The 56493-nt window shown below is 64.6% G+C and carries 51 protein-coding genes (1 of these 51 only partly in view); 25 read left to right on the forward strand and 26 right to left on the reverse strand.

Annotated features, from left to right (window positions below; all coding sequences use genetic code 11):
- Positions 1-116: 116 nt before the first annotated feature.
- From F6X61_RS03600 to F6X61_RS03615, 4 genes are read right to left on the reverse strand one after another with little or no spacing between them, the layout of a single operon-like run.
- On the reverse strand, positions 117-860 hold the full coding sequence (locus F6X61_RS03600) for a penicillin-binding protein activator LpoB (protein WP_153785444.1): 744 nt from the start codon (positions 858-860) through the stop codon (positions 117-119).
- Positions 861-863: 3 nt separating this feature from the next.
- Positions 864-1451: a penicillin-binding protein activator LpoB gene (gene lpoB / locus F6X61_RS03605; protein WP_153785445.1), complete on the reverse strand. Its 588-nt coding sequence runs from the start codon at positions 1449-1451 to the stop codon at positions 864-866.
- A 21-nt stretch (positions 1452-1472) separates the two neighbouring features.
- Positions 1473-1829, reverse strand: coding sequence for a YcfL family protein (locus F6X61_RS03610; protein WP_125861040.1), 357 nt, complete (start codon positions 1827-1829; stop codon positions 1473-1475).
- 15 nt (positions 1830-1844) lie between these two features.
- A complete protein-coding gene (locus F6X61_RS03615) occupies positions 1845-3236 on the reverse strand; it encodes a COG3014 family protein (protein WP_153785446.1) in 1392 nt (463 codons plus the stop codon).
- A 295-nt stretch (positions 3237-3531) separates the two neighbouring features.
- On the opposite strand from F6X61_RS03615, the gene F6X61_RS03620 reads away from it, so the two are divergent.
- Together F6X61_RS03620 and F6X61_RS03625 are read left to right on the forward strand one after the other, a co-directional pair.
- Positions 3532-5463: a cytochrome c/FTR1 family iron permease gene (locus F6X61_RS03620; RefSeq protein WP_153785447.1), complete on the forward strand. Its 1932-nt coding sequence runs from the start codon at positions 3532-3534 to the stop codon at positions 5461-5463.
- 147 nt (positions 5464-5610) lie between these two features.
- On the forward strand, positions 5611-6063 hold the full coding sequence (locus F6X61_RS03625) for a YaiI/YqxD family protein (RefSeq protein WP_153785448.1): 453 nt from the start codon (positions 5611-5613) through the stop codon (positions 6061-6063).
- Here F6X61_RS03625 and F6X61_RS03630 read toward each other — a convergent pair whose 3' ends face one another.
- Positions 6064-6978 (reverse strand): LysR family transcriptional regulator, encoded by a 915-nt coding sequence (locus F6X61_RS03630; protein WP_110992061.1) that lies wholly within the window; start codon positions 6976-6978, stop codon positions 6064-6066.
- Between the two features lie 191 nt (positions 6979-7169).
- Between F6X61_RS03630 and F6X61_RS03635 the strand changes: the two genes are divergently transcribed.
- The 6 genes from F6X61_RS03635 (at position 7170) to F6X61_RS27190 (ending at position 16864) form a co-directional block, all read left to right on the forward strand.
- Positions 7170-9506 carry a TonB-dependent receptor gene (locus F6X61_RS03635; protein ID WP_153785449.1) on the forward strand — a complete coding sequence of 779 codons (2337 nt, stop codon included), beginning with the start codon at positions 7170-7172 and terminating at the stop codon, positions 9504-9506.
- Between the two features lie 17 nt (positions 9507-9523).
- On the forward strand, positions 9524-11197 hold the full coding sequence (locus F6X61_RS03640; RefSeq protein WP_153785450.1) for an aryl-sulfate sulfotransferase: 1674 nt from the start codon (positions 9524-9526) through the stop codon (positions 11195-11197).
- Positions 11198-11588: 391 nt separating this feature from the next.
- Positions 11589-13031, forward strand: a complete 1443-nt coding sequence (gene gabD, locus F6X61_RS03645; protein WP_153785451.1) for an NADP-dependent succinate-semialdehyde dehydrogenase — start codon at positions 11589-11591, stop codon at positions 13029-13031.
- Between the two features lie 189 nt (positions 13032-13220).
- Positions 13221-14498, forward strand: coding sequence for a 4-aminobutyrate--2-oxoglutarate transaminase (gene gabT, locus F6X61_RS03650; protein ID WP_153785452.1), 1278 nt, complete (start codon positions 13221-13223; stop codon positions 14496-14498).
- Between the two features lie 132 nt (positions 14499-14630).
- A complete protein-coding gene (locus F6X61_RS03655) occupies positions 14631-15968 on the forward strand; it encodes a response regulator (RefSeq protein WP_153785453.1) in 1338 nt (445 codons plus the stop codon).
- 137 nt (positions 15969-16105) lie between these two features.
- Complete coding sequence (locus F6X61_RS27190) at positions 16106-16864, forward strand: hypothetical protein (protein ID WP_256671279.1); 759 nt, start codon at positions 16106-16108, stop codon at positions 16862-16864.
- A 55-nt stretch (positions 16865-16919) separates the two neighbouring features.
- Here the strand turns inward: F6X61_RS27190 and F6X61_RS03670 are convergent, their stop codons facing one another.
- Both F6X61_RS03670 and desA read right to left on the reverse strand, forming a co-directional pair.
- Positions 16920-17909, reverse strand: coding sequence for a sensor domain-containing diguanylate cyclase (locus F6X61_RS03670; RefSeq protein WP_153785454.1), 990 nt, complete (start codon positions 17907-17909; stop codon positions 16920-16922).
- Between the two features lie 139 nt (positions 17910-18048).
- On the reverse strand, positions 18049-19233 hold the full coding sequence (gene desA / locus F6X61_RS03675) for a delta-9 fatty acid desaturase DesA (RefSeq protein WP_153785455.1): 1185 nt from the start codon (positions 19231-19233) through the stop codon (positions 18049-18051).
- A gap of 150 nt (positions 19234-19383) precedes the next feature.
- Here desA and dibA point away from each other — a divergent pair, with 150 nt between their 5' ends.
- Entirely contained in the window at positions 19384-21279 is a 1896-nt protein-coding gene (dibA, locus tag F6X61_RS03680; protein WP_153785456.1) for a phosphodiesterase DibA, read from the forward strand.
- Between the two features lie 66 nt (positions 21280-21345).
- Here the strand turns inward: dibA and F6X61_RS03685 are convergent, their stop codons facing one another.
- The 9 genes from F6X61_RS03685 to tcyJ all read right to left on the reverse strand — a co-directional run bounded on the left by F6X61_RS03685 (position 21346) and on the right by tcyJ (position 30314).
- A complete protein-coding gene (locus F6X61_RS03685; protein WP_125466000.1) occupies positions 21346-21990 on the reverse strand; it encodes a methionine ABC transporter permease in 645 nt (214 codons plus the stop codon).
- The gene (locus F6X61_RS03690) at positions 21980-23089 is read right to left on the reverse strand and encodes a methionine ABC transporter ATP-binding protein (protein WP_153785457.1); all 1110 of its coding nucleotides are present in this window, start codon (positions 23087-23089) and stop codon (positions 21980-21982) included. The genes F6X61_RS03685 and F6X61_RS03690 overlap by 11 nt, the downstream gene beginning before the upstream one ends.
- Position 23090: 1 nt before the next feature.
- Entirely contained in the window at positions 23091-23891 is an 801-nt protein-coding gene (locus F6X61_RS03695; RefSeq protein ID WP_125465998.1) for a MetQ/NlpA family ABC transporter substrate-binding protein, read from the reverse strand.
- Positions 23884-25275, reverse strand: coding sequence for an LLM class flavin-dependent oxidoreductase (locus F6X61_RS03700; protein WP_153785458.1), 1392 nt, complete (start codon positions 25273-25275; stop codon positions 23884-23886). The genes F6X61_RS03695 and F6X61_RS03700 overlap by 8 nt, the downstream gene beginning before the upstream one ends.
- Positions 25275-26456 carry an SfnB family sulfur acquisition oxidoreductase gene (locus tag F6X61_RS03705; RefSeq protein ID WP_153785459.1) on the reverse strand — a complete coding sequence of 394 codons (1182 nt, stop codon included), beginning with the start codon at positions 26454-26456 and terminating at the stop codon, positions 25275-25277. The genes F6X61_RS03700 and F6X61_RS03705 overlap by 1 nt, the downstream gene beginning before the upstream one ends.
- 86 nt (positions 26457-26542) lie before the next feature.
- A complete protein-coding gene (locus F6X61_RS03710) occupies positions 26543-27784 on the reverse strand; it encodes an SfnB family sulfur acquisition oxidoreductase (RefSeq protein ID WP_153785460.1) in 1242 nt (413 codons plus the stop codon).
- 294 nt (positions 27785-28078) lie between these two features.
- The gene (tcyN, locus tag F6X61_RS03715) at positions 28079-28840 is read right to left on the reverse strand and encodes an L-cystine ABC transporter ATP-binding protein TcyN (protein WP_153785461.1); all 762 of its coding nucleotides are present in this window, start codon (positions 28838-28840) and stop codon (positions 28079-28081) included.
- Between the two features lie 2 nt (positions 28841-28842).
- Entirely contained in the window at positions 28843-29511 is a 669-nt protein-coding gene (gene tcyL / locus F6X61_RS03720; protein ID WP_153785462.1) for a cystine ABC transporter permease, read from the reverse strand.
- Positions 29508-30314: a cystine ABC transporter substrate-binding protein gene (gene tcyJ / locus F6X61_RS03725; RefSeq protein WP_153785463.1), complete on the reverse strand. Its 807-nt coding sequence runs from the start codon at positions 30312-30314 to the stop codon at positions 29508-29510. Before tcyJ ends, tcyL begins: the two co-directional genes overlap by 4 nt.
- A 341-nt stretch (positions 30315-30655) precedes the next feature.
- On the opposite strand from tcyJ, the gene epsC reads away from it, so the two are divergent.
- Both epsC and betT read left to right on the forward strand, forming a co-directional pair.
- The gene (gene epsC / locus F6X61_RS03730) at positions 30656-31594 is read left to right on the forward strand and encodes a serine O-acetyltransferase EpsC (protein WP_153785464.1); all 939 of its coding nucleotides are present in this window, start codon (positions 30656-30658) and stop codon (positions 31592-31594) included.
- 323 nt (positions 31595-31917) lie between these two features.
- Positions 31918-33879, forward strand: coding sequence for a choline transporter BetT (betT, locus tag F6X61_RS03735; protein WP_178125761.1), 1962 nt, complete (start codon positions 31918-31920; stop codon positions 33877-33879).
- Positions 33880-33985: 106 nt separating this feature from the next.
- Here betT and tauD read toward each other — a convergent pair whose 3' ends face one another.
- The 4 genes from tauD to tauA all read right to left on the reverse strand — a co-directional run bounded on the left by tauD (position 33986) and on the right by tauA (position 37495).
- The gene (gene tauD, locus F6X61_RS03740) at positions 33986-34819 is read right to left on the reverse strand and encodes a taurine dioxygenase (RefSeq protein WP_153785466.1); all 834 of its coding nucleotides are present in this window, start codon (positions 34817-34819) and stop codon (positions 33986-33988) included.
- Positions 34820-34881: 62 nt separating this feature from the next.
- Positions 34882-35718, reverse strand: a complete 837-nt coding sequence (gene tauC, locus F6X61_RS03745; RefSeq protein WP_153785467.1) for a taurine ABC transporter permease TauC — start codon at positions 35716-35718, stop codon at positions 34882-34884.
- A complete protein-coding gene (gene tauB / locus F6X61_RS03750; protein WP_153785468.1) occupies positions 35715-36509 on the reverse strand; it encodes a taurine ABC transporter ATP-binding subunit in 795 nt (264 codons plus the stop codon). The genes tauC and tauB overlap by 4 nt, the downstream gene beginning before the upstream one ends.
- 14 nt (positions 36510-36523) lie before the next feature.
- Entirely contained in the window at positions 36524-37495 is a 972-nt protein-coding gene (gene tauA / locus F6X61_RS03755; protein WP_125465987.1) for a taurine ABC transporter substrate-binding protein, read from the reverse strand.
- Positions 37496-37987: 492 nt separating this feature from the next.
- Here tauA and F6X61_RS03760 point away from each other — a divergent pair, with 492 nt between their 5' ends.
- The 9 genes from F6X61_RS03760 (at position 37988) to F6X61_RS03800 (ending at position 46383) form a co-directional block, all read left to right on the forward strand.
- On the forward strand, positions 37988-39352 hold the full coding sequence (locus tag F6X61_RS03760) for an OprD family porin (RefSeq protein ID WP_153785469.1): 1365 nt from the start codon (positions 37988-37990) through the stop codon (positions 39350-39352).
- Between the two features lie 166 nt (positions 39353-39518).
- Positions 39519-40157 carry a peroxiredoxin gene (locus tag F6X61_RS03765; protein WP_110992087.1) on the forward strand — a complete coding sequence of 213 codons (639 nt, stop codon included), beginning with the start codon at positions 39519-39521 and terminating at the stop codon, positions 40155-40157.
- A gap of 186 nt (positions 40158-40343) precedes the next feature.
- A complete protein-coding gene (locus tag F6X61_RS03770) occupies positions 40344-40925 on the forward strand; it encodes an alpha/beta hydrolase (RefSeq protein WP_153785470.1) in 582 nt (193 codons plus the stop codon).
- A 63-nt stretch (positions 40926-40988) separates the two neighbouring features.
- Complete coding sequence (locus tag F6X61_RS03775) at positions 40989-41957, forward strand: sigma 54-interacting transcriptional regulator (protein ID WP_153785471.1); 969 nt, start codon at positions 40989-40991, stop codon at positions 41955-41957.
- 160 nt (positions 41958-42117) lie between these two features.
- Complete coding sequence (locus tag F6X61_RS03780) at positions 42118-42903, forward strand: MetQ/NlpA family ABC transporter substrate-binding protein (protein WP_110992090.1); 786 nt, start codon at positions 42118-42120, stop codon at positions 42901-42903.
- Positions 42904-43438: 535 nt separating this feature from the next.
- Positions 43439-44104, forward strand: coding sequence for an amino acid ABC transporter permease (locus tag F6X61_RS03785; RefSeq protein WP_153785472.1), 666 nt, complete (start codon positions 43439-43441; stop codon positions 44102-44104).
- Positions 44085-44744, forward strand: coding sequence for an amino acid ABC transporter permease (locus F6X61_RS03790; RefSeq protein ID WP_153785473.1), 660 nt, complete (start codon positions 44085-44087; stop codon positions 44742-44744). The genes F6X61_RS03785 and F6X61_RS03790 overlap by 20 nt, the downstream gene beginning before the upstream one ends.
- Positions 44741-45514, forward strand: coding sequence for an amino acid ABC transporter ATP-binding protein (locus F6X61_RS03795; protein WP_153785474.1), 774 nt, complete (start codon positions 44741-44743; stop codon positions 45512-45514). The genes F6X61_RS03790 and F6X61_RS03795 overlap by 4 nt, the downstream gene beginning before the upstream one ends.
- Positions 45511-46383, forward strand: a complete 873-nt coding sequence (locus tag F6X61_RS03800; protein ID WP_153785475.1) for a transporter substrate-binding domain-containing protein — start codon at positions 45511-45513, stop codon at positions 46381-46383. Before F6X61_RS03795 ends, F6X61_RS03800 begins: the two co-directional genes overlap by 4 nt.
- A 68-nt stretch (positions 46384-46451) precedes the next feature.
- Here F6X61_RS03800 and F6X61_RS03805 read toward each other — a convergent pair whose 3' ends face one another.
- On the reverse strand, positions 46452-47270 hold the full coding sequence (locus tag F6X61_RS03805) for an alpha/beta fold hydrolase (RefSeq protein ID WP_153785476.1): 819 nt from the start codon (positions 47268-47270) through the stop codon (positions 46452-46454).
- Between the two features lie 157 nt (positions 47271-47427).
- A complete protein-coding gene (locus F6X61_RS03810; RefSeq protein ID WP_153785477.1) occupies positions 47428-49794 on the reverse strand; it encodes a penicillin acylase family protein in 2367 nt (788 codons plus the stop codon).
- An 87-nt stretch (positions 49795-49881) separates the two neighbouring features.
- On the opposite strand from F6X61_RS03810, the gene F6X61_RS03815 reads away from it, so the two are divergent.
- On the forward strand, positions 49882-50448 hold the full coding sequence (locus F6X61_RS03815) for a sugar O-acetyltransferase (protein ID WP_153785478.1): 567 nt from the start codon (positions 49882-49884) through the stop codon (positions 50446-50448).
- On the opposite strand, the gene F6X61_RS03820 is transcribed toward F6X61_RS03815, so the two are convergent.
- Complete coding sequence (locus F6X61_RS03820) at positions 50427-50990, reverse strand: DUF6436 domain-containing protein (RefSeq protein WP_153785479.1); 564 nt, start codon at positions 50988-50990, stop codon at positions 50427-50429. The genes F6X61_RS03815 and F6X61_RS03820 overlap by 22 nt on opposite strands.
- Positions 50991-51157: 167 nt before the next feature.
- Between F6X61_RS03820 and F6X61_RS03825 the strand changes: the two genes are divergently transcribed.
- Positions 51158-52084, forward strand: coding sequence for an alpha/beta hydrolase (locus F6X61_RS03825; RefSeq protein ID WP_153785480.1), 927 nt, complete (start codon positions 51158-51160; stop codon positions 52082-52084).
- Here F6X61_RS03825 and F6X61_RS03830 read toward each other — a convergent pair whose 3' ends face one another.
- Complete coding sequence (locus tag F6X61_RS03830) at positions 52085-52837, reverse strand: DUF2059 domain-containing protein (RefSeq protein ID WP_110992100.1); 753 nt, start codon at positions 52835-52837, stop codon at positions 52085-52087.
- Between the two features lie 121 nt (positions 52838-52958).
- On the opposite strand from F6X61_RS03830, the gene F6X61_RS03835 reads away from it, so the two are divergent.
- On the forward strand, positions 52959-53582 hold the full coding sequence (locus tag F6X61_RS03835) for a 2OG-Fe(II) oxygenase (protein ID WP_153785481.1): 624 nt from the start codon (positions 52959-52961) through the stop codon (positions 53580-53582).
- Positions 53569-54069 (forward strand): DUF523 domain-containing protein, encoded by a 501-nt coding sequence (locus F6X61_RS03840; protein ID WP_153785482.1) that lies wholly within the window; start codon positions 53569-53571, stop codon positions 54067-54069. Before F6X61_RS03835 ends, F6X61_RS03840 begins: the two co-directional genes overlap by 14 nt.
- A 20-nt stretch (positions 54070-54089) precedes the next feature.
- Here the strand turns inward: F6X61_RS03840 and F6X61_RS03845 are convergent, their stop codons facing one another.
- Positions 54090-54560 carry a transporter substrate-binding domain-containing protein gene (locus F6X61_RS03845; RefSeq protein WP_153785483.1) on the reverse strand — a complete coding sequence of 157 codons (471 nt, stop codon included), beginning with the start codon at positions 54558-54560 and terminating at the stop codon, positions 54090-54092.
- A gap of 227 nt (positions 54561-54787) precedes the next feature.
- On the opposite strand from F6X61_RS03845, the gene F6X61_RS03850 reads away from it, so the two are divergent.
- Positions 54788-55264 (forward strand): DUF4399 domain-containing protein, encoded by a 477-nt coding sequence (locus F6X61_RS03850; protein ID WP_110992104.1) that lies wholly within the window; start codon positions 54788-54790, stop codon positions 55262-55264.
- 89 nt (positions 55265-55353) lie between these two features.
- On the opposite strand, the gene serA is transcribed toward F6X61_RS03850, so the two are convergent.
- On the reverse strand, positions 55354-56493 hold the 3' portion of the coding sequence (gene serA / locus F6X61_RS03855) for a phosphoglycerate dehydrogenase (protein ID WP_110992105.1). Its footprint extends 90 nt past the window's final position; only the last 1140 of its 1230 coding nucleotides appear in the window; its start codon lies off the right edge, out of view; it ends in the stop codon at positions 55354-55356.

Below are 56493 nucleotides of genomic sequence, written 5' to 3' on the forward strand. Positions count from 1 at the left end.
GCCCGAAACAGATGTGGGAGCTGGCTTGCCAGCGATGCGCCGCGCGGGCGGCGCTCGATCTCATAGGCGCTGCAAGGCTTTCGGCGAGCGCCTGGTGGCCTTGATGCGCTCCTCCGTCAGTTCAAGATCCGCGCCGGCTCATCCGGCGGCAGCTTGTCCCGCACCCGCGGCGGACGTGGCTGGCCTGGCCCCACACCGCCCAACTGATCAGCCAACTGCTGCGCCACATCTTCCCCCAGCGCTTTCGACACTTCGCGCACCACCTTCGGGCGGTTCAGAGTCACCCGGCGGTCCTGGCTTTTCATCAGCTTGGTGTCCTGCCCCTCACCCATGGCGGTGAACGCCGAGGTGATCTGCAAGGTGCGGGTATCGATCAGGCTGAAGTCAGCGACCACGCTCAATCCCAGCACCTTCGAATAGCTGTCGGTGTGGGCCAGGGCGTTGACGTCCTCCTGGAAGTCGATGTCCGACAGGGTGCCGAACAGCACATAGTCGGCGCCTTCGAACGCGCCGTTCTTGATCCGTCGGATCACGTCGTACACGTCTTCCTCGGCCTCGGCGGTGTAGGGCTTGCCCTGGATCAGCTCGAACATGCCGGTCTTGAGGATTTCGCCCTTGATGTCCCCGCCGAACTTGCGCAGCTCGGTCTGCTGGATGTAGCTCTTGTTGCTCTCGTACTCGCTGTAGCTCGACGACTGGCTGGCGTTGTACATGCTCGACTGCCCGCTGTTCTGGGCGTTGACGCTGTGGATGTACTCCTCCACCTGCGCCTCGTAGGCCAGGTCGGTCACCGCCACCTTGGGGGCCGCCTGCGCGCCGAAGGCGCAGGCCAGGCCAATGACTGCCATCCATGCACGCATCGGTCAGCGCTCCGTGGTCTTGCGGATTTCTTTCTCGTCCATCCACTCGGCCAGGCCGCTTTCCACGTCGACCAGCTGCAGGCTGAACTTGTAGAACACGTCCTTGTAGTCGCTGCTGCGCTTGACGATGGAGCTGATCGAGCCTTCCAGGCGGTAGCGGGCGGCGATCATGTTGCCGGTCTTGGCCACCGTGCTCTTCTTGTACAGGCCGCTCTGGTTCTGCAGCTGGAGCTGGTCGACCTGGCTCTGCATGTCGGTGTTGTCGCTGGCGAAGCGGGCGGTGCCGGACTTCATCAGCTGGGTCTTGATGGTGGTGGTGATCTCGCGGGTATCGATGTACTCGCTGGTCTTGTTCTTCACGTCGTACACCTGCACCACCGGGCGGCCGCGCAGCACGCCGGACTGGGCCAGGGAACGGGTCATGCTCTCGGCGATCATCTGCAGGTCGGTGGAGCCGAATTCGTTGGTGATCAGCTCGACCGCCTTGCTGTCGCCGTAGCTGATGTTCTTGCCGCCGAGAACCGGCGACGGGGTGCTGCAGCCGCTGACCAGGGCGATGGCGACGGCGGCGAGGGAAAGGCGTGCAAACATGCAGGGTGCTCCTGAAAGGGGTTACCGGGTGTGGGCTTCGAAGCGGAAGTCGGTGGCCTTGGGCGTCGGCGCGATGGCGGGCAGGAACTTGGCCTGCTTGCCATACAGCGGCAGGGCCTTCCAGCTTTCTTCGTCGGCCACCGGGAAGCCGCTGTCGTCCAGCCAGGCGAAGCGGTAGAACAGGGTCTGGTTGCTGCGGCTGGTGTTGTTCAGCGCCACGTTGACGGTGAGGAAGCCATTTTCGCGGGCGACCCGCATCTGATGGACTTCGATATCGTCCAGCTGGCCCATGGTCACGACCTTGCTGGCGGCGGTTTCGGTGTTGGAGCAACCGGCCAGCAAGGCGGCGGTGAGCAGGGCGAGGCAGGTTCTGCGCATGTTCGATCCTTGAAGTTACTTGAGGCTGACCACGGTGGGGGCCGGGCTGGTGGGCGCGACCTGGACGGCCGGGCCGCTGGCGAACACCTGGTTGCCGACCACACGCAGGCTGACCACCTGATAGGGGCGATCGATCTTCACGTTGATCGAGGCCCCGCCCAGTGCCGCCGGCAGCCTCAGCTGGTGCTCGCCGGGCTTCAGGCGCAAGCGGGCCACTTGAGTCTGGTCGGGCAGGGTGCGCCAGGTACGGGTATCGGCATTCTCCAGCACCATCGACGCGATGCCGAAGATCAGGCCGGCCAGCGGATCCTTCTCGTTCAGCTTCTTCTGCGCCAGGGTGCGGGAGACAGCGCGCGCGCTGGTGCGCAGGATGATGCCGGGCATGTCATCGCGCAAGGCCCGGCGCGACATGGCGCTGGTGCTGTTGAGCAAAGTCAGGGCCAGGGGCCTGCCGTCGAGCTGCAAGGCATCCAGCTGTGCGGTGGAGTGGTCTTCGCGAATGATCGGGAACGACAGCGGTGTAATCACCAGGTTGTCATCGATCACCAGGGGCAGGGGGATGCTCATGGAATCGCGGGCTGGCGCCAGGCCGCTCTGCACCACGAACAGCACGTCGCTCTCTGCGGCGGTGGCGCTGTTGCCGTCCAGCTGCAGCAGGGCCTGCTCCAGCAGCGGTGTTTTCGGACGCAGCTCGGCGGCCATGCGGTAACCCGGTGCGGCCAGGCCTTTTTCGCCCAGGGCCTCGTAGACGAAGCCGGCCAGATAGTGGCTGAAGGCGCTCTGGTAGCTGTTCTTGAGGTTGACCACCTCGGGGGCGTCGAGGGTGGCGACCGGATAGCCCTTGAGGTCGGCGACTTCGGTCTTGATGCCGTCCTCCTGTGCTTGCTCTTCGCGCTTGAGGTACGCCTTGTCGCGCAGCTCGGCGATGATCGCTTCGCGCTCGTGGCTCTTGCGGATCGCCACGCGGGCACCGTCGAAGTCGTTCTGGGCCAGCAGGTTCAGGGCCATCTGCGTGGTCAGCATGACTTTTTCGTAGTCGTAGCCTTCGTAGCGGCGGATCTTGTCGTTGACCACGTAGCTGCCGAACTGGCTGAGGTACTTGTCGGTGTCCAGGCGCACCGCCTCTTCCCATTGCACGACCACGCTGTCGGCCGAGCGCCAGGCTGCCAGGCTGCCGGCCAGGTCGCCCTTCGAGCGCAGCAGTTCGCCCTTCTCGAAGTAGTAGAGCAGGTCCTTCTGTTCGCGCGTGTTGTGGCTTTCAAGCAGGGCCAGCGCGGCGTCGACATTGCCCGCGGCCAGTTGCTGGTTGGTTGCCTGCATTTCGCTGTCGTAGCTGCGAAACACCGAGCAGCCGCTGAGATGCAGGAGGGTGAAGAGGGTTGCCAGGATCAGGACGCGGGTTGCCATCGGAGGTTTTCATTCCCTGGAGCATGTTGCTGCCGCTGTAGCGGGGCGGCGGGGCCCTCTGGCCGGGCCAGATCCTTTGGGTAAAGGCACATTGATCGCCAATGGCTATTACGAATGGGCGGCATTATACGCAAAGTGACGGCGTTTTAATGGCCATGTGCCTTTACTGCCCTTGTGACAGGCCCGCCGTCGTAAAGATCCTGACGAGGACGGCGAGGAGGCCGGGAGATTTTGTAGCAAGATTTTTCATGAAATCTGCCCCTGAAGCTTGAGGGACGCAGAGTGGAAGTGAACAATGTTCACTTTCGTATTTACATCGAGACTGGCCATGAATTCCCGTTCCCGCCTGCTTGCCGTGCTGCTCGCCCCGGTGCTGCTGCTGTGCAGCGCCCTGGCGCAGGCAGAGGCCCCCGCCGATGCGACCAAGGCCCTGCATCTGCTGGACTACATTGGCGCCGATTACCCACCGACGGTGCGTGACGGCAAGGTGGTGGACAGCAGCGAATACCGCGAGCAGCAGGAGTTCAGCGGGGTACTGGCCGAGCTGGTCAAAGGCCTGCCGGACAACCCCGAGCGCGCCGCGCTGGAACAGGGTGTGCAGGGCCTGCGCCAGGCCATCGACCAGCGCCAGGAGGGTGCTGGTGTCGCTCGCCAGGCCCGTCAGCTGGGTGCCCGCCTGGCGGTGGCCTACGAGGTCAGCCAGGCGCCGATCATCACCCCCGACCCGGCCCGCGGCGCGGCGCTGTACGCGCAGAACTGCTCGATCTGCCACGGTGACACCGGGCTGGGTGACGGCCCGGCCGGCCTGGGCCTGGAGCCGCCGCCGGCCAACCTGCGCAACGTTGCGCGGCTGGATCAGCTGAGCCTGTACGACCTGTACAACACTCTTGGTCTGGGGATCGAAGGCACCGAGATGCCGTCGTTCGCCGACCAGCTCGACGAGCGTCAGCGCTGGGACGTGGCGGCCTATGTCGCCAGCTTCAGCGCAGACCCCGAGGTGGCCATGGGCGACAAGACCTGGAACATTGCCGACCTGGCCCGGCAGACGCCCGCCGAAGTGGCCGCCAGCGAGGGCCCCGATGCCGTGGCCGCCTTCCGTGCCCAGCGTGCCAAGCCGCCGCAGGTCAAACGCGGCCCAGCGCAGTTGCTCGACTACACCGCCAGCACCCTGGACAAGAGCCTGGCGGCCTACCGCGCCGGCGACCACGACCAGGCCTACGACCTGTCGGTGGCGGCCTACCTGGAAGGCTTCGAACTGGTCGAAAGCTCCCTCGACAACATCGACGCCCAGGTACGCAAGGACACCGAGAAGTCGCTGATGGCCTACCGTCAGTCGCTGCAGGACGGCCTGCCCCTGGCTCAGGCCGAACAGCGCCTGGCCGAAGCCAAGGCCAAGCTCGCGCAGGCCTCAAAACTGCTGGGCAGCGATGGCCTGAGCTGGTCGCTGAGCTACATCTCCGGCCTGCTGATCCTGCTGCGCGAGGGCCTGGAAGCGATCCTGGTGCTGGCGGCGATCCTGGCCTTCCTGCGTAACACCGGCCAGCAGTCGGCGGTGCGCAGCGTCAACATCGGTTGGGGCCTGGCGCTGGTTGCCGGCTTCGCCACCTGGGCCCTGGCGGCCTACGTGATCAACGTGGGCGGCGCCCAGCGCGAACTGCTCGAAGGCTGTACGGCACTGTTCGCCTCGGTGATGGTGCTGTGGTTGGGGGTGTGGATGCACGACCGCCGCCACGCCGCCGCCTGGCAGAACTACATCAAGAGCAGCCTGGTGAGTGGTGGCGGGCGCTTCGGTTTTGCCCTGCTGGCGTTCTTCTCGGTATACCGCGAGCTGTTCGAAGTGATCCTGTTCTACGAAACCCTGTGGCTGCAGGCCGGCCCTGCCGGGCACCAGGCGGTGCTGGCGGGCGGTGCCACGGCGCTGGTGCTGCTGGTGGGCCTGGCCTGGGTGATCCTGCGCGGCTCGGCGAAATTGCCGCTGGCGCTGTTCTTCAGCATCAACGCGGCCTTGCTGTGTGCGCTGTCGGTGGTGTTCGCCGGGCATGGCGTCAAGGCGCTGCAGGAAGCCGGTGTGCTGGGTACACGCCCGGTGGCGTTCTTCGAGTTCGACTGGCTGGGCATTCATGCCGACGCCTACTCGCTGGGTGCGCAGGCGCTGGCGTTGCTGGCGATCGTGTTCCTGTATGGGCGTAGCCGGTTGGCCGAGAAGCGCAGGGCGACAGCCAACTGAAATAGGTGTTGGCTTCTTCGCGGGTAAACCCGCTCCCACAGGTACAGCGTCGTCCTTGCGTCTGCGCCATCCCTGTGGGAGCGGGTTTACCCGCGAAGAGGCCGAACCTGCGACAATCCCAGTCCGAGACCCACAGGAACAACCCCCATGCGTATATGGATCGATGCCGACGCCTGCCCCAAGGCGGCCAAGGACCTGATCGTCAAGTTCGCCCTCAAGCGCAAGCTGGAGGTGGTGATGGTGGCCGGCCAGCCGCAGATAAAGCCGGCCTTCGCCTGCGTGCGGCTGATCGTGGTACCCAGCGGCATGGACGCGGCCGACGATTATCTGGTGGACAATGCCGTGCCGGGCGAGCTGGTGATCTGCAGCGACGTGCCGCTGGCCGACCGCCTGATCAAGAAGGGCGTGGCGGCGCTTGACCCGCGCGGGCGCGAGTTCGACGAGCGCAACATGGGCGAGCGGCTGGCGGTGCGCAACCTGTTCACCGAGCTGCGCGAGCAGGGCCAGGTGGGCGGTGGCCAGGCACCTTATGGCGAGCGCGAAAAGCAGGCGTTTGCCAACGCGCTGGATCGAATCCTCGGCCGTTTGGCCAAGCGCTGATCACATGGCGCTGTCGCAGGCAATCAGTTGCCTGACCAGACCCTGCGCCAGTTGTGACAAGCCATACCCCACCCGGCTGACCACCCCATAGCGGGTGTAGCACGCCTCTTCCTGCTCGGGCGCCAGGTCCGACAGTTTCAGCGCTACCAGCCCCCCCTCGCGCTGGTACGGCTGCAGGTTGGCGCTGCAGGCGATACCGATGGTGTTCGAGTGCTGCACCACGTTGAGCAGCGCGTAGCCATGCTCGCATTCCACGCTGGGTAAAAAATCCTGCCGACCGCTGAGGTCGCTGAGGATCTTGCGGATGTTCGGCGGGCGGAAAGTCGTCGCCAGCGGGTAGTCGAACAAGTCCCGCGCACGCACCTCGGCCTGTGCGGTCAGCGGGTGCCCGGCGCGGCAGCAGAAATGCCAGCGTTGCGGCGTCAGCTTGTGCACCTGGTAATCCGGGTCGGCTTCGAACTGGCGGGTGTCGGCGACGAAGAACTCGATTTCCTCGGCCATCAAGCGGCGGTTCAACGCCTGCCAGTTATCTACCTGGAAGCAGGTGCGTGCCGCCGGGTATTCGGCGACGAAGCGCGCCACCGCCCGGGGCACCAGCCCGCCCGCCGGCGCAGGCCCCGAGCCGAAGCGCACCACGCCCGTGGTGGCGCCATTGAACTGATTGATCTCGTTGACCAGGTTGTGCGCGCCGTGCACCAGCCGCCGTGAGTGCTCCAGCACCAGCAGGCCCTGGCGGGTCGGCGCCAGCTCCTTGCTGGCGCGGTCCACCAGGCGGCAGCCGACGTTGTGCTCGAGCGTCTGGATACTGCGGCTGAACGCCGATTGCGAGAGGTTCACCGCGGCCGCCGCGGCGACGAAGCTGCGGTGCTCGACAAGGGCGATGTAGTGGCGGAGCTGGCGCAGGTCGATATGCATTTTCTACATGGAAACTTTCGGTGGAATGCAATTGCTGGGAAGGGTTGTGAACCTTATAAAGGGAGTCACTTATTCCACAAAATATGAATTACAAATATTTATATCACCTAAAAGAATAAAGCCCCTCTGACCGCGATTCGGTTCCGCCAACGGAAATGCTCGCCAGGGCCCATGCCTCCAGGAGCATTTGCATGTCCCGACTTTCCCCAAGGCCTCTACGCGCGTCGCTGTTCGCCCTGCAACCCCTGGCCGCCGGCCTGCTGCTGGCCGCTGCCGGCAGCAGCTTTGCCGAAGAGCCGGTCACGGCCACCCCCATCGCCAAGCCGGACGCCAAGCTTGGCACCGTGACCGTCAATGCCCGCCGCCGCGAAGAGAGCGCGCAGAACGTGCCCACGCCGATCAGCGTGCTGAGCAGTGAAACCCTGGAAACCCAACGTATTTACCGGGTGCAGGACATCCAGCAACTGGTGCCGAGTACCAACGTGTCCTATGTGCATGCGCGCCAGTCGAGCATCTCCATCCGCGGGCTGGGCAACAACCCAGCCAGCGATGGCCTGGAAGGCAGCGTCGGCGTGTACCTGGACAACGTCTACCTTGGGCGCCCGGGCATGGCGGTGTTCGACCTGCTCGATGTAGAGCAGCTTGAGGTGCTGCGTGGCCCGCAGGGCACGCTGTTCGGCAAGAACACCACCGCCGGGGTGCTGAACATCACCACCCGCAAGCCGACCTTCCACCAGGAGGGCAGCGTGCAGTCGTCGCTGGGCGAGGACGGCTACTGGCAGACCCAGGGCAGTTTCTCCGGGCCGCTGACCGACACCCTCGCCGGGCGTATCAGCGCCTACCACACCGAGGACGACGGCTATGTGAAGAACATCTACAACGGCCACGACCTCAACGGCGGCAAGCGCCAGGGCTTTCGTACCCAGTTGCTGTTCAAGCCCAGCGAAACCTTCAACCTGCGCTGGATCGGCGAGTACAACGAAGAGGACTCCGACAACGGCGTGCTCAGCCTGTACAGCACCGGGCCGACCATCAACGGGGTCAACCGCTACGAAAGCCTGGCCCGCCAGGCCGGCGCCACGCTGGTATCGGGCAAGGACCGCAAGGTCAATTTCGACTCGGACCAGATGGTCAAGGTGTTCCAGGGCGGCACCTCGGTGGAGGCCAATTGGACCTTGCCCAACGACTTCACCCTGACCTCCATCAGCGCCTACCGCTGGTGGGACTTCACCCCGCGCAACGATGACGGCCTGAACGTGCCGGTGTTCTACAACGCCGGGGTGTCGGTGCGCGACAAGCAGTACTCGCAGGAAATCCGCCTGGCCTCGCCAACGGGCGGCTTCTTCGACTACGTGCTCGGCGCCTATTACTTCAAGCAGGACCTGGACAACAAGTCGTTCACCTACAACGGCCCGCAGGCGGATATCTGGAACCTGACGCCGGCCGGCGCCCTGGCCAACGTCACCACGATCGGCAACGGCCATATCGACACCGACAGCTATGCCCTGTTTGCCCAGGGCACCTGGCACCTCACCGAGCGCCTGGACTTCACCGCCGGGGTGCGCGGCACCTATGAAGAGAAGAGCGCCTGGGTGACCCGCGATGCACCCTTCGGTGGCGCGGCGGTCACCGGTGCGGCGGCTGCGGCCCGTCAGGGCAGGGTGGGCGCCTATGACTCGGGTGACCTCAACCAGTACAGCTTCGCCCCCTCCGGGTTGCTCAGCCTGAGCTATCGCTTCAACGATCAAGTACTCGGCTATGCCAGCCTGTCCCACGGCGAGAAGTCCGGCGGGGTGAACCTCACCGTTGGCGCGGCGCCACGGCTGGGCACCGATTCGCTGCTGGTGGGCACCGAGCGCGCCAACAACGCCGAACTGGGGGTCAAGAGCACCCTGCTGGACGGCCGCCTGCAGCTCAACAGCAACCTGTTCTGGACCGAGGTGCACGGCTACCAGGCCAACGTCTACGACCAGATCAACCGCGTGCAATACCTGGCCAACGCAGGCAGCGTGCGCTCGCGGGGCCTGGAGTTCGAAGCCACGGCCCTGCCGGTGCGCGGGCTTACGCTCAACTTCAACGGTTCGTGGAACGACGTGCGCTACACCGAGTACGACGATGCCCCGTGCCCGCCGGAGGTGAGCCTGGCCAGCGCCACGGCCACTTGCGATCTGTCCGGCCACCAGGTGGTCGGCGCCTCCAAGTACATCGCCAACCTCAACGGCCAGTACAAGTGGCAGCTCGGCGAGCGGATCGAACCCTACGTCACCGCCAGCTACGCCTTCCGCTCGAAAGCGGTGGGCACCATCGACGACTCCGACTACGGGCAGATCCCCAGCTACGGCATCGTCAACCTCTCCACCGGCGTGCGCCTGGACCAGGGCGACGGCGTGCTCGACCTGTCGCTGTGGGTGAAGAACGCCGGCGACAAGACCTACTTCACCAGCCTGTGGAACTCCGCCAATGGCGGCTATGCCGGCGTGCTGGGCACGCCGCGCACCGTGGGCGCCACCGCCCGTTACGACTTTTGAGCACAAGGAGCTTTGCCATGAATGCCAAGACCCAACCGCACGACCTGCCTGAAGGCGCCTGTGTCACCGCACGGGTGCCCGCCCGTGATGAAACCCTGCTTGGCGACGTGGTGGTCAACCCGTATCGCCTGGCGCCGCTGACCGCCATCGTGCGCGATGGTGGCCGCAGTCTGAGTGCCGCCCATGTGCGAGTGCTGGGGCGAGGCGAGCGCGGTGTGGCTATCAGCTATGACGTCTCCGACCGCTCGCTATGGACCTACGGCGGCATCCCGGTATTTGGCCTGTACCCCGACCACGTCAACCAGGTGGAAGTGAGCTACAAGCTCGACGGTGAGCGCATCCGCGAGCGTTATGAAATCTACGCCCCGGCCGTACGCCTGCCGGTGGTGGCCAAGCAGACGGCGCCCCTGCCCGAGGTCGAGCCGGTCACGGTGGCCCCAGGCTTCGAGCAGCGTCTGTACCTGTTCAACCATCTGCTGGCGGACATCCCCGGCGGGCGCGCGTTCAAGTGGAACGGCCTGGGCGGTGCCGCCGAGTGGGATTCGGTGGGCAACAACTGGATCGCCGACAGCAACGGCGATGTGCGCTGGTACCTGGACATCGAGCAGATCCACGACTCCAACCACCGCGATGGCCTGGGCGGCACCATGGGCTTCCACCAGACCCGCGACGGCAAACTGATCTGGGGCCAGGGCCAGACCTACTCCAAGTACGACCTGCTCGGCCGGCGCATCTGGCAGCGCAATCTGCCGGACAAGTTCGCCGACTTTTCCCACGAGATCCGCGAGACACCCAACGGCAGCTACTTGCTGCGGGTAGGCACCAGCGACTACCGGCGCCCGGACGGCAAGCGCGTGCGCTCGATCCGCGACCACATCATCGAGGTCAACGAGGCCGGTGACGTGCTGGACTTCTGGGACCTGAACCAGATCCTCGACCCGTACCGCGGCGAGCTCCTGGAAACCCTGGGCAAGGCGGCGATTCAGCTGCCCGATGGGGTACAGAAACAGGACGACCGCCTGGCCAACGAACTGGCCGAGGGCGACCTGCCGTTCGGCGACACGCCGGGGGTGGGTACCGGGCGCAACTGGGCGCACGTCAATGCCATCGACTACGACGCCGATGACGACAGCATCATCGTTTCAGCACGCCACCAGGGTGTGGTGAAGATCGGCCGCGACAAGCAGGTGAAGTGGATTCTCGCCTCGCCCCAGGGTTGGCCGACGCATCTGCAGGACAAAGTGCTCAAGCCGGTGGGCGAGGGCTTCGAATGGTCGTGGACCCAGCACACCGCCTGGCTGACCGGCTACGGCACGCTGACCGTGTTCGACAATGGCTGGGGCCGGGACTTTGCCTTGACCAAACTCAGCGGCAACTACAGCCGGGCGGTGGAGTACAAGGTCGACGAGGCCAAGGGTACCGTCGAGCAGGTGTGGCAGTACGGCAAGGAGCGAGGGGATGAGTGGTACAGCCCGATCACTTCGGTGGTGGCCTACCGGGCGGATACCGACACCCAGTTCATCTATTCCGCGTCGGTGAATTACCTGACGCCCGAGAAGCTCACCACTACGGTGCTCAATGAGGTGCGTCGAGGGAGCCAGGAGGTGGTGGTGGAGCTGAAAGTGCACAGCCGCCAGCCGGGGAGCGTGGGGTATCGGGCGTTGGTGATCGATCTCGATAAGGCGTTCTGAGACATCCTGCCGGGAGGGCCGTCGGTCCTCCCTTCTTTTGACATTCGCCAACTCGTCTAACCTGTCAGGGCCATTCGCGGGTGAACCCGCTCCCACAGGTATTGCGCTGATTTCAAGGTCGGTGCGGTACCTGTGGGAGCGGGTTTACCCGCGAATGGGCGATGCGGTTTTCAGACGGGGTGTTCAACCATTCGTTCTTTTTTTCGAACAGCCTATTGTCCAACACCCCAGCCCCCGCTTAGCATTCCGTTTGAGATTTCAAACGCTCAGCGCCCAGGCATCGAACACCCGGGTACACGAATTCCTGACGGCCGCCCCCGCATGGGGGCGCCTTTTCAACAATCAATAATTCGCGCCGCGCCGTGCCGCAGCGCAGTTAAGGGAAGCCGACATGCAGCTCAAAGACGCTCAGTTGTTCCGCCAGCAAGCCTTCATCAACGGTGAATGGCTGGATGCGGACAGCGGTCAGACCATCAAGGTGACCAACCCGGCCACCGGCGAAGTGATCGGTACCGTACCGAAGATGGGCGCCGCTGAAACCCGCCGCGCCATCGAGGCCGCCGACAAGGCGCTGCCGGCCTGGCGCGCACTGACCGCCAAAGAGCGTGCCGGCAAGCTGCGTCGCTGGTTCGAGCTGATGATCGAGCACCAGGACGACCTGGCCCGCCTGATGACCACCGAGCAGGGCAAGCCGCTGGCCGAAGCCAAGGGCGAAATCGCCTATGCCGCTTCGTTCATCGAGTGGTTCGCCGAAGAAGCCAAGCGTGTCTACGGCGATGTCATCCCAGGCCACCAGCCAGACAAGCGCCTGATCGTCATCAAGCAGCCGATCGGCGTCACCGCCGCCATCACCCCGTGGAACTTCCCGGCCGCGATGATCACCCGTAAAGCCGGCCCGGCCCTGGCCGCCGGTTGCACCATGGTGCTCAAGCCTGCTTCGCAGACCCCGTACTCCGCCCTGGCCCTGGTCGAACTGGCCACCCGTGCCGGCATCCCGGCTGGCGTGCTCAGCGTGATCACCGGCAGCGCCGGCGAAGTCGGCTCCGAACTGACCGGCAACTCCCTGGTACGCAAGCTGTCCTTCACCGGCTCGACCGAAATCGGTCGCCAGCTGATGGAAGAATGCGCCAAGGACATCAAGAAGGTTTCCCTGGAGCTGGGCGGCAACGCGCCGTTCATCGTGTTCGACGACGCCGACCTGGACAAGGCGGTCGAGGGCGCGATCATCTCCAAGTACCGCAACAACGGCCAGACCTGCGTCTGCGCCAACCGTATCTACGTGCAGGACGGCGTCTACGAGGCGTTCGCCGAGAAGCTCAAGGCCGCCGTGGCCAAGCTGAAGATCGGTAACGGTCTGGAAGAAGGCACCACCACCGGCCCGCTGATCGACGGCAAGGCTGTTGCCAAGGTCCAGGAACACATCGAAGACGCCGTCTCCAAAGGCGCCAAGGTGCTGTCCGGCGGCAAGCTGATCGAAGGCAACTTCTTCGAACCGACCATCCTGGTCGACGTGCCGAAGACCGCTGCTGTCGCTAAAGAAGAGACCTTCGGCCCGTTGGCGCCGCTGTTCCGCTTCAAGGACGAGGCCGAAGTCATCGCCATGTCCAATGACACCGAGTTCGGCCTGGCCTCGTACTTCTACGCCCGCGACATGAGCCGTGTGTTCCGTGTTGCCGAGGCCCTGGAATACGGCATGGTCGGTATCAACACCGGCCTGATCTCCAACGAAGTCGCGCCGTTCGGCGGTATCAAGGCCTCGGGCCTGGGCCGCGAAGGTTCCAAGTACGGCATCGAGGACTACCTCGAAATCAAATACCTGTGCATCAGCGTCTGATCGCTGACTGACAGAGCAGTATTTACCTCTGCCAGCGGGGCGCGAGAGCGACGCCTCGCTGGTCTTTTTGACACCGCAGTACCTGGTGGCCAGGGCGTTCACGACAGTCGATCAACGAATACTGAACGTGAACACACCCAGCCCCCCCCGAATCAAAGCGCCGTCAGAGTCGGCGCGAATGAGGGCATTATGAGCAAGACCAACGAATCCTTGATGCAACGCCGTGTCGCCGCCGTCCCACGTGGCGTTGGCCAGATTCACCCGATCTTCGTCGATACCGCGAAGAACTCGACGGTGATCGACGTTGAAGGCCGCGAACTGATCGACTTCGCCGGCGGCATCGCAGTACTGAACACCGGCCACCTGCACCCGAAAGTGGTCGCGGCCGTGCAAGAGCAGCTGACCAAGGTCAGCCACACCTGCTTCCAGGTGCTGGCCTACGAGCCCTACGTCGAGCTGTGCGAGAAGATCAACAAGCTGGTCCCAGGTGACTTCGACAAGAAGACCCTGCTGGTCACCACCGGCTCCGAAGCCGTCGAGAACGCCGTCAAGATCGCCCGTGCCGCCACCGGCCGCGCTGGCGTGATCGCCTTCACCGGCGGTTACCACGGCCGTACCATGATGACCCTGGGCCTGACCGGCAAGGTCGTGCCGTACTCCGCTGGCATGGGCCTGATGCCGGGCGGCGTGTTCCGCGCCCTGTTCCCGAGCGAGCTGCACGGTGTCAGCGTTGACGACGCCATCGCTTCGGTCGAGCGCATCTTCAAGAACGACGCCGAGCCGCGCGACATCGCCGCGATCATCCTCGAGCCGGTACAAGGCGAAGGCGGCTTCCTGCCAGCGCCGAAAGAGCTGATGAAGCGCCTGCGCGCCCTGTGCGACCAGCACGGCATCCTGCTGATCGCCGACGAAGTGCAGACCGGCGCTGGCCGTACCGGCACCTTCTTCGCCATGGAGCAGATGGGCGTTGCGCCTGACCTGACCACCTTCGCCAAGTCCATCGCTGGCGGCTTCCCGCTGGCCGGTGTGTGCGGCAAGGCCGAGTACATGGACGCCATCGCCCCGGGCGGCCTGGGTGGCACCTACGCCGGTTCGCCGATCGCTTGCGCCGCGGCCCTGGCCGTGATCGAAGTGTTCGAGGAAGAGAAACTGCTGGACCGCAGCAAGGCTGTCGGCGAGCGCCTGACCGCTGGCCTGCGCGAAATCCAGAAGAAGCACCCGATCATCGGCGACGTCCGCGGTCTGGGTTCGATGATCGCTGTGGAAGTGTTCGAGAAGGGTACCCACACCCCGAACGCTGCCGCCGTTGGCCAGGTTGTCGCCAAGGCGCGTGACAAGGGCCTGATCCTGCTGTCCTGCGGTACCTACGGCAACGTCCTGCGCATCCTGGTGCCGCTGACTGCCGAAGATGCACTGCTGGACAAAGGCCTGGCGATCATCGAAGAGTGCTTCGCCGAACTCGCCTGAATGTGACACGCTTCAGAAAAAACCCGCCTAGGCGGGTTTTTTTTATGCCGTTTGTCGGCTTCAGACGCTAAGGTTGTACGAGGATTCCGTGGAAGCTGCGAAGGATCGCGCGCCATTACAGGAGACTCGCTCATGAGCGCCGCCGACCCCATCCCGCCTTGTGTCTTGATTGCCGAGGGCGATCCTTGGGTGCGTGACATGCTCAGCGAAATGCTGCTCAGCGTGCGTTGCGATGCACGCTTGCACGTTTGTGCCGATGGCGCCCAGGCGCTGAGCGCGCTGGCATCCAAGCCCGACCTGATCATCGCCGCCCGCGAACTCGCCGGGCTCGATGGCCTCGACCTGCTGCGCAAGGTGCGCAAGCAGGGCGAACAGTCGGGTATGCCGTTCATCCTCATGAGCAACCGCACCGATACCGCCAGCGTGCGCGAGGCGCTGCCACTGCACCCCACCGCCTACCTGAGCAAACCGCTCGACCTGGACAACCTGCGTAAACGCCTGGAAGACTTGCTGGTGCATGTCGGCGAGCAGATTGCCTGCCCGGTCCCGGTGTTGCCGCCGGGTCTCAAGCTCTCGGCCTTCCTCGAACAGCGCCGCGCTACCGCCGACGGCGGCCCGCTGTTCGCCGACGTGCAGGTGGCGATCAAGCGCGCCCTCAACCCCGAGGGCCTGAACCTCAAGGTGCTCGAGGAAGAGGTGCGCAACGACCCGCAGATCACCGGGGTGCTGATCGCCGCCGCCAACAGTGCCGCGATGCACCGCGATGCGCCGGTGCAGACGTTGATGCAAGCGCTGAACAAGCTCGGCAGCACCCAGAGCATGAACCTCATTCTGGGCCTGACCCTCAAGCGCAGTGCGCGCTTGAGCGACCCCTTGCTGGCGCGGCACGCTGCCCGTTACTGGGACTTTTCCCTGCACACCGCCGAGTACGGCCGCACCCTGGCACGCATGCTCGAGGTGGACGAAGGCCGTTGTTACTGCGCGGGGCTGCTGCATTGCCTGGGTGACCTGGCGGTGCTGCGCACCTTGCAGGAATGGCGCCTGGCGGGCGGCGAACTGGATGAAGACCAGGTTCAGTTGTCGCTCAACGAATTCGGCGCGCCGTTCGGCTCGGCGCTACGCACCCGCTGGCGCTTGCCGCTGAACCTGCGCGAGCTGATCGCTGCGGTGTATCAGTTGGGCGGCGGTGTCTACTCGCGGGAGATCCTGGCCATGAGCCTGGCCGGCCAGCTGGCGCGGCTCAGGCCCAGCGAAGGGCTGGAAAAGGTCGCCAGCGGCAAGACAGCACGCTTGCTCAAGGTCGGGCTGCCGGAGTTGACGCGGTTGCGCAAGGTGGACCCTGAAGCGCTGGCGCGGGAGGAGGCTGAGCGCCAGGCGGCACAGGATGCTGAAAGCGAGCCGGAGGTCGATGTGCTCGTGCCTCCCCCAGCAGATGCCGAGCCCGTGGACGGAGAAGATCGCCAGGCCTGAGCCGCGCGGCGGTGGTGCATCAGGCTTGGGATCGGTCCTACAGGCATTGCGGACGTCCGTTCGTATCCTCGGAAGTACTTCAGGCGTAGTTTTCCAGCCACTCCACCAACGGAATGGCAGGGAGGTTGCGCCTGAGGATGAATACGTACAGATACCGTGGCCTGCGCTATCAGGTCTATCGCTCCTTGGCGCGAAGACTGGGGCATGAAGCATTCCGCGACAGTCCCCACCCGCCCAGACCAGGGCTTGATGTCGACAAGGTACGTTTCGAACCCATAGGCCCCAAGGCTGTTGAAGCGATGCAACGGTGGGATGAACAGACCCACCTCTTCCCATGGGAAGAAGTCCCATTGTGGACGGAGCGGGACTTCAAAGGGTTCGACTTGTCGTTATGGGCAGAAAATGAACTGTGCGGTCTTTGCTATGCCAGTCCCCGGCAGAGCAGGCGTTGTATCAAGATCATTCTGCTGGAGGGTAACTCAGGCCCGGCCAACCTATTGCGAGGCTTGGTGGCGCCGTTGTCGCTCTTGGCGATTGCTGAGTATGCAAGGATGCTCAGGTACTCGCACATCGAGGTTCAACAACCAGAGCCGGGTGCTGAGCCCCTATACCAATCACTGGGTTTCAGCCGCGATTCAGCTGGGCGTTTGGTAATCCCCGTTGGGTCGACTACCCGACAAAGTCCTTTACAGATATCAGAGGTGCTTATGAGCTATGCGAAAGACGCCAGGAAGGCTGCGTTGATCAAGCGGTACACCGCCGAAGCCATTGCCCTGGCCGGTGAAGTCACCGATCAGCAGCGGCACTTTATCGAAGTCGGTCTCAAGGAAGGTCTGCAGAAGGAGCCGGGTGGCATACTGGCAGGGCCACGCAGCGGCCCGATCAGCTACAAGTAACCCGCACAACCCTTGAAGCGTTTGCAGTGCGCACCGGGCGCCACAGGTGGCCCGGTCAGCCTGTCACGATTTGATTCTTTCCCTGCCTCTTGGCCTGGTACATCGCCGCATCAGCTCTGGCGAACAGGCTATCGAGCGTTTCGTCCTCATCGGTCAGCCCGGTCAGCCCCTGGCTAACGGTTACGCCGTAAGTCTGCTGCCCGTGGCTGAAGCTCAACTGCTGGATTTCCCGCTGCAGGCGCTCGGCGATCTGCTCGGCCATCTGCGCAGTGCAGCCGGGGAACACGGCGGCGAACTCCTCACCACCGATCCGCCCGAATTGGTCGCCACGCCTTAGCACGGCCTTGCCGCTGTCGGCGATGTGCTGCAGCACCTGGTCGCCTTCCTGGTGCCCGTAACTGTCGTTGATCAGCTTGAAGTCATCGATGTCCAACAGCAGGAATGCCAACGGCGTGCCGTCTGCCCGGGCATTGTCGAACGCCTGTTGGGCGCATTCGAAGAAGTGCCGGCGATTGCTGCTTTGCGTAAGCACATCGGTGGTGGCCAGGCGATGCAACTCGCCTTCGAGCTGCTTCTTTTCGGTGATGTCCTCGGCGATGCCGACGATGATCACCCGCTGATCACCCTCGCGCTGCTGGTTGATGTAGCACTTGTCGCTGACCCAGCGCACTTCGCCGGCGCCATTGAGGATGCGGTACTCGCGGTCTTCGACGGTACCTTTTACCAGCACCTGGGCCAGGCTGCGCTCGGCGTATTCGAGGTCGTCCGGGTAGATGGCGTCGCGCCACTCATTGTAGTCGGCCAGCACCAGGCTGGCCGGGCGACCGAACAGGCGCTCGTAGGCCGGGCTGACATAGAGCACCTGACGGGTTTCCCAGTCGAAGGCCCAGAGCACGGCGTTGACGCTGTCGAGCAGCGATGAATAAAGCTGTTCGCGTTCGCTCAGGCGGGCCACTTCGCCTTGGGCATGCAGCAGGGCGAGCAGCGTCTGGGCCGCTTCGGGGCGGGGCGGGTCGGTAAACGTGGGCGGGAGGTCTTTGGCCATGTGCACGGAACGGTTCTCGACGTGGGGCGTGCGGCCACGAACCGGCCCGCCACGCGGACGATGTGCCGCGTTGGAGTGGTATCGAAGAGGGAAGTTCCGGGCGGCACGCCCCATTGCGGGGCATGCCGATCAACGGCCATCAGGCGCCAGTGGGGCGCAGCGAGTAGGTCTTGAGCTGGGCGGCGAAATCACGCAGTGACTGAATACCGCTGGCCTCGGCCTCGTGCACCCAGTCCTTCATGGCGGCGAGCATGTCGTGGCCGTTGGCGCTGGTGCGCGCCCAGATCTGCTGCAGCGCCAGGCGCTTCTCGTAGATGGTCTTGAGTGACTGGCTGTGTTCCAGCATCGATTCGATGCGCACGTGGTGACGGTCCTGCAGCAAGCTGGTCTCACGCGACAGCAGGCGTTTGGCGCGGCGGAAGCGGTGGCGCACCGAGGCGTCGACCTTGTCCAGCTCCTGCTTTACCAAGGGGCCGATCACCAGCTTGCGGTACTGGGCCATGATCTGGAAACGGTTGTTGAGGATGGCCATGGCGGTGTCCATGTCCAGCGATGCCTTGCCCTCGACCCGATGGGCGATGGGCGCTACCCGCTGCACCTTGGCCAGGCGCAGCATGCTCAGCAGGCGAATCCACATCCAGCCCATGTCGAACTCCCAGCGGCGTACCGAGAGCTTGGCCGAGTTGGGGTAGGTGTGGTGATTGTTGTGCAGCTCTTCGCCGCCAATGATGATGCCCCAGGGCACCAGGTTGGTGGCGGCGTCGCGGCATTCGAAGTTGCGGTAACCCACCGCATGGCCGAGACCGTTGACCACGCCGGCGGCCCAGAACGGAATCCACATCATCTGCACCGCCCAGATGGTGATGCCGATGGTGCCGAACAGCAGCAGGTCGATGACCGCCATCAGGGCGATGCCGCCGAGCTTGTAGCGCGTGTAGAGATTGCGCTCGATCCAGTCGTCCGGGCAGTTCTTGCCATAGATGCGCAGCGTCTCTTCGTTGCGCGCCTCTTCACGATAGAGTTCGGCGCCTTTGCGCAGCACTGTGCCCAGGCCCTTGTGCAGCGGGCTGTGCGGGTCGTCAGGGGTTTCGCACTTGGCGTGGTGCTTGCGGTGGATGGCGGTCCACTCGCGAGTGTTCTGCGCAGTGGTGAGCCACAGCCAGAAACGGAAGAAATGCTTGAGCCCCGCATTCAGCTCCAGCGCCCGGTGCGCGGAGTAGCGGTGCAGGTAGATGGTGACGCTGACGATGGTGACATGGGTCATCAGCAGGGTGACGGCGACCAGTTGCCAGGCCGACAGATCGAGTAAACCGTAGTACCACATAGCGGGAAAGACCCTCGCAAACACAGGGGAACAGCGCTGGCATTATCCCTTGGCAGGCAAATAAAACCAGTCGGCCTTTTTGATAGGAAGTCACAGGGTGTTTCAGCCTTTATAATGCCCCCTCATTTTCCATGGGCTCACCGACCCGACATGTCTGTTTCCGTTCGCGACGCCTTGCGTATGGCCGGGCTCTACCTGCTGCTTTCGATCCTCTGGCTGACGTTGTCGGAGCTGGTCTTGCAGAGCATGTCCGAGGACCCGCTGGCGCTGACCGTGGGCCGGCAGATCAACGTGGTGGTCTGGGTGCTGCTCAGTGCCTTGCTGATCTTCGTCTCGCGCGCCCGGCTGTTGAACTTCATCGGCATCGGTGCACGCCTGCGCAGTGAAGACCGCGAACGCCTGCGCATGGCCGCGGCGGTGTTCGACAGCACCCTCGAAGGTGTGCTGGTGACCGATCGCAACGGCCTGATCGTGCACGTCAATCGGGCCTTCATGCGCATCACCGGGTACCAGCAGGACGAGGTCATCGGCCAGCGCCCGAGCAAGTTCAAGTCTGGCCGCCATGGCGCGCCGTTCTACCAGCAGATCTACGCCGCGCTCAACGCCAAGGGCGAGTGGAGCGGCGAGATCTGGAATCGCCGAAAAAGCGGCGAGATCTACCCGCAATGGCAGACGATCTGCGCCATTCGCGACGATAGCGGCGACCTCAGCCACTATGTGGCGGTGTTCAGCGACATCAGCGCGATCAAGCACACCGAGCAGGAGCTCGCCTACCTGGCCCATCACGACCCGCTGACCGGCCTGCCCAACCGTCTGTTGTTCAACGACCGTGCCGAGCAGGCGCTGGCCGCGGCGCAACTGAACAAACGCGGTTGCGCCTTGCTGTTGCTCGACCTCGATCATTTCCAGAGCATCAACGACGGCCTTGGCCACACCATCGGCGATCAGTTGCTCAAGCTGGTGGGTGAGCGCCTGCGCGAATTGGTGGGCAATGGCGTCACCCTGGCACGCCTGGGCGGCGACGAATTCGGCGTGCTGGCCGAGAACTGCCAGCAGGTCGGCCAGGCCGGCAAGCTGGCGCAGGGCATCATCGAGCGCTTGCGTGAACCCTTCGCTTTTGACGACCACCGCCTGTTCATAAGTGCCAGCATCGGCATCAGCCTGTTCCCCAGTGATGCGCTGAGCGCCGAACAGTTGCTGCGCAACGCAGACTCGGCGCTGTTCAAGGCCAAGAGCAATGGCCGCGCCTGCTACGCGTTATACACCGAAGAACTGACCGCCCACGCCCAGCACCGGGTCGAGACTGCCGGCGAGTTGCGCCGGGCGCTGGAACAGGAAGAACTGCGGGTGTTCTTCCAGCCGGTGCACGACCTGTTCAACGCGAAGATGATCGGCGTCGAAGCGCTGGTGCGCTGGCAGCATCCCCAGCGCGGCCTGGTGCCGCCGGGGGAGTTCATTCCGATTGCCGAGCGCACCGGGCTGATCGCCGAGATCGACGCCTGGGTGTTGCGCCAGGCCTGTCGGCAGATGGTGCAGTGGCAGCAGGACGGCAGGGTGCTGGCCTTCGTTGCCGTCAACATTTCCAGCCGCCTGTTCGGCCAGCGCGAACTGTACCGGCAGGTGGCCGATGTGCTGCACGACACCGGACTTGACCCGTCGTTGCTGGAGCTGGAAGTCACCGAAAGCGCGGTGATGGAAGACCCGGAAGTGGCGCTGGAGCAACTACACCGCCTGCGCGAGCTGGGGCTGACCCTGGCCATCGACGATTTCGGCACCGGCTACTCCTCGTTGCTGCGCCTCAAGCGCCTGCCGGTGCAGAAACTGAAGATCGATCAGGGCTTCGTCGCGGGCCTGCCCTTCGACGATGACGACATTGCCATCGTGAGGGTGATCATCGCCCTGGCGCGCAGCATGGGCATGCAGGTGCACGCCGAAGGCATCGAGCAGGCCGAGCAAGCGCGCTTCCTGCTGGAGCAGCAGTGCCAGTTGGGGCAGGGGTACTGGTTCGGGCGGCCGGTGCCGGCGGCGGAGCTGCACTGGGGCTGAGATCGTATCGCGGGGCAAGCCCGCTCCCACGGTGGGTCGTGGGAGCGGGCTTGCCCCGCGATGGGCTCAACGCTTGTTCAAACCCTTGGCCAAGCGGTCCCCGCCCAGCTGAATCACCGCCACCAGCGCCACCAGCATGACGATCACCGTCAGCATGATCTGGCTGTCGAAGCGCTGATAGCCATAGCGGTAGGCGATATCCCCCAGCCCGCCCGCGCCGATCGCCCCGGCCATGGCCGACGAGTTGATCAGCGTCACCAGGGTGATGGTGAAACCGCCGACGATCCCCGGCAACGCCTCAGGCAGCAGCACATGCCAGACGATGTGCCAGCGCCGGCAGCCCATGGCCTGGGCCGCTTCGATCAGGCCATGGTCGACCTCGCGCAGGCTGACCTCGGCAATCCGCGCGAAGAACGGCGTGGCGGCGATGGTCAGCGGCACCACGGCCGCCCACACGCCGTAGGTGGTGCCGACCACCAGGCGGGTGAAGGGGATCAGCGCGACCATCAGGATCAGGAACGGGATCGAGCGGAACAGGTTGACGATGGCGCCCAGCACCCGGTTGAGCGCCGGCGCCTCGAAGATCCCGCCCTTGTCGCTGGTAACCAGCAGCACCGCCATCGGCACCCCCACCAGCAGCGCCACCAGCGAGGACACACCGACCATCAGCAGGGTGTCGAGCAAGCCTTGCAGCAGGCGATCAATCCACATGGCCCAGTACCTCCACATCCGCTGCCCAGCGCCGGGCGCGTTCGAGCAATTGATGAGTGTCCAGCGCTGAGCCGCGCACGGCCAGGACCAGCTGCCCCAGGGCATGCTCGCCGATGGTTTCGATGCCGCCCTGAAGCAGGCGCACGCGGCCACCCAGGTCGCTGAGCAGCGTGCTCAGCTCCGGTTCACCGACCAGCTGAAGGCGCAGCACCACGGCCGCATCACGGCTGGCCGGGCTGGCCCGCAGGCTGGCCTGCAAGGCGGCGGGCAGGCGCGTCTGCAAGGGCGCGAGCAAGGTGCGGGTAACCTCGTGGCGTGGCGAACCGAACACCTGCCACACCTCGCCTTGCTCGACCACTTCGCCGCGCTCGAGCACCACCACGCGCTGGCAGATATCGCGGATCACCGCCATCTCATGGGTGATCAGCACCACGGTCAGGCCGAGGCGCTGGTTGATGTCGCGCAGCAGCTCGAGGATCGATGCGGTGGTTTCCGGGTCGAGCGCCGAGGTGGCCTCGTCGCACAGCAGGATCTCGGGGTCGTGCACCAGCGCCCGGGCGATGCCGACCCGCTGCTTCTGCCCGCCGGACAGTTGCGCCGGGTAGACGTGGTGTTTTTCCGCCAGCCCCACCAGCTCCAGCAGCTCGCGCACCTTGCGCTGGCGCTCGGGCTTGCTCACGCCGGCCACCTTCAACGGCAGCTCGACGTTCTGCCACACGGTCTTGGCCGACATCAGGTTGAAGTGCTGGAAGATCATGCCGATACGCCGGCGCAGGGCCACCAGGCGGTCTTCGTCGAACGGCGCGATGTCCACCTGGTCGATCAGCACCCGGCCTTGGCTTGGCTGCTCCAGGCGGTTGATGGTGCGCAGCAGCGACGACTTGCCGGCGCCGCTGCGGCCGATGATGCCGAAGATCTCGCCGCGGCGGATGTTCAGGTCGATGCCTTGCAGCGCCGGTTGCGCCTGGCCCGGGTAGGTCTTGCCCAGGCCGATGAAGCGCACATGGGCCTGGTTCACCTCCGGGCGCAGCACTTGTTCAGGTGCCCTGGGCGGTACTGATTGGGTGGGAAGCGCCCTGAGGGCGCTGGCCTGGCTCATGTCAGCCTTCCCAGCCGGCCTGGTACAGCTTGCCATGGGCCTTGTCCAGGGCTGCCCGCACGGCGGGCGAGTGCTGATAGATGTCGACGAACTTGGCCAGGCGCGGGTCGTTCTTCTCCTGCGGGCGGATGACGAACTGGATCACGTATTCCTTGTTCTCCAGGCCGTCGAACAGCAGCGCCGAGGTGGCGTCGAAGGTGTTGGCCAGGCGGATGTAGGCCGGGTAGCCCTGCACCAGGTCGGCGTCGTCATAGGCGCGCACCAGCTGCACCGCCTCGACCTGGAGAATCTTGATCTTCTTCGGGTTGGCGATGATGTCGTCTTCGGTGGCCTTGTAGCCCACGCCTGGCTTGAGAGTGATCAGCCCGGCCTTGGCCAGCAGCTGCAGGCCACGGCCGCTGTTGATCGGGTCGTTGGCGATGGCCACGCTGGCGCCTTCGGGCAATTCGGCGAAGCTTTTGTACTTTTTCGAGTACAGGCCGACGTTGTTGATGATCCCCGGCGCGTAGGGCACCAGGTTGAAGCCGGCGGCGGCCTTGGCGTTTTCCAGGAAGGGGATGTGCTGGAAGTAGTTCACGTCGATGTCGCCGCTGTTGAGGCTGACATTCGGCGCGATCCAGTCGCTGAATTCGATCAGCTTCACTTCCAGGCCTTGTTTATGGGCTTCTGCCACCGCCGCTTCCAGCGGGATGGCGAAGGCGGCGGTGGTGCCGATCTTCAGTGGCTCGGCGGCGAAGGCGGCGGCGGACAGGCCGAGGCCCAGGGCGATGGCCGCGACGGGCCGGAACAGTTTCTCAAGCATGGTGCAGGGCTCCAGTCGGGGCAGGGGTGTGGGTGTTGCGGTAGGTGGATCCGGGGTGGTCGGCGGGCAGGTGCGGGTGGTCGCTGGCGAACAGCTTTTCGCGCAGGGTGCCCTCGGCGTACGCGGTCTTGTAGCGGCCACGGCGCTGCAGTTCGGGGACGACCAGGTTGATGAAAGCCTCGAAGCTTTCCGGGGTGACGGTGCGGGTCAGGTTGAAACCGTCCAGGCCGGTGTCGTCGAGCCAGCCGATCAGTTGCTCGGCGACCTGTTCGGGGTTGCCGACCAGGGTTACGTAACGCCCGCCCAGGGCGTGCTGCTCCAGCAGACGACGGCGGGTCCAGGCGCTGTCCTTCAACTGGCGGGTGGCGGACTGGATGGCATTGCCCTTGGCGAAGCCGATCGGCTCGTCCAGCCCGTAGCGCGAGAAGTCGATACCGGTGGAGCTGGCGAAGTGCGCCACACCGGCCTCGGGGCTGGCGTAGTGCAGGTACTCGGCGTGCAGGGCGCGGGCCTGGTCCTCGGAGGCGGCAACGATCACGGTGATGCCCATGAATACCTTGACCGCCTGCGGGTCGCGGCCGGCGGCCTGCGCCGCTGCACGCACCTTGTCGACCTGGGCGCGGGTGGCGGCCTTGTCCTGGCCGCTGATGAACACGCACTCGGCATGGTTGCCGGCAAAGGCCAGGCCACGGGCCGAACTGCCGGCCTGGAACAGCACCGGGGTGCGCTGCGGCGAGGGTTCGCACAGGTGGTAGCCCTCGACGTCGTAGAACTCCCCATGGTGGGTGACCTTGTGCACCTTGTCCGGACGCGCATACACACGCTGCGCGCGGTCGGCGACCACGGCATCGTCGTCCCAGCTGCCTTCGAGCAGCTTGTACAGCACCTGCAGGTACTCGTCGGCCTGGTCGTAGCGGCGGTCGTGCTCGGGTTGCTGTTCCAGGCCCATGGCCCGGGCGGCGCTGTCGAGGTAGCCGGTGACGATGTTCCAGCCGACCCGGCCGTTGCTCAGGTGGTCGAGGGTGGAGAGGCGCCGGGCGAACAGGTAAGGCGCCTCGTAGGTGAGGTTGGCGGTAAGGCCGAAGCCCAGGTGCCGGGTTGCCGCAGCCATGGCCGAGACCAGCAGCAGCGGGTCGTTGACCGGCAGCTGGATCGACTCCTTGAGTGTTACGTCCAGCGACTGGCCGTACACGTCGTAGGTGCCGACGATATCGGCGATGAACAGCCCGTCGAACAGCCCGCGCTCCAGCAGGCGGGCCAGGTTGGTCCAGTAGTCGAGGGTCTTGTACTGGGTCGAGGTGTCCCGCGGGTGGGTCCACAGACCGTGGTTGATGTGCCCGATGCAGTTCATGTTGAAGGCATTGAGCAGGATCTGCTTGGCCATCAGATGGTCCCCCGACGCGGCGGTTTCTCGTCGTTGAGGTAGAAGTTGCCGATGGCGTGGTACTTCCAGCGCACCGGGTCGTGCAGGGTGTGCACCCGGGCGTTGCGCCAGTGGCGGTCGAGGTTGTGCTCGGCCAGGGTGGCCTGGCTGCCGGCCAGTTCGAACAGGGTGGTGCCGGCGGCCAGCGAGATTTCGGTGCTGATCGCCCGCGCCTCGGCCACGGCAATGGAGGCTGCGGCGAGGGTGTCGGCGGTGCTGTCGGCCTGGGCGATGTCGAGGGTTTCGCCGGCGCGCTCCAGCAACGCTTCGGCGGCGTGCAGGCGGATCGCCAGGTGGCCGAAGCTCTTCAGCGTCAGTGGGTCGTCGCTGGCCTTGTCGACGCCGGAGTCGACCCACGGCCGGCTGCGGGTGCGCACGAAGTGCAGGGCGTCTTCGAAGGCGGCGCGGGCGATGCCGGTGTCGATGGCGGCGTGGAGGATCTGTGCCAGCGGGCCGACCGTGGTCGGGCGCTCGAAGGCGCTGCCGAACGGCACCACGTCTTCGGCGCGCACCGGCACGTTGTCGAACACCACCGAGCCGCTGCCGGTGGTGCGCTGGCCGAAGCCGCTCCAGTCGTCGATCACTTCGATGCCCTGGCTGTCGGCGGGCACGAACGCCAGGTGTTGCGCGTCCTGTTCGTCGATCACCAAGGTCGGGATGCGTTGGGCATAAATGGCCCCGGTGCAGTAGAACTTGCGGCCGTTGATGCGGTAATGCTCGCCGTCACGGGTCAGGCGCGTGGTGCGTTCGTGGGCGTTCTTGGTGCCGATTTCGGCCAGGGCATTGCCGAAGCGCCGGCCGGCGAGGACTTCGGCATACAGCCGTTTCTGTTGCTCGGGGGTGCCGTTCACCCGTAGCACTTCCAGGGCGTAGAAGTGATTCTGCGGAATCTGCCCGATCGAGGCGTCGGCCTGGGCGATGCGGGCCACGACCTTGGCCAGGGTGGCACTGGACACGCCGGCGCCGCCAAAGGCCTTGGGCACGCTGATGCCCCACAGGCCGGTGTGCACGAAGCGTTCGAGTTCGGCGTGGGGCAGGCGGCGTTCGCGGTCGCGCACGGCGCTGTCCTGGCGCAGGTGGTGGGCGAGTTCTTCGGCGACGGCCAGGGCCTGGGCGTCGTTGGTGATGAGGGATGCAGTCATGGTGCTCTCCGAAGGCCCCATCGCGGGGCAAGCCCGCTCCCACATCTGAACCGTGGGAGCGGGCTTGCCCCGCGATGGGCCGAAAATCAGATCCAGGAATGGCGGGCTGGCAGGCTGCCGTTGAGGTAGTAGGCGCCGACCGCGTGGTACTTCCAGCGCACCGGGTCGTGCAGGGTGTGCACCCGGGCGTTGCGCCAGTGCCGGTCGAGGTTGTACTCGGCCAGACTCGCGCGGCTGCCGGCCAGCTCGAACAGCTTCTCGCTGGCCTGCAGCGAGATCTCGGTGGTGAGCACCTTGGCCTCGGCCACCGCGATCGAGGCCCGCGCGGCAGCGGCATCGTCGACAGGGCCGGCGTTGACTTCGTCGAGCACCTTGGCGGCCCTGCGCAGCAGCGCTTCGGCGGCATGCAGGTCGAGCTTCAGGCGGCCGATGTCGGCGATCACATAAGGGTCGTCGCTGTTGCGCTCTACCTTGGCTTCGATCCACGGCCGCGACTTCTCGCGCACGAAGGTGATCGCGTCCTCAATGGCCGCTTCGGCGATACCGGCGTCGATGGCCGCCTGGATCAGTTGCGAGGCCGCGCCCTGGATGTTCGGTACATCGCGCTGGCGCCAGTTATCCACAACCAGGTCGGCGTCCACCGGCACCTGGTCCAGCAGCACGGTGCCGCTGGCGGTGGTGCGTTGGCCAAAGCCCGACCAGTCGTCGATGATGCGCAGGCCACGGCTGCCACGGCGCACGAACGCCAGGCGCTGGCGGCCTTCGTCGTCCAATGCCTTGACCGCCACCCAGTGGGCGTACAGGGCGCCGGTGGAGTAGAACTTTTCGCCGCTGATGCTGAAGTCATCGCCCTTGCGGGTGATGCGCGCCTTGAGCGTCAGGGTGTCCTTGGTGCCGCGCTCCGGCCCGGCATTGCCGATGCGCCAGCCGTCGAGCACGGCGCGGAAGATCCGCTGTTTCTGCGCCTCGGTGGCGGTCAGGCGCACCAGTTGCAGAATGCCGAACTGGTTCTGCGGGATTTGCCCCAGCGCAGGGTCGGCGGCGCTTATCAGGCGGAACACTTCGGCGATGGTCACGAACGACACTTCCGGGCCGCCGTAGGCCTTGGGAATGCTGATGCTGCCCAGGCCGCTGCGGGTGAACTGTTCGATTTCGGCCCACGGCAGCTTGCGTTGCTGGTCGCGGCTGGCGGCGTTGTGGCGGGCCACTTCGGCCAGTTCACGGGCGGCCTGCAGGGCCTCCTGGTCGCTCTGCAGCACCTTGGCGGGCAGCAGCAGGGGCGAGCTGTCGGTGTCGCTGTGCGATTGGGTAGTTGGCTGGCTGGACATCAGTGCCGCTCCTTGGCTGCACTCAATGCCCTGGCGTTGGCCACTGGGGTGATTGTGATCCTGACCATTCCTTACCTCACAAAAGTTGACTGTGCCGCCTCGGGGTGAGGTCGGCAGACGTTTGCTGGTCCGGTAGTCCGGTTTATATACCCTAATCGTTTGTAAATTCTTTATGAACTAACGTTTGGGAATATCAATAGAAGAACTCAAGGGTCAAAAAAAATCGCGGGGCAAGCCCGCTCCCACGCCATGCAAATCAGCGTGGGAGCGGGCTTGCCCCGCGATTGCGGTGGATCAGTCTTGCGCGGCAGTGGTGCCGAGGAACTTGCGCAAGAACTGCCGCGTACGCTCCTCTTTGGGGTTGGCGAACAGCGCCTTGGCCTCACCCTGCTCCACGATCACGCCCTTGTCGAAGAAGATCACCCGGTTGGCGACATCGCGGGCAAAGCTCATCTCGTGGGTGACGATGATCATGGTGCGCTTTTCCTCGGCCAGGCCGCGGATGGTCTCCAGCACTTCACCCACCAGTTCGGGGTCGAGCGCCGAGGTGGGCTCGTCGAACAGGATCACCTCCGGCTCCATGGCCAGTGCACGGGCAATGGCCACCCGTTGCTGCTGGCCACCGGACAGGCGCCGGGGGTAGGCATCTTCCTTGCCGGCCAGACCCACCTTGGCCAGCAGGCGCTTGCCCAGTTCGATGGCCTTGTCGCGAGGGGTCTTCTTGACGATCACCGGTCCTTCGATGACGTTGTCCAGCGCGGTGCGGTGAGGGAACAGGTTGAAGTTCTGGAACACGAACCCGGCCTGCTGGCGCAGGCGGCGAATCGCGCTTTGCTGGCCGCCCAGGGGGCGGTTGGCATCGATGCTGATATCGCCGATCTGGATGCGCCCGGCGTCGGGCGTTTCCAGCAGGTTGAGGCAGCGCAGGAAGGTGGTCTTGCCCGAGCCGCTGGGGCCGATGATGGCCACCACTTCGCCCGGTTGTACGGTGAGGTCGATGCCGTTGAGCACGGTCTGGCCCTTGAACCGCTTGGTCAGGCCTTCTACTACGATCATCGTCAGTGCTCCTGGTCGTGCTGGTTGACCCGCGCTTCCATGCGGTTCTGGAAGTGCGCGAGGATGCTGCAGAGGATCCAGTAGATCACCGCAACCGCCAGGTACATGGTGAACACTTCGAAGGTCCGGGCCGTGATCAGCTGTGCCTGACGGAACAGTTCGGGCACCTGGATGGTCGCCGCCAGGGCGGTGTCCTTGACTAGCGAGATGAAACTGTTGCCCAGCGGCGGCAGCGCGGTGCGCAGCGCCTGCGGCAGGATCGCCCGGCGCATGGCCTGGGTGCGGGTCATGCCGATGGAGGCCGCGGCCTCCCACTGGCCACGGTCGATCGAAGAGATCGCCGCACGCAGGATTTCGCAGATGTACGCCGCCATGTTCAGCGACAGACCGATCAGCGAGGCCGGGATCGGGTCGAGCTCGATACCGATCTGCGGCAACCCGAAATAGATCACGAATAGCTGCACCAGCAGCGGCGTGCCACGGAAGAACGAGACGTAGATGCGTGCCAGCCAGTCCAGCGGCAGGATCTTCGACAGGCGCATCAGTGCCAGGGCAAAGCCCAGCACCAGGCCGAAGAACATGCCGCCGACACTCAGCAGCACCGTGTAGCCAGCGCCCTTCAGCAGGAAGGGCGTGGAGTCGGCAACGAGTTGCAGGCTTTCAGCAATCATTTGGTGACATCGGCACCGAAGTATTTCTCGGACAGCTTGGCCAGGGTGCCGTCAGCCTTCAGCTTGTCGATGGCCTTGTTGAGTGCGGCCAGCAGCTCGGGTTCACCCTTGCGCAGGGCCACGCCCGATTCCAGCTTGGAGAATTTTTCGCCGGCGAGCGCGGTCGGTTTCTTGTCCTTGGCGGTTTTCTGGACGTACTCGAGTGCGGCCAGGCGGTCGATCAGGATGGCGTCGATACGGCCGTTGCGCAGGTCGGCGAATTTGGTCGGGTCATCTTCGTAGGTGCGGACATCGGCTGTCGGCACGTCCTGTTTCACCCATTGCTCGTAGTTGGTGCCCAGGCCGACGCCGACCTTCTTGCCACCGAGGTCTGCGGCGGTCTTGATGGTCTTCTCGTTGTCGCTGCCCTTGAGCACCAGGGCCTGGATGCCCGAGACGGTGTAAGGCTCGGAGAAGTCGTACTTCTTCTTGCGCTCTTCGGAGATGGTCACCTGGTTGATCACCACGTCCAAACGTTTGGACTCCAGCGCGGCGAGGATGCCGTCCCATTTGGTCGGCTGTACCTTGGCCTTGACCCCCAGCTCTTTGGCCAGCAGTTCCGACAGCTCCACTTCGAAGCCGGCCAGCTTGCCGTTTTCATCCTGGAAGCTGAAGGGCGGGTAGGTGCCTTCCAGGCCGACGTTGATCACGCCTTTTTCCTGGATGGTCTTCAGTTGCTCGCCGGCGAAAGCCTGGCCGAGCAGGCCGGCGCCGAGCAGCAGCGCCAGGCTGGCATTGAGAAGGGGTTTGGCGAATTTGGACATGTGTGGCCCCGCGCTTGTTGTGGAAGTAGTGGGTGGCAAATATAAAGCTGGGCTGTATAGGCCTGGAAATAATAAAAAATCCGGTTGTTATTCCATGCGTGCAAATTGCCATCCCATGGCAGGGTTGAGGGTAGCCACGAATGGACACCCCGTCAGCGTTGCTTATGCCTGACTTAGCGCAGGATGGAATAAAGCGTTGTTTTTTCCAAGGGGGGGATTTGACGTATCGTTGATCCACTCGTGGGAGCGGGCTTGCCCCGCGATAGCACCATCGCGGGGCAAGCCCGCTCCCACGCCAGAAAAATCCAAGCATCAGCACAAGGCCTGGCAGGAGATCCACCGTGAGCGAACAACCATCAACAGCCCATTGGCAACTGCAGGGCATCGTCACCGGCCTGCGCAGCGCCCGTGAGCAATGGCGCAGCAGCAACGGCCGCAGCAGCGGCGAGCAGGGCGGCCGCGAGCTGCCGTCGCGCGAGGCGCTGCACCAGATCCTCGAGCAGCTGTGCGGCGCGCTGTTCCCCATGCGCCTGGGCCCGGTGGACCTGCGCGAGGAAAGCGAGGACTTCTACGTCGGCCATACCCTCGACGCCGCGCTGACCGCGCTGCTGGCCCAGGCTCGCCTGGAACTGCGTTACGCGGCGCGCCACGGCAAGACCGATGTCACCGACGTCGACGCCCATGCCCTGCGCCTGGTCCAGGACTTCGCCGCCGCCCTGCCGGCCCTGCGCGTGCTGCTCGACACCGATGTGCTGGCCGCCTACCACGGTGATCCGGCGGCGCGCAGCGTCGACGAGGTGCTGCTGTGCTACCCAGGCATCCTGGCGATCATCCACCACCGCCTGGCCCATCACCTGTACCGGGCCGGCTTGCCGCTGCTGGCGCGGATCAGCTCGGAGCTGGCGCACTCGGCCACCGGCATCGACATTCACCCCGGTGCGCAGATCGGCCCGAGCTTCTTCATCGACCACGGCACCGGCGTGGTCATCGGCGAGACAGCGATCATCGGCGAGCGGGTGCGCATCTACCAGGCGGTAACCCTGGGGGCCAAGCGCTTCCCCAGCGACGAGTCGGGCACCCTGCACAAAGGCCTGGCGCGCCACCCGATCGTCGAGGACGACGTGGTGATCTATGCCGGGGCGACCATTCTGGGGCGCATCACCATCGGCAAGGGCTCGACCATTGGCGGCAACGTGTGGCTGACCCGCAGCGTGCCGGCCGAGAGCAACATTACCCAGGCTAATTTGCAGTTGGATTGCGAGGGCAAGAAGGCCCTCTAACATCGTGTGTATGGCGCGTGCTGTAAGGCGCGTGGGAGCGGGCTTGCCCCGCGATTGCAAAGGTGGGCCGGACACTGCAATCGCGGGGCAAGCCCGCTCCCACGATGTCCCTCACACAGGCCCCACCCAGCGGCATCGGGTCGCATTGAAATCCGATCCATGTTTAACTTGAACGCTTGTTCAATGTAAAACGCTGGTCCATTGCCGGTGTTCAACAGGAGGATTCCTTTGCTGAACCCGTACAATCCGAACCTCACGTCCTTTGACGAGGTGCACGCCCGATGAGTGCACCAACGCCTGGCCTTGCCAACGGCAAGATCCGCATGAACCCCCCGGTTTTCTACTTCGCGGCAAGTTTCATCCTGTTGTTCGGCCTGGTGGTCATCGCCATGCCGCAAGCGGCCGGCGAGTGGTTGCTGGCGGCGCAGAACTGGGCGGCCAACACCGTCGGCTGGTACTACATGCTGGCCATGACCCTGTACCTGGTGTTCGTGGTGGTCACTGCGGTGTCCGGCTACGGCAAGATCAAGCTCGGCGCCGATCACGACGAACCCGAGTTCAGCTACCTGTCCTGGGCGGGCATGCTGTTCGCCGCCGGCATCAGCATCACGCTGTTCTTCTTCTGTGTCTCCGAACCCCTGACCCACATGCTCCAGCCGCCCCAGGGCGAGGCGGGCACGGCCGAGGCCGGGCGCCAGGCGATGCAGATCCTGTTCCTGCACTGGGGCCTGCATGGCTGGGGCGTGTTCGCCTTCGTCGGCATGGCGCTGGCCTACTTCGCCTACCGCCACAACCTGCCGCTGGCGCTGCGGTCGGCGCTGTACCCGCTGATCGGCAAGCGCATCAACGGCCCGATCGGCTACGCGGTGGACGGCTTCGGCATCATCGCCACGGTGTTCGGCCTGGGTGCCGACATGGGCTTCGGCGTGCTGCACCTGAACGCCGGGCTCGACTACCTGTTCGGCATCAGCCACAGCCAGTGGGTGCAGGTGCTGCTGATCACCCTGATGATGGGCGCGGCGGTGGCCGTGGCGGTCGCCGGGGTGGAGAAGGGCGTGCGGGTGATGAGCGACATCAACCTGTTCCTGGCCTGCGCGCTGCTGCTGTTCGTACTGTTCGCCGGGCCCACCCAGCACTTGTTCAACACCCTGATCCAGAACCTCGGCGACTACCTCGGCGCCTTGCCGCGCAAGAGTTTCGACGTGTACGCCTACGGTGAAAACCGTGACTGGCTGGGTGGCTGGACGGTGTTCTACTGGGCCTGGTGGATTGCCTGGGCGCCGTTCGTGGGCCTGTTCATCGCGCGTATTTCGCGCGGGCGCACCATCCGCGAGTTCGTCTTCGGCGTGCTGCTGATCCCGCTGGGCTTCACCCTGGCGTGGATGTCGATCTTCGGCAACAGCGCGCTGGACCAGGTGATCAACCACGGCATGACCGCGCTGGGCCAGTCGGCACTGGATGACCCGTCGATGAGCCTGTACCTGCTGCTGGAAACCTACCCGTGGAGCAAGACGGTGATCGCCGTGACGGTGTTCATCAGCTTCGTGTTCTTCGTCACCTCGGCCGACTCCGGCACCGTGGTGCTGTCGACGCTGTCGGCCAAGGGTGGCGGTGCCGACGAAGACGGGCCGAACTGGCTGCGGATCTTCTGGGGGGCGATGACTGCGCTGATCACCAGTGCCCTGCTGTTTGCCGGCAGCATCGACTCGCTCAAGTCTGCGGTGGTGCTGACCTCGCTGCCGTTCTCGCTGATCCTGTTGTGCATGATGTGGGGGCTGCACAAGGCCTTCTACCTGGAGAGCCAGCGGCAGATCGCACAGATGCATTCGCTGGCCCCGTTCGCCCAGTCGCGGCGCGGCCGTGGCGGCTGGCGCCAGCGCCTGAGCCAGGCCGTGCATTTCCCGTCACGCGACGAGGTGTACCGCTTCATGGACGACGTGGTGCGCCCGGCGATTGCCGAGGTGCGCGAGGTGTTCGAGCAGAAGGGCCTGGTGCTGATTACCCAGGACGACCCGAGCCATGACAACGTCAGCCTGAAGATCGGCCATGGCGATGAACAGCCGTTCATCTACCAGGTGCAGATGCGTGGGTACTTCACACCGTCGTTCGCCCTCGGTGGGCTGGGTACCCAGGACTTGAAGAACCGCCGTTATTACCGGGCGGAGGTGCACCTGAGCGAGGGCAGCCAGAACTACGACCTGGTGGGCTACAGCAAGGAGCAGATCATCAACGACATCCTCGACCAGTACGAGCGGCACATGCAGTACCTGCATCTGGTGAGGTAGGCTTTTCCGGCCTATTCGCGGGTAAACCCGCTCCCACAGGGACTGCGCAGAACCCTGTGGGAGCGGGTTTACCCGCGAATGCAATGGGCTTGGCAAAGCCTATCTGTCAGAACGGCGCATCCCCCAGAATGGTCGCCCGGTGCATCACCCGCCGATTGGGCCGGTAGTCATCCACCGCGAAATGCTGGGTCACGCGGTTATCCCAGAACGCCACGTCGTTCTCCTGCCAACGCCAGCGAATGCTGAACTCCGGCCGCGTCGCATGGGCGAACAGCAGCTTGAGCAGCGCCTCGCTTTCATACTCGTTCAGCTCGTTGATCCGCGTGGTGAACCCTTCGTTGACGAACAGCGCCTTGCGCCCGCTGACCGGGTGGGTGCGCACCACCGGGTGCGACAGCGGCGGGTTGTTGCGCCGGGTAGCTTCCCAGCGCGCCAGGTCCTCCGGCGTGGTGCCGAAGCGCTCCAGCGGGAAGGATTTGGTGAAGTCATGGGTGGCGGTCAGGCCGTCGAGCATCGCGCGCAACGGCGCCGACAGTGCCTCGAATGCGGCAATGCCACTGGCCCACAAGGTGTCGCCACCGTAGGCCGGCAGCTGCTTGGCGCTGAGCACCGCGCCCAGGGCCGGGGTCGGCAGGAAGGTCACGTCGGTGTGCCACACGGCGTTGTCGCGTACGTCGGTCACGGCGGTGTCGAGGATCAGCACCTGCGGGGTTTCCGGCACGTTGGGGTAGATCGGGTGGATGTGCAGGTCGCCGAAGCGGGCGGCGAAGCGCGCCTGTTGCTCGGGGTTGATCGGCTGGTCGCGGAAGAACAGCACCTGGTGCTGGAGCAGCGCCTGCTCGATGGCATCGCGCTGTTGCGGGGTGATGTCGCGGCTGATGTCGACGCCGCTGATCTGCGCGCCCAGGGCCGGGCTGAGAGGGGTGATGGTCAGGCTCATGTCGGTCTCGATAGTAGGTCTGATCGCAGGGTCGCGTGGGAGCGGGCTTGCCCCGCGATTGATCAATGGCTCTGCCCGTGCCAGGGCACCAACTTGCGTTGCAAGGCGCGCAGGCCCATCTCCAGGGCGAAGGCGATCAGGGCGATCAACAGGATCCCCAGCACCACCACGTCGGTCACCAGGAACTGCGCCGCCGACTGCACCATGAAGCCCAGGCCGCTGGTGGCGGCGATCAGCTCGGCGGCGACCAGGGTCGACCAGCCCACGCCCAGGCCGATGCGCACGCCGGTGAGGATGTCGGGCAGGGCGCTGGGCAGGATCACGTGGCGGATCAGCTGGGCCTTGGTCGCGCCGAGAGATTGCGCGGCGCGCAGCTTGGTCGGGTCGACGGTGCGCACGCCGGTGGCGGTGGCGATGGCGATCGGGGCGAAGATCGCCAGGTAGATCAGCAGCACCTTGGACAGCTCGCCGATGCCGCACCAGATCACGATCAATGGCAGGTAGGCCAGCGGCGGGATCGGCCGGTAGAACTCGATCAACGGGTCGAGGATGCCGCGGGCCACGCGGTTGTAACCGATGGCCAGGCCGACCGGGATGGCGGTCAGGGTCGCGGCCACCAGCGCCAGGCCGATGCGGCCGAGGCTGGCGCCCAGGTGCTGCCACAGGCTGGCGTCCATGTAGCCCTGGGTGAGCAGGGCCCAGGCCTTGGCCAGGATGTCGGCGGGCGGCGGCAGGAACAGCGGCTCGACCCAGCCGGCGGCGGTCACCAGCCACCAGGCCAGCATCAGGGTGGCCAGGGTCAGGGTGCTGATCCAGCGGGTGGAAAGGGGCTGGCGGGCTTTGCCAGGGGTAGGTTTGGCGTCACGTTTGGCCGCGACAGGCAGGTCCAGGCTGCTCATGCAGACTCCTCTCGGCGGGCGGATTCGCGTTGCGAGAACACCCGTGCCAGCACGTGCTCGCGGGTTTCGATGAAGCGTGGGTCGGACTTGATCGCCCGCGCCGGCTCGCCGGCGGCGTAGCGCTGGCCGAAGTCCAGCTGCAGGCGTTCGACCACGCGCCCGGGGTTGGGCGCCAGCAGCACCAGCTCAGTGGCCAGGAACACCGCTTCTTCGATGTCGTGGGTGATCAGGAACACCGGCTTGGCGGTGCGCTGCCAGACCTGCAGCAGCAGCTCCTGCATCTGTTCGCGGGTGAAGGCGTCGAGGGCGCCGAACGGCTCGTCCATCAGCAGCACCCGAGGGTCGGCGGCCAACGCCCGGGCCAGGCCCACGCGCTGCTTCTGGCCACCGGACAACTGCCAGATGTGCCGGTCGCCGAAGCCGGCCAGGTCGACCAGCGCCAGCATCTCGCGGGCCTTGGCCTCACGCTGCGCACGGGGTACACCGGCCAGTTGCAGGCCGAAGGCGACATTGGCCAGCACGTCCTGCCACGGCAGCAGGGCGTCGTCCTGGAACACTACGCCACGGTCGGCGCCCGGCCCTTGCACGGCGGCACCGTCAAGGGTGATGCGCCCGGCGCTGGGGGCAACGAAACCGGCGATCAGGTTGAGCAGCGAGGTCTTGCCGCTGCCGGATGGCCCAAGGGCCACCAGCAGCTGGCGCGGGCCCAGGCTCAGGTTGATGTCGGCCAGCACCGGAGTGCTGGCGCCGGGGTACTGTGCGCTGATGCGCTCCAGTTCAAGCAAGGCCATGACGGGCTCCGGTCTTAGTTGGGCAGGTATTGCTTGCTGACGTAGGGCGAATAGTCCGGCAGTACCGCATCGACCTTGCCTTGTTGCTTGAGGAAGGTGGCGGTGTCGGTCAGCGCCTGGGTGGTCGGGGCGCCGAGGGCATTGGCCTGGTCGTCCGCCAGCGGGTAGACGTTGCCTTGCAGCAATACCGGGATATCCGCCGCTTTGGCCCCTGACAGCTTGACCAGCTTGGCGACGTTGTCCGGGTTGGCCAGCCAGGCTTTCGGGTCTTTGCGGTAGTCGGCATAGGCGTCGAGGGTCACCTTGGCGAACGACTTGACGATGTCCGGGTGCTTGGCGGCGAAGTCCTTGCGCACGATCCAGGCGTCGAAGGTCGGCGCGCCTTTTTCGGCCAGCTCGCCGGAGGTGATCAGCACCTTGCCGTTCTCCTTGGCCACGCCCAGGGCCGGGTCCCAGACGTAGGTGGCGTCGATGTCGCCGCGCTTCCAGGCGGCGATGATTGCCGGCGGCGCCAGGTTGAGGATCTGCACCTTGGTGGGGTCGATGTTCCAGCTCTTGAGCGCGGCCAGCAGGCTGTAGTGGCCGGTGGAAACGAACGGCACGGCGACTTTCTTGCCCACCAAGTCCTGCGGGGTCTTGATGCTGTCACGGGCGACCAGCGCCTCGCCGGCACCGATCTGGGTGGCGATCAGGAAGGTCTCGACCGGCAGCTTGCGGGTGGCGGCGGCGGCCAGGGGGCTGGAGCCGAGGTAGCCAATCTGCACGTCGCCGCTGGCCACTGCGGTGATCACGTCGGCGCCGTTGTCGAATTTGCGCCAGTCGATGCTGGCCTTGCTGGCTTTCTCATAGTCGCCGTCCACCTGGGCCACCTTGGCCGGGTCGACGGTGGTCTGGTAGGCGACGGTCAGGTCGGCGGCCTGGGCCAGCCAGCTGGTGCCGGCGAGGGTCAGGGCAGCGAACAGGCGCAGCGGGGCATGCGGGATCATGGTGAACCTCTCGTCAGGCAATTGGGTTATGGATGGCGAGAAGACTAGATGATCTAAGAAATTAGAAATAAATAACTTTTTTGCATTAGCTTAGGAGCCAAACGCTTTAAGGGCGGGGGAGCGGAGGCTGGCGGAATGGAAAAGGGCTGCTAGCCTTTTTCGGTCCCGGCCGGGGGGCTTGTGGTAGAGGGGTCGCCAAACGTTTGCACATAACCTAAAGGTATGATTGACGCCGTCGATACAACCTTTCGCAGTAAAGGTTCCAATGTTATTCCGTAAAAGTCTTACAGATTCATAAAACGGTCATTTTGGATTTATAGGATTGTCATTATCCTGTAGCGCAGGACGGCGACTTAGACCAAAGTCGCGAATCGATCGTTGAGCATTGACTTGGCGGTCACGCATTGGTGCTAAATCGCCAATCCCGGGCGAGTGGGGCAAAAGATCCCGCCGCTTGTGACGCACAAAAATTAGAACGTAGAGGAGCAAAACATGTACAAGTCCAGCCTGGCCCTGGCCGTGGCACTGGGGGTTCTCGCCCAACAAGCAGGCGCTGCAGGTTTCATCGAGGACAGCAAAGTGTCCTTGAGCTCGCGCACCATGTATTTCGACAACAACAACCGCGAAGCGCACGGCACTCCGGCTACCGCGACTCGTCTGCCCGGCCAGCGCCCGGATCAGCGTGAAACCGGTCAAGGTTTCAAGCTCGACTACATCTCCGGCTTCACTGAAGGTACCGTAGGCTTCGGTGTCGATGCCCAGGCCGTGTGGGGTATCCACCTGGATGGCGGCAAGGGCTACCACAAGGCTGGCTTCCTCCCAGACGACAGCGATGGCTCCTCGGTAAGCCAGTGGGCACGTGTCGGTGCCAATGCCAAGGCTCGCTTCTCCAAGACCGAAGCGCACTTCGGTAGCGCGCTGGCACCTAACCTGCCGATCCTGGTCGCCAACGATGGCCGTCTGCTGCCGCAGACCTTCGAAGGTGGCACCGTCACCTCGAAGGAAATCGACAACCTGACCATCAACGCCGGTCAGCTGACCCACGCCATGGGCCGTGCTTCGAGCAACCGTACCGGTCTGTCCGTCTCCGGCGCCTTCGCCGACAGCAACAAATTCCGCTTCGGCGGTCTGGACTACAAGCTCACTCCAGACCTGACCCTGCAGTACTACTACTCGAACCTGGAAGACTTCTACAAGCAGCACTTCCTCGGTGCGACCCACGTCTTCAAGATCGCTGACAACCAATCGTTCAAGACTGACCTGCGCTACTTCGACAGCAGCAGCGACGGCAAGAACGGCGACGTCGGCATCTACGGCTTCGATAACAACGGCGGCTACGCCAAGAACACCGGCAAGGTCGACAACAAGACCTGGTCCGCCATGTTCACCTACACCCTGGGCGGCCACGCGCTCATGCTGGGTCGCCAGCAAGTCGGCGACGACGGTGGTTTCGTCTGGCTGAACCAGGGCGCTGTGCGCGACGGCAACAACCGTCCTGAAGGCGCCGGCGGCTCGAGCTTCTACCTGTTCACCGACAGCATGATCAACCAGTTCGCCCGTGCTGGCGAGAACACCAACTTCGGTCAGTACTCCTATGACTTCGCTGCGCTGGGCGTACCCGGCCTGAAGGCATCGGTCGCTTACCTGCGTGGTGACGATGTCCGCTACAAGTCGGGCCACGGCACCTACGACGAGTGGGAGCGTGACGCTCGCGTCGACTACACCATCCAGCAAGGCACCCTCAAAGGCCTGGGCTTCAGCCTGCGTCAAGGCGTGTACCGTGGTGAAGGCAACGAAAGCAGCGCCGACCAGGATCAGACTCGCTTCATCGTCAACTACACTTACGCCTTCATGTAAGTCGTAGCTGCAAAACAAGAAGCCTCGCCTAGTGCGAGGCTTTTTTGTGCCTGCCATTTCGTATGCGTTCTGGTTATAAATAAATCGATATTTATTCTTTTTATTTTTATTCGGAAGCAGGCACATTGAACCCATCCAGGCCAGACACAGCACAGGAGCCGCTTCCATGAGCCTCAAACTCGGCGACATCGCCCCCGATTTCGAACAGGATTCCAGCGCCGGCAAGATCCGCTTCCACGAATGGCTGGGCAACAGCTGGGGCGTGCTGTTCTCCCACCCGGCCGACTTCACCCCGGTATGCACCACCGAGCTGGGCCTGACTGCCAAGCTCAAGGATGATTTCGCCCAGCGTGGGGTCAAGGCCATCGCCCTGTCGGTGGACCCGGTCGACTCGCACCACCGCTGGATCGATGACATCAACGAAACCCAGAACACCGTGGTCAATTTCCCGATCATCGCCGATGCCGACCGCAAGGTGTCCGACCTGTACGACCTGATCCACCCCAACGCCAGCGACACCCTCACGGTGCGCTCGCTGTTCGTCATCGACCCGAACAAGAAGGTGCGCCTGACCATCACCTATCCGGCCAGTACCGGGCGCAACTTCAACGAGATCCTGCGGGTGATCGACTCGCTGCAACTGACCGACAACCACAAGGTCGCCACCCCCGCCAACTGGCAGGACGGTGATGAGGTGGTGATCGTGCCGTCGCTCAAGGACGAGGACGAAATCAAGCAGCGCTTCCCGAAAGGTTATCGGGCGGTGAAACCTTATCTGCGCCTGACGCCGCAACCCAATCGTTAAACGAATCCTCGTTGTAATGCTCTTAGCCATAGTAGGGATTTTGGGCCGTTTCGACGGCCCTTTTTTATGGGCGTCGTTCACTGGCTCATGATTTTGGTTATTAATAAATAGCTTCTTATTCCTTTACGGATATAACTGCCTCCTTATACTTGCACCCCAAGCACGCAAACTTTCGGAGGCGTCCCCATGCGCAATGAGTCGATTCGTTACCTGATTGTGCCGGGCTGGCAAGGATCGCCAGACAACCATTGGCAGAGTCACTGGCAGCGCAGCCTGCCCAACAGCGCCCGGGTCGAGCAGCAGGACTGGCTCACCCCGCAGCGGCGCGATTGGGTGCAGGCACTGGAGCAGGCGATCGCCGCCGAATGCTCGCCGGTGATTCTGATTGCCCACAGCCTGGGTTGCATCACGGTCGCCCACTGGGCCGCCCAGGCCAGCCCGAGCCTGCTGCGTCGGGTGCGTGGCGCGCTGCTGGTGGCGCCGGCCGATGTCGAGCGGCCCAACTGCGCGCCGGCCTTGCGCAACTTCGCACCGATCCCGTTGCAGGCGCTGCCATTCCCAAGCCAGGTGGTCAGCTCTGACAACGACCCGGCGGTGAGCGTGCCACGGGCCCTGCACCTGGCGCGCGCCTGGGATGCCGAGGCGGGGCTGCTGGCCAATGCCGGGCATATCAACGTCAAGTCTGGCCACGAGCGTTGGGAACAGGGCTTCGCCTACCTGTTCCGCCTGCAGGCCCGGATCGACCAGCGTGCGCTGCGGCGCGCCTGATCCGCCGGCCGTTCCACGAATGCCTTGAGCCCCGGCTGCATGCTTCCGGGGCGGGAGTTTTCCATGACTTTTCACACCCCTTTCGGCCAGCCACTGCTGACCTTCCCTGAACTGGACAAGAGCCCGCTGAGTATCCGCGCCAAGGCGCTGGTGTTCGTCGACCCGCGCTCACAGGCGCTGCGTCAGGCCCTCGAACGCCTTGCACCGCAACCGCTGCCGGTATTGATCCGTGGCGAGACCGGCACCGGCAAGGAGCTGCTGGCGCGGCAGATTCACCGCGCCAGTGATCGCGCGGGGCTGTTCGTCTCGGTCAACTGCGCCGCCATCAGCCCGACCTATGCCGACGCCGAGCTGTTCGGCTACAGCGCCGGTAGCCAGGGCGGTACCGCCAGCAGCCGCGCCGGCTGGTTCGGCTCGGCCAACGGCGGCACCTTGTACCTGGACGAGATTGCCGACCTGCCGCTGACGATCCAGGGCAAGTTGCTGGCGGCGCTGGAAAACCGCGAAGTGACGCGTGTCGGTGCCGCCCAGCCGCAACCGGTGGACGTGCGCCTGGTCGCCGCCTCCAGTATCGATCTGGCCAAGGCGGTGCAGGCCGGGCGTTTCAACGAGCGGCTCTACCATTACCTGCATGAAGGCGAGCTGGAGCTGCCGGCGTTGCGCGAGCGGGTCGGTGACATCCTGCCGTTGGCGGAGTACTTCGTCGGTATCTACAGCGTGCGCCTGGACCGGCCGCTGGCCCTGGTCAGCGAGGCCGCCCAACAGGCGCTGGAAGCCCATGCCTGGCCGGGCAATACCCGCGAGCTGGAGAACGTCATCCACTTTGCCCTGCTGGTCAGCGACGGTGAGGAGATCCTCCCCGAGCACCTTGACCTGCCGGATGCCAGCCCGCTGGCCAGCCTGGCCCGCCAGCTCGGGCAGCTGGGCCGCAGCCGCGAGGCGCAGACCCTCGGAGCCCTGCGCCAGCTGCTGAGCGACAGCCTGGCGCAGTTGGACGAGCCCGCACCTGGAGCGGTGCCAGACGCCTCATAAGCAAAGGCATTGATGGCCATTTGATTTTGGAATAAGCAGCTAAATAAAAGATATTGTTCCGGAATAAAAAATCCCGGTATCGTCCGTTTCACGCCCACCCGAACGGATGGGCACCTGACGTAGCCATCTGCGATGGCCCAGCTCGATAACAAGGATCACCATGAAAAAGACCCTGCTGACCACCGCCCTGGCCGCCGCCCTTTCGTTTGCAGGCCTGGCCTCTGCCGCCGAGAAACTGGTGGTCGCCGCCACGCCGGTACCCCACGCTGAAATCCTCGAACTGATCAAGCCGACCCTGGCCAAAGAAGGCGTCGACCTGCAGATCAAAGTGTTCACCGACTACGTGCAGCCCAACGTGCAGGTCGACCAGAAGCGCCTGGACGCCAACTACTTCCAGACCCTGCCCTACCTGCAGAACTTCAACGAAGGCAAAGGTACCCACCTGGAGACCGTGATCGGCGTGCACGTCGAACCCTTCGGTGGCTATTCGAAGAAGGTCAAGTCCCTGGCCGAGCTGAAGGAAGGCGCCACCGTCGCCATCCCCAACGAAGGCAGCAACAGCGGCCGCGCCTTGCTCCTGCTGCAGAAGGCTGGGCTGATCACCCTGAAAGACCCGAAGAACGCCCTGGCCACGCCGAAAGACATCGCCGAGAACCCGAAGAAGCTCAAGTTCCGCGAGCTGGAATCGGCCATGCTGCCGCGCGTGCTGGACCAGGTCGACCTGGACATGATCAACACCAACTACGCCCTGGAAGCCGGCCTGAACCCGGCCAAGGATGCCCTGGTGATCGAGGGTGCCGACTCGCCGTACGTGAACTTCCTGGTGGCCCGCCCGGACAACAAGGACAGCGAGGCCATCCAGAAACTGGCCAAGGCGCTGACCAGCCCGGAAGTGAAGGCGTTCATCGCCAAGAAGTACCAGGGCGCGGTACTGCCGGCGTTCTGACACGCGGTATCAGCCAAGCCTGAAACGAAAAACGCCGACGCATCTTGCGTCGGCGTTTTTGTTTTTGTCGGTCTTATCTTGCGAGCATGAATGGAACGTGGGAGCGGGCTTGCCCCGCGATTGCAGCACCGCGGTAGATGGCACCGGCTTTGCCAACAGATCAGGGTTGACCACCCAGCGCCCGGCGCAGGGCCAGCAGCCAAAGCAATTGTTCATTCGCAGCAGGTGAGCAGGGGCTGTTCATCGTTTTCGTCCTTGTAAGTTTGATGGGCCATGCAAGTCACAGTTTGAAACCTGTTTGAGGGGCGATTCGTAAGAAAGGTCCCAACCTGAGGCGGGAAATTTCCGAGGAAAACAGGCGGTGATATAGATATGCAATAAAGGTATTTATAAAAATATTTTTATACCTTTAGAGTCTATAAATCGTGCCTACCGGCACAGAGCCACTATGTGTTGAATGACGCCGAGCGACCCTCGTGCCGACCTGGAACCTGCCCATGCCGTACCTCCCTAACCTTGTGTCGAGGCCCATTCCATGAGTTTCGACACCGCCTTCATGCTTAGCACATTGCCGGCCTTCTTCAAGGCGGTGGGGGTGACCTTGCAGGTCGGCCTGATCGCCATTGCCACCTCGATGCTGGTGGCGTTGCTCAACTCGGCCATCCTGGTCTTGCGCACACCGTACCTGCGGCGCCTGGTGCAGGGCTACGTGGAGCTGGCCCGCAACACGCCGCTGCTGATCCAGCTGTTCTTCGTCTACTTCGCCCTGCCGAGCGTGGGTGTGAAGATTTCGGGCTTCGCCGCGGCGATCATCACCATGACCTTCATGGGCGGCGCCTACCTCACCGAAGTGCTGCGCGCCGGGGTCGAAGCGGTGCCGCGGGCACAGCTGGAGTCCGGGCGTTCGATCGGCCTGTCCGAAGGCCAGCTGCTGCGCCATGTGATCCTGCCGCAAGCGGGCATCCTCAGCCTGCCGGCACTGTTCGCCAACTTCGTGTTCCTGCTCAAGGAGACCACCGTGGTCTCGGCGGTGGCGGTGCCGGAGATCCTCTACACCACCAAGAACTACATCGCCCTGTACTACAAGACCTACGAGATGCTCGCGGTACTGACCCTGCTCTGCGTGCTGATCTTCCTGCCGTTGTCGCTGCTGCTGCGCCGCCTGGAAAGGAGGCTGCAACATGGCCAGTTCGGCATTTGAACTGCTGCAGGTGTCGCTGCCGCAACTGGCAGCCGGCGCCGGGCAAACCGTAGCGATTTCGGCACTGGGCATCGGCTTTGCCACCCTCGGCGGTGTGCTCTACGGCGTGCTGGCCACCCTCGGCAACCGGCTGCTGAACGTGCTGCTGCAGGTTTACCTGGAACTGTTCCGGGCGATCCCGGTACTGGTCTGGTTGTACCTGGTGTTCTTCGGCTTGCCGATCTTCCTTGGCCTGAGCATCCCCAGCTTCTGGTGCGCGGTGCTGGTATTGGGCCTGTGGGGCGCCAGCGAAGTCGGCGAGGTGGTGCGCGGTGCGCTCGGCTCGCTGCCCCGTGGCCAGCGCGAGGCGGGGCTATCGATCGGCCTGTCCGGCTGGCAGCTGTACGCCCATGTGCTGCTGCCGCAAGCGCTCAAGCGCATGACCCCGCCGACCATCAACATCTATACCCGCATCATCAAGACCAGCTCGCTGGCGGTGCTGATCGGTGTGGTCGAAGTGATCAAGGCCGGCCAACAGATCATCGAACGCACCTATGAATCGGCGCTGATCTACGGCGTGCTGCTGCTGTTCTTCTTTTTCGTCTGCTACCCGCTTTCCGCCGCCTCGCGCGTGCTGGAACGCCGCTGGGCCCACTCATGAGCGCATTGATCGAATTCCACGGTTTCAACAAGCTCTTCGGCGAGCAGCAGGTGCTGGCCAACGTCGACCTGCAGGTTCGCGCCGGCGAGGTGGTGGTGATCCTCGGCCCCAGCGGCTGCGGCAAAAGCACCCTGCTGCGCTGCCTCAACGGCCTGGAACAGGCCCACAGCGGCAGCCTGCGCCTGGACGGGCAGGAGCTGCTGGCCCCAGGCACCGACTGGCGCCAAGTGCGCCAGCGGGTGGGCATGGTGTTCCAGAGCTACCACCTGTTCGGCCACATGAGCGTGCTGGACAACCTGCTGCTGGGCCCGCTCAAGGTGCAAAAGCGCGAGCGCGCCGAAGCCCAGGCCCAGGCCGAAGCACTGCTGGCGCGGGTGGGCTTGCTGGACAAGCGCGATGCCTACCCGCGGCAGCTGTCCGGCGGCCAGCAGCAACGCATCGCCATCGTCCGCTCGCTGTGCATGAACCCGCAGGTGATGCTGTTCGACGAAGTCACCGCCGCCCTCGACCCGGAGATGGTCAAGGAGGTGCTGCAAGTGATCCAGGGCCTGGCCCGGGACGGCATGACCCTGCTCATCGTTACCCACGAAATGGCCTTCGCCCGCGCGGTGGCCGACCGCATCGTGTTCATGGAGGCCGGCAGGATCCTTGAACAGAACCACCCCGAGCGCTTCTTCACCCAACCGCAGACCGCACGCGCGCAGCAGTTCCTGGAGAAATTCTCTTTCGTCGAAAGCCTGCCCAAGACACTTCACAAGGAACTGTCATGAACACCGCACCCTTTGCCAAACTGCTCGCTCCACTGCTTGGCCTGGCCCTGCTGGCCGGCTGCAACAAGGCCGAAGAACCGGCCAAGCCCGCTGGCGCCTCGCCCGCCAGCAGCTACCTGGAAACCATCAAGGCCCGCGACAAGCTGATCGTCGGCGTGTTCACCGACAAGCCGCCGTTCGGCTTCGTCGATGAGAGTGGCCGCTACGTCGGCTTCGACACCGACATCGGCCGGCGTTTCGCCAAGGACTTGCTGGGCGACGAGAACAAGGTCGAGTTCGTCGCCGTCGAGCCCGCCAGCCGCATCCCCTTCCTGCAGAGCGACAAGGTCGACCTGATCCTCGCCAACATGACCGTCACCCCTGAGCGCAAGGAGGCGGTGGACTTCACCAACCCCAACCTGCGCGTGGCCGTGCAGGCCATCGTTGCCGACGGCAGCCCGGTGCAGAAGCTCGACGAGCTGGCCGACAAGACCATCATCGTCACCACCGGCACCACGGCCGATATCTGGCTGACGAAAAACCACCCGGAGTGGAAACTGCTCAAGTTCGAGAAGAACAGCGAGTCGCTGGCCGCCCTGGCCAATGGCCGTGGCGATGCCTATGCCCAGGACAACCTGATCCTGTTCAGCTGGGCCAAGCAGAATCCGGGCTACCGTGTGCTGCCGCAACTGTTGGGTGAGGAAGCACCGATTGCCCCGGCGGTGAAGAAGGGCAATGCCGAGCTGCGCGACTGGGTGAATGCCGAGCTGGCCAAGCTGGGTGAGGAGAAGTTTTTGCTCAAGCTGTATGACCAGTACGTGCGCAAAGAGCTGAGCGACGATACCAAGCCCGAGAGCGTGATTGTCGAAGGGGGCAAGTGGCAGGGTTGATCTGATCGCAGGGCAAGCCCGCTCCCACGGTTCCAACGTGGGAGCGGGCTTGCCCCGCGATGGCGATATCAGCCGTTACGCGGCAACCAGTTCAGCAGGAAATCATTCACCACCCCCGGGTTCTCCAGGCTGGAGATATGCCCGGCAAACGGAATCTGCGCCGCCAGGCAACCAATCAACTGCGCCATCTCGTTCGACTCCGCGGGCGGCCTGGGAATGTCCTGATCACCACAGATCACGATGGTCCGATCTGCAGGCAGCTCGCCGAGGCGTGCCAGCAGATCCGGCCGGCCAAAGATCACTCGCCCCATCGGGTCCAGGCTTTCGCGGATGGTCTGGGCGCTGCTTGCCTTCAACTGCGCACGAAACTGCTCGCGCACCTGGGGCACGGTTTCCCCGCCGGCATGGAAGAAGATCGGTACCACGATATCCAGCAGCGGGTCGACAAACGCGCCTGCTGCACTGGCGGCATCCAGCAGGCCGAAGTACTTCAGCCGCGTGGCCTCCGGTTCCGCCCCCAGGTAGGTATCCAGCAGCACCAGGCGGTCAACCCGCTCCGGGTGTTCGATGGCCAGCTGCGCGCCCCACATGCCGCCGACCGACAGGCCGACCAGATGGCACTTGGGGATATCCAGCGCATCGAGCAGGGCCAGGTGCTGGCGGCTCAAGGCGCTCATGTCGGTGGTGGTGGCCGGCGGCGCGTCGGAATCGCCGTGGCCCCACAGCTCGGGCACGATGACCCGGAAGTGCTTCGACAGCGCGTCGATCTGCGGTTGCCACATGGCGGCCGACCACAGGTAGCTATGGCCGAGCAGGACCGGGAAGCCCTGGCCTTGGTCGACGTAGCTCATGCGCGCGCCGTCTATTTCGATGAAGTGTTTTTGCATGGGGTTATCTCATGAATGGGGATAGCAAATTTGGTAATCGTGACAAGGCCCTGTGGGAGCGGGTTTACCCGCGAACACCGGCAGAGCCGGTGCCATCCACCACGTCACCTGCTTCGCGGGTAAACCCGCTCCCACAGGGGCCAGGTTTTCATGACGATCATCGCTCAGGCACCAACCGCAACGTGCTCTGCGCCGGGATCACCCCCATGCGCGCCTTGTGGTAGCGCCCCTCGATGTAATCCTCTGCCTGGTCGCCATAGTGCTTGTCGAACGGCACGCCGCTTTGCCCGACCGGGTTGATGGTCAAGGCCGCGCCGGCGTCGCCGAAGTCGATCACCCGCCGGGTGGACGGGCCATAGGTGACCGGCCAGGGCGCCGGGCCGATCTTCGCTGAAAGGTTGTTCGGCACTTCATGAGTGCCCGGGGCGGCGAAGGGGCCAACGTTGAACAGCAGGTTCAGCGGCTTTTTCACCCCCAGCGGGTGGTTGTGGGTGAGGGTGTGGGCCTTGCCCCATTGCCAGCTGGCCGGGTCCTTGCCGAAGGTCTCGCCCAGGTGCTTGAGGCTGCGCTGCCAAGCCAGCCGCACGATGGCGTTGCGGTCGGTGTGTTCATTGCCGCCGCGCAGGTTCCACCAGGGTGAGGCCGGGTCGGCGGCCAGTCGCGGCAGGGCCGCGTCGATGGCGCGGGTGCTGATCAGGATCGGGAACCAGGTATCGCCCAGCTCGTCATGCAGCGCAGCGAAAGCCAATTCGTAGAGGAACTGGTTGAACAGCGTGGCGCTGGTGGAGTCCACCGGGTAGTCGCCGCGCCAGGCGGCCAACTGTTCGACCAGCTCTTTCTCTTCGTCGCCTTGGGCCACGCTACGCAAGGTGCCCAGCAGCGGCGCCAGGGTGCGCGGGCCGTAGTCGTTGCTGGTGTCCAGCTGCAGGGCCTGGCTGTTCTGGGTGTCCCACTTGATGTCCGGGTTGCTCAGGTGGCGGTCCAGTTGGCGGCCACGGTCGGCCAGGTTGTAGTAGCCGGGCACCGGCACCACCGCCGGTGGTTGATAGTTGGCCGAGACGATGTAGCCGCTGGCCGGGTTCTCCTGCTGCGGGTTGACGCTGAACGGGTAGAAGCCGGGCTTGTCGGCCTGGCCGCTGCTGCCGTCGAGGATGAACGCCGGGTTCACCCCGTCCGGGCGGATCGGCAGGCGCGCCGCCGCCCACCAGCCGATATCGCCACGGGCGTTGGCCCAGACCAGGTTCAGCCCTGGCGCCTGCACCTTGGCTGCCGCTTCGCGCATCTTGCCCAGGGTGTCGGCGCGGTTGATCTGGTAGAAGCCTTCGAGGATCGGGTTGTCGGTTTCCAGGAACGCCCACCACATGGCGATGGGCGCAGCGCCGGCGCTGTTGCCCAGCACCGTGTTGACGATTGGGCCGTGGGGCGAGCGGCGCAGGGTGAGGGGCACCGGCTGCTCGCCTTTTACGGCGATCTGCTGCTCGGTTTTTTCCAGGGTCTGCCAGCGGCCATCGACCATCACTTGCTCGGGGTTGGCCGGGTTGGTCTTTTCGGCGATCAGGTCGACGTCGTCGTTCTGGAACATGGTCAGGCTCCAGCCGAAGTCGCGGCTGTGGCCAAGCAGGGCGAACGGGTTGAGCGCCTGGAAGTAGCCGTACAGGTTGAAGCCCGGCGCCGACAGCTCGGCCTCGTACCATACCGCCGGCACCGCGAAGCTGATGTGCGGGTCGCCCGCCAGCAACGGGCGGCCGCTGCGGGTGCGGCTGCCGGCCACGGCCCAGGCGTTGCTGCCTTCGAACTGGGGGATGCCGGCATCGCCCAAGGCCTCGTGGCTGAGCCGCGCCAGCTGCTCCAGGCTGCGCCAGTCGGCGGCGGCCAGCGGCGTGGCGATGGCACCGACGGGCTGCCAGTCGAGGTCGAAGATCTTCAGGTAATCGGCGCCGAGCTGGTCGCGGATGTAGGTGAGCGCGGGCTCGGTGCGAAAGGCCGCGGCGAAGCTGTAGGCCAGGTAGCCGGCGATGCTCAGGGTGTCCTCGGCGGTGAAAGGGCGCGGGGTGATACCAAGCAGATCGAACTCCATCGGCTTGGGATGGCTGGCCTGCCACTGGTTCACGCCATCGAGGTAGGCCTGCAAGGCTATCCAGGCCGGGGCCTGGCGGTCCTGGCGCTGGACCATCAGCGCGGCCTGCTCGCGGATGCGCAGGCTGCGGAACAGGGTGTCGGTGGGCAGCAACTTGTCGCCCAGCACCTCGGCCAGCTCGCCACGCGCCAGGCGGCGCATGATCTCCATCTGGAACAGGCGGTCCTGGGCGTGCACGTAGCCCAGGGCGCGGTACAGGTCCTGCTCGTTCTGCGCCTGCAGGTGCGGTACGCCGCGCGCGTCATAGCGGGCGGTGACCGGCGCTTGCAGCCCGGCAAGGGCCAGTTCGCCCTCGCGCTGGGGCTGCTTGCCCTGCACATACCAGTAACCGGCGCCGGCAGCGGCCACGGCAATCACCACGGCCAGCAGGGTCAGGCTGCGCTTCATCGAGACTCCTTGTGCACTCGAGCGAAAAATGTGGTCCGATCATCGGCGGATTCGCGCACTGAGCATAGCCCCCAACAAGGAGTTTCCATGTCCCTCAGCGAAAAACAGAAAATGCTGCAAGGCCAGCTCTACCACGCTGGCTGCCCGGAACTTCAGGCCGAGCAGATCGCCAACAAGCACTGGATGCACCGCTACAACGCCAGCGTCGAGCTGCTCAACGAAGCCCGCCACGGGTTGCTGGTCGAGCACTTCGGCAGCGTCGGCGACGGTGTGGTGATCCGCCCGCCGTTCTATTGCGACTACGGCTACAACCTCAGTGTCGGCGCCAATACCTTCATGAACTTCAACTGCGTGATCCTCGACGTGCTGCCGGTGCGCATCGGCGCCGACTGCCAGATCGGCCCTGCCGTGCAGATCTACACCGCCGACCACCCGCTCGACCCTGAGCTGCGCCGCAGCGGCCTGGAAAGCGGGCGGCCGGTGACCATCGGCGACAACGTGTGGATCGGCGGCGGGGCGATCATCCTGCCGGGGGTGAGCATTGGCGATAACGCCGTGGTCGGCGCCGGCAGCGTGGTCACCCGCGATGTGCCGGCGGGGGCAGTAGTGGTGGGTAACCCGGCACGGGTACGTCAACCTGCCCAGGGGCAGTAGCAGCCCACGGCCAGGGTGTTGCTGGCCTGCACCCGGCGCCCTTCATTCAGGGCCTTGAGGATAGGCTCGATGAAGCTGTTGCTGGAATTGCACACTGCGCCTTCGCTGTAGGGGCCGAAGTAGGCCAGCTCGCCGTTGCGGTCCCAGATCGCCACGGCGGGGGTGGCCGGCAGGTGTTCGCTGCCGGGCAGCCCGGCCAGGGGTTTGAGTGCACCGAGGTTGGCGGGCAGTTGGCCGTGGCTGCCGGGCCGTTGCACCACGTGGAAGCTGACCCCCTGTGGGGCAAAGTGCTCGACCAGCTCGCCCAGGTGCTGCTGGTTACCGACGTTGCACGGGCAGGCCGGGTCCCAGAAGTGCACCACGCGGATCGAGCCGGGGCCGGCCAGTTCGGGCGGCAGGCGCAGCTGGCTGCCGTCGAACAGTGTGGTCTGGTTGTCGAAGGGGCGCAGGTAGCGGGCCTGGAAACTGTCGTAGGCCCACCACAGGGCGGCGGCGCAGAGCAGGGCAATACTGGTCGAAAGCAGTGTCTTGGTAATTCGCATGAGAGTCCGCAATCCCTGTGGGAGCGGGCTTGCCCCGCGATCGGGTCATCGCGGGGCAAGCCCGCTCCCACAGGGACGAGTTGGCCTTGGGTCGTGCGCCAGCTTGCCATGGCGCTGCCATAAGCTGAATATCCCAGATCAATACTCGCCTCGTTGTGGATGTACCGATGCCTGCCGCTTTGAAGCCCGACCTGTTGCGCGCCAGCCTGGCGCCGCTTGCCGAACGCCAACCGTTGTCCGCTCAAGCCCGCGACTATCAACGCTATTACGGCCTGGAGCTGGGCGTGCCGAGCTGGCTTGGCGGCTTTCGCGCGGCGGGGTTCGAGCTGGTCGGCCAGGTCTGGCTCCCCGCGCAGCCGGTGGCGACGTTGTTCATGCTGCACGGCTACTACGACCACATGGGCCTGTACCGGCATGTCATCGAGTGGGCATTGGCGCAGGGCTATGCAGTGATCAGCTGTGACCTGCCAGGGCACGGGTTGTCCAGCGGCGAACGGGCCAGCATCGAAGACTTCGCCATCTACCAGCAGGCCCTCGATGCACTGTTCGAGCAGGCGCGCCAACTTGAGCTGCCGCACCCCTGGCACCTGTGCGGGCAAAGCACGGGCGGTGCGATCGTGGTCGATCACCTGTTGCATTGCGCCGAGCAGAGCCCGGCCGACGGCGAGGTGATTCTGCTGGCGCCGCTGGTGCGCCCGCGCGCCTGGGGTTGGTCGAAGCTGAGCTACCGGGTGCTGCGCCACTTCGTCAACGGCATCGAGCGGCGCTTCAGCGAGAACACCAACGATCCGGCGTTCCTGCCGTTCCTGGAGGCCGACCCGCTGCAGCCACGGCGCCTGCCGACTGCCTGGGTCGGGGCATTGATGAAATGGGTAAGGCGCATCGAGGCCGCGCCGCAGAGCGCGCGACGGCCATTGATCGTACAGGGGGAGGCGGATGCCACGGTGGATTGGCCGTACAACCTCAAGGTGCTAAAGGCCAAGTTCGCCGAGCCGCAGATCCTGATGCTGCCCGAGGCCCGGCACCACCTGGCCAACGAGCTGCCGGGCATCCGCCGGCGCTACTTCGACTTCATTGGCCAGCGCCTGGGCTGATCAGTTCAGGTCGTTGGCATTCTGGCCCACGGCGAGGGCCGCGCGCACCGCGCTTACCGCCGCTTTGTAGTAGGCCTGGCCGTCCGGCGACTCGGCGAAGGTCGAGAACTGCTCCAGCTCGGCGTCCGACAGGTCGCGATAGACATACAACAGGGTGTTGTCGAGGTCTTCGCCGACCTGGTTCATCAGGCGCTGGCGTTGGCCGTCGAGCAGGCTCTGCGTCTGACCTCCACCGAACAGGCCGGGGATCATCGAGCTGAGGCTGTCGGCGGCCACCCCGGCGATGGCCAGGCTGACTTCCGCACCGGCCTCGCGCGCGGGAAGCGCCTGTGCCAGGTGGCCGATGATCAGCTGGCGATTGTCGCTGGCCTGGATCTTAGGCAAGCCCTTGGCATTCTTGGCCAGCTGGTCCTTGCGCGTGGCCAGCAGCTCGGCGGCCACCACCTTGCGCCCTAGTGGCGACTGGAAGAAGGCCAGGGCCGGTGCCGGGTTCTTGAGGGTGCTGCGCAACTGCGCCTGGGCGCGGCGGTCCATGGCCTGGGCCTGGAAGCGCTGGTTGCTGTTGTTGACCAGCGCCTGGTAAACCGCAGGCGGCAGGCTGTTGCGGTAGCGCTGTTGGGCGGCGCTCACGGCATCGTTGAAATGGGCTCGCTGGTCGGGCCAGCCGGCGGCCTTGTACAGCTGATCAAGGTTGTCTGCCCAGACAGGCATGGTGCAGATCATCAGCAGAAGCAGGGAAAACAGACGGCGCATTCAGGACTCCTGTCGTCAGGCCGCCATTGTCCTTGGCATGGCGGGGCTTTGTCGAGTCGCCAGGGGCGCTTCCTGACCAAGTGGCGCTGTGCGCGGGCAGGCCGAATGGCTATGATGCGCCATGCACAATCCTTGCGAACATCCCATGCTGTCGGCAATCGTCGACGACCTGGCCACCCGTGGCTGGTCGCAGCAAACCCTCTTTCTACCCGACGGGCTGTCGCGTGAGCTCGCGCTCGAGTGCCGGCGCCGTTATGCCGAAGGCGAACTCAACCCTGCCGGGGTGGGGCGCGGCGCCGCGCAGGAAGTGCGCGAGGCGATCCGTGGCGACCAGATCCAGTGGATCGACCCTGGTGAATCCGCGGCCTGCGACCAGTATTTGGGGGCCATGGACAGCCTGCGCCAGGCCATCAACCAGGGGTTGTTCCTCGGGCTCGAGGATTTCGAGTGCCATTTTGCCCTGTATCCGCCGGGGGCCTTCTACCGCCGCCATCTGGATCGCTTCCGCGACGACGACCGGCGTACCGTTTCTGCGGTGTTCTATCTCAATGAAGGCTGGCAGCCGGACGATGGCGGGCAGCTGCGCATGTTCCTCGACGGCGATGTCGAGCATGACGTGCAGCCGATCGCCGGCAGCCTGGTGGTGTTCCTGTCTGGCGCCATTCCCCATGAAGTCCTGCCGGCCGGGCGCGAGCGCCTGTCGCTGACGGGCTGGTTCCGCCGCCGTGGCAATGACCCCTTCTGAGCCGCCGAGAGTCCTGGTCAGCGCCTGTCTGCTGGGCCAGCCGGTGCGCTACGACGGGCGTGCCAGCGGACACCCCGATCTGCTGCAGCGCTGGCAGGCCGAGGGCCGGGTAGTGCCGCTGTGTCCGGAAGTGGCCGGCGGCCTGTCGACACCCCGGCCTGCGGCGGAAATCCCGGGCGGGCAGGGTGGTCAGGTGCTGGACGCACAGGCACAGGTGCTGACGGCTAGCGGCGAGGATGTCAGCGCGGCGTTCATGGTCGGGGCGCAACGGGCGCTGGAGCTGGTTCGCCGGCATGGCATCCGGGTGGCGGTGCTCAAGTCCGGCAGCCCGTCGTGCGGTAACCGGCAGACCTACGACGGCACTTTCACGGGGGTGAAAGTAGCGGGCGAGGGCGTCACCACGGCGTTGTTGCGACGTGAAGGGGTGCAGGTGTTCAGCGAGCTGGAGCTGGACGAGGCCGAACGGGCGCTGGCAAGCCTGCAATAGGCGCCAGCGTCAGCAGGTACTCACTTGCGCGCTTCGCTGCGCAGCCATTTCTGTTCAAGCGCGGCTAGCCGGCCATCACTCTCGATCCGCTTCAGGGCATTGTTCACGGCACTCTCGAAGGCCGGATTGCCTTTCTGGAAGGGGATCACCAGGTGCGAGGTACTGAATGGCTGGCTGGTGACCAGTTCAGGGTCCAGTTCAGGTTGAGGCTTGTTGAAGGCAATGTCGTACTTGCCGCTGACCACGCCCGGCAAGACATCTTCAGCCGTGGCTTCGACGAACTCGGCGCGCACATCCAGCTCTTTGGCCAGGGCCTGGCCCAGCTCGATTTCGAAGCCGGTCAGGCGCTGGTCTTCTTTGAGCACATAGGGTGGCGTGTCGCTCAACACGGCAATGCGCAGTTCGCCACGGTCGTTGATTTCGTCGATCAGTTCGGCCTGGGCCAATGGGCAGAACAGTACTGCCAGCAGTACGCCAATGGTCAAACGCATGAAAGCCCCTTATTTGTATGGCAGATGAATGTCATTCGCCGCAGCTTGTTCCTCGCCCGGTCGAACGCAGCCTATGACCCCAAGACCTGGGTAATGTTTAACGTCATTAGCAACTATTTCTGTAGCGTTTTTCTGAACCTTCGCCGGCGCAGATGAACTATGGTGAATAACCGCTTTGCTTGGTTTTAGTGATAGCGGTCAATTGAAGTGAATGACAGGAGAAGTGAATGAAAAGCCTATTTTCGCGTGCTGCCGTTGCCGGTCTGCTGATGGGGGCGTCGGTGTTCGCCAGTGCTGCGGATGCACTCAAGAGCGAGCAGCCACCGGAAGGCGCCAAGGTCTTCATCGTTTCCCCCGCCGACGGCGCCACGGTCGACAAGACCTTCACCGTCAAGTTCGGCATCGAGGGCATTGCCCTCAAGCCTGCCGGTGACCAGACCGCGCACAGCGGCCATCACCACCTGCTGGTGGATGTCGACAAGGCGCCGGTGGCTGACATGCCGCTGCCGACCAGCCTGATGCCCGAGAACAATGCCCCGTTGCCGGCCGGCCCGCAGGTGCTGCACTTCGGCAAGGCACAGACCGAGGCGACCATTACCCTCACACCGGGCAAGCACACCCTGCAACTGGTGCTGGGCGACAAGTATCACGTGCCGTTCAAGCCGAGCGTTGAATCGCAGAAGATTACCGTCAACGTCAAGTAAGGCTGGCGCCGGGCCCGCAGGATTGGGTTCAAATCGCCAATAAAAAAGGGAGGCCACCAGGGCCTCCCTTTTTCATGCAGCCAGCAAACTCAGAACAGTACGCGCGAGCGGATAGTGCCTTTGACGTGCTGCAGTTTTTCCTGGGCCAGGTCCGAGTACTCGGCGTCGACGTCGATCACCACGTAACCGACTTTCTCGTCGGTCTGCAGGAACTGACCGGAGATGTTGATACCGTTTTCGGCGAACACTTTGTTGATTTCGCTGAGCACGCCCGGAATGTTTTCGTGGATGTGCAGCAGGCGGTGCTTGCCTGGGTGCGCCGGCAGGGCCACTTCAGGGAAGTTGACCGACGACACGGAAGTACCGTTGTCGCTGTACTTGACCAGCTTCTCGGCCACTTCCAGGCCGATGTTGGCCTGGGCTTCGGCGGTGGAACCACCGATGTGCGGGGTCAGGATCACGTTGTCCAGGCCACGCAGCGGGCTTTCGAACTCTTCATCGTTGGAGCGCGGCTCGACCGGGAACACGTCGATGGCGGCGCCGATCAGGTGCTTGTCCTTGATCGCGGCGGCCAGGTGATCCAGCTCGACCACGGTGCCACGGGCGGCGTTGATCAGGATCGAGCCCTTCTTCATCGCGCGGATTTCCTTCTCGCCGATCATCCACTGGGTGGATGGCAGCTCGGGAACGTGCAGCGAGACGATGTCGGCCAGGCCCAGCAGTTCGTTCAGGCTGGTGATCTGGGTGGCGTTGCCCAGCGGCAGCTTGGTCAGCGGGTCGTAGAAGTAGACCTGCATGCCCAGGCTCTCGGCCAGTACCGACAGCTGGGTGCCGATCGAGCCGTAGCCGACGATGCCCAGCTTCTTGCCTCGGATCTCGAAGGAGTTGGCCGCGCTCTTGATCCAGCCGCCACGGTGGCAGGAAGCGTTCTTCTCAGGGATACCGCGCAGCAGCAGGATGGCTTCGGCCAGCACCAGTTCGGCGACCGAACGGGTGTTGGAGTACGGTGCGTTGAACACCGCGATGCCGCGTTCGCGGGCTGCGCCCAGGTCGACCTGGTTGGTGCCGATGCAGAAACAGCCGACCGCGACCAGTTTCTTCGCGCAGTCAAAGACCTCTTCGGTCAGTTGAGTGCGCGAGCGGATGCCGATGAAGTGGGCATCGGCGATCTTTTCCTTCAGTTCTGCGTCCGGCAGCGAGCCGGTGAGGTATTCGATGTTGCTGTACCC

Source organism: Pseudomonas sp. EMN2 (genome assembly GCF_009650555.1).
Taxonomy (GTDB): domain Bacteria; phylum Pseudomonadota; class Gammaproteobacteria; order Pseudomonadales; family Pseudomonadaceae; genus Aquipseudomonas; species Aquipseudomonas sichuanensis.

Coding starts and splice junctions, on each gene's coding strand:
- F6X61_RS03600 (WP_153785444.1), bottom strand. CDS start 860: ATGCGTGCATGGATGGCAGTCATTGGCCTGGCCTGCGCCTTCGGCGCG.
- lpoB (WP_153785445.1), bottom strand. CDS start 1,451: ATGTTTGCACGCCTTTCCCTCGCCGCCGTCGCCATCGCCCTGGTCAGC.
- F6X61_RS03610 (WP_125861040.1), bottom strand. CDS start 1,829: ATGCGCAGAACCTGCCTCGCCCTGCTCACCGCCGCCTTGCTGGCCGGT.
- F6X61_RS03615 (WP_153785446.1), bottom strand. CDS start 3,236: ATGGCAACCCGCGTCCTGATCCTGGCAACCCTCTTCACCCTCCTGCAT.
- F6X61_RS03620 (WP_153785447.1), top strand. CDS start 3,532: ATGTTCACTTTCGTATTTACATCGAGACTGGCCATGAATTCCCGTTCC.
- F6X61_RS03625 (WP_153785448.1), top strand. CDS start 5,611: ATGCGTATATGGATCGATGCCGACGCCTGCCCCAAGGCGGCCAAGGAC.
- F6X61_RS03630 (WP_110992061.1), bottom strand. CDS start 6,978: ATGCATATCGACCTGCGCCAGCTCCGCCACTACATCGCCCTTGTCGAG.
- F6X61_RS03635 (WP_153785449.1), top strand. CDS start 7,170: ATGTCCCGACTTTCCCCAAGGCCTCTACGCGCGTCGCTGTTCGCCCTG.
- F6X61_RS03640 (WP_153785450.1), top strand. CDS start 9,524: ATGAATGCCAAGACCCAACCGCACGACCTGCCTGAAGGCGCCTGTGTC.
- gabD (WP_153785451.1), top strand. CDS start 11,589: ATGCAGCTCAAAGACGCTCAGTTGTTCCGCCAGCAAGCCTTCATCAAC.
- gabT (WP_153785452.1), top strand. CDS start 13,221: ATGAGCAAGACCAACGAATCCTTGATGCAACGCCGTGTCGCCGCCGTC.
- F6X61_RS03655 (WP_153785453.1), top strand. CDS start 14,631: ATGAGCGCCGCCGACCCCATCCCGCCTTGTGTCTTGATTGCCGAGGGC.
- F6X61_RS27190 (WP_256671279.1), top strand. CDS start 16,106: ATGAATACGTACAGATACCGTGGCCTGCGCTATCAGGTCTATCGCTCC.
- F6X61_RS03670 (WP_153785454.1), bottom strand. CDS start 17,909: ATGGCCAAAGACCTCCCGCCCACGTTTACCGACCCGCCCCGCCCCGAA.
- desA (WP_153785455.1), bottom strand. CDS start 19,233: ATGTGGTACTACGGTTTACTCGATCTGTCGGCCTGGCAACTGGTCGCC.
- dibA (WP_153785456.1), top strand. CDS start 19,384: ATGTCTGTTTCCGTTCGCGACGCCTTGCGTATGGCCGGGCTCTACCTG.
- F6X61_RS03685 (WP_125466000.1), bottom strand. CDS start 21,990: ATGTGGATTGATCGCCTGCTGCAAGGCTTGCTCGACACCCTGCTGATG.
- F6X61_RS03690 (WP_153785457.1), bottom strand. CDS start 23,089: ATGAGCCAGGCCAGCGCCCTCAGGGCGCTTCCCACCCAATCAGTACCG.
- F6X61_RS03695 (WP_125465998.1), bottom strand. CDS start 23,891: ATGCTTGAGAAACTGTTCCGGCCCGTCGCGGCCATCGCCCTGGGCCTC.
- F6X61_RS03700 (WP_153785458.1), bottom strand. CDS start 25,275: ATGGCCAAGCAGATCCTGCTCAATGCCTTCAACATGAACTGCATCGGG.
- F6X61_RS03705 (WP_153785459.1), bottom strand. CDS start 26,456: ATGACTGCATCCCTCATCACCAACGACGCCCAGGCCCTGGCCGTCGCC.
- F6X61_RS03710 (WP_153785460.1), bottom strand. CDS start 27,784: ATGTCCAGCCAGCCAACTACCCAATCGCACAGCGACACCGACAGCTCG.
- tcyN (WP_153785461.1), bottom strand. CDS start 28,840: ATGATCGTAGTAGAAGGCCTGACCAAGCGGTTCAAGGGCCAGACCGTG.
- tcyL (WP_153785462.1), bottom strand. CDS start 29,511: ATGATTGCTGAAAGCCTGCAACTCGTTGCCGACTCCACGCCCTTCCTG.
- tcyJ (WP_153785463.1), bottom strand. CDS start 30,314: ATGTCCAAATTCGCCAAACCCCTTCTCAATGCCAGCCTGGCGCTGCTG.
- betT (WP_178125761.1), top strand. CDS start 31,918: ATGAACCCCCCGGTTTTCTACTTCGCGGCAAGTTTCATCCTGTTGTTC.
- tauD (WP_153785466.1), bottom strand. CDS start 34,819: ATGAGCCTGACCATCACCCCTCTCAGCCCGGCCCTGGGCGCGCAGATC.
- tauC (WP_153785467.1), bottom strand. CDS start 35,718: ATGAGCAGCCTGGACCTGCCTGTCGCGGCCAAACGTGACGCCAAACCT.
- tauB (WP_153785468.1), bottom strand. CDS start 36,509: ATGGCCTTGCTTGAACTGGAGCGCATCAGCGCACAGTACCCCGGCGCC.
- tauA (WP_125465987.1), bottom strand. CDS start 37,495: ATGATCCCGCATGCCCCGCTGCGCCTGTTCGCTGCCCTGACCCTCGCC.
- F6X61_RS03760 (WP_153785469.1), top strand. CDS start 37,988: ATGTACAAGTCCAGCCTGGCCCTGGCCGTGGCACTGGGGGTTCTCGCC.
- F6X61_RS03765 (WP_110992087.1), top strand. CDS start 39,519: ATGAGCCTCAAACTCGGCGACATCGCCCCCGATTTCGAACAGGATTCC.
- F6X61_RS03770 (WP_153785470.1), top strand. CDS start 40,344: ATGCGCAATGAGTCGATTCGTTACCTGATTGTGCCGGGCTGGCAAGGA.
- F6X61_RS03775 (WP_153785471.1), top strand. CDS start 40,989: ATGACTTTTCACACCCCTTTCGGCCAGCCACTGCTGACCTTCCCTGAA.
- F6X61_RS03780 (WP_110992090.1), top strand. CDS start 42,118: ATGAAAAAGACCCTGCTGACCACCGCCCTGGCCGCCGCCCTTTCGTTT.
- F6X61_RS03785 (WP_153785472.1), top strand. CDS start 43,439: ATGAGTTTCGACACCGCCTTCATGCTTAGCACATTGCCGGCCTTCTTC.
- F6X61_RS03790 (WP_153785473.1), top strand. CDS start 44,085: ATGGCCAGTTCGGCATTTGAACTGCTGCAGGTGTCGCTGCCGCAACTG.
- F6X61_RS03795 (WP_153785474.1), top strand. CDS start 44,741: ATGAGCGCATTGATCGAATTCCACGGTTTCAACAAGCTCTTCGGCGAG.
- F6X61_RS03800 (WP_153785475.1), top strand. CDS start 45,511: ATGAACACCGCACCCTTTGCCAAACTGCTCGCTCCACTGCTTGGCCTG.
- F6X61_RS03805 (WP_153785476.1), bottom strand. CDS start 47,270: ATGCAAAAACACTTCATCGAAATAGACGGCGCGCGCATGAGCTACGTC.
- F6X61_RS03810 (WP_153785477.1), bottom strand. CDS start 49,794: ATGAAGCGCAGCCTGACCCTGCTGGCCGTGGTGATTGCCGTGGCCGCT.
- F6X61_RS03815 (WP_153785478.1), top strand. CDS start 49,882: ATGTCCCTCAGCGAAAAACAGAAAATGCTGCAAGGCCAGCTCTACCAC.
- F6X61_RS03820 (WP_153785479.1), bottom strand. CDS start 50,990: ATGCGAATTACCAAGACACTGCTTTCGACCAGTATTGCCCTGCTCTGC.
- F6X61_RS03825 (WP_153785480.1), top strand. CDS start 51,158: ATGCCTGCCGCTTTGAAGCCCGACCTGTTGCGCGCCAGCCTGGCGCCG.
- F6X61_RS03830 (WP_110992100.1), bottom strand. CDS start 52,837: ATGCGCCGTCTGTTTTCCCTGCTTCTGCTGATGATCTGCACCATGCCT.
- F6X61_RS03835 (WP_153785481.1), top strand. CDS start 52,959: ATGCACAATCCTTGCGAACATCCCATGCTGTCGGCAATCGTCGACGAC.
- F6X61_RS03840 (WP_153785482.1), top strand. CDS start 53,569: ATGACCCCTTCTGAGCCGCCGAGAGTCCTGGTCAGCGCCTGTCTGCTG.
- F6X61_RS03845 (WP_153785483.1), bottom strand. CDS start 54,560: ATGCGTTTGACCATTGGCGTACTGCTGGCAGTACTGTTCTGCCCATTG.
- F6X61_RS03850 (WP_110992104.1), top strand. CDS start 54,788: ATGAAAAGCCTATTTTCGCGTGCTGCCGTTGCCGGTCTGCTGATGGGG.